44 protein-coding genes and 1 pseudogene (2 of these 45 only partly in view) are annotated in these 57,671 nt (G+C 63.9%); 30 read left to right on the top strand and 15 right to left on the bottom strand.

Translation table 11 applies throughout. The annotated features are described in order from the left end of the window. Positions 1–850, bottom strand: partial view of a PvdJ/PvdD/PvdP-like protein gene (locus CAF92_RS15260; RefSeq protein ID WP_085601268.1) — the 5' portion only. 770 nt of this gene lie to the left of the window's left edge; the window shows 850 of its 1,620 coding nt (coding positions 1–850); its start codon is at positions 848–850; its stop codon lies beyond the left edge, outside the window. A 208-nt stretch (positions 851–1,058) separates the two neighbouring features. Between CAF92_RS15260 and pvdM the strand changes: the two genes are divergently transcribed. Beyond that, the gene (pvdM, locus tag CAF92_RS15255; protein WP_046615081.1) at positions 1,059–2,405 is read left to right on the top strand and encodes a pyoverdine-tailoring dipeptidase-like protein PvdM; all 1,347 of its coding nucleotides are present in this window, start codon (positions 1,059–1,061) and stop codon (positions 2,403–2,405) included. 17 nt (positions 2,406–2,422) lie between these two features. Then, entirely contained in the window at positions 2,423–3,709 is a 1,287-nt protein-coding gene (locus CAF92_RS15250; RefSeq protein ID WP_085601267.1) for an aminotransferase class V-fold PLP-dependent enzyme, read from the top strand. A 125-nt stretch (positions 3,710–3,834) separates the two neighbouring features. On the opposite strand, the gene CAF92_RS15245 is transcribed toward CAF92_RS15250, so the two are convergent. Then, the gene (locus CAF92_RS15245; RefSeq protein ID WP_085601266.1) at positions 3,835–4,803 is read right to left on the bottom strand and encodes an alpha/beta hydrolase; all 969 of its coding nucleotides are present in this window, start codon (positions 4,801–4,803) and stop codon (positions 3,835–3,837) included. 142 nt (positions 4,804–4,945) lie between these two features. On the opposite strand from CAF92_RS15245, the gene CAF92_RS15240 reads away from it, so the two are divergent. Next, entirely contained in the window at positions 4,946–6,067 is a 1,122-nt protein-coding gene (locus tag CAF92_RS15240) for a cupin-like domain-containing protein (RefSeq protein ID WP_085601265.1), read from the top strand. A gap of 141 nt (positions 6,068–6,208) precedes the next feature. Here CAF92_RS15240 and CAF92_RS15235 read toward each other — a convergent pair whose 3' ends face one another. The 8 genes from CAF92_RS15235 to CAF92_RS15200 all read right to left on the bottom strand — a co-directional run bounded on the left by CAF92_RS15235 (position 6,209) and on the right by CAF92_RS15200 (position 16,050). Beyond that, on the bottom strand, positions 6,209–7,600 hold the full coding sequence (locus CAF92_RS15235; RefSeq protein WP_085601264.1) for an aspartate aminotransferase family protein: 1,392 nt from the start codon (positions 7,598–7,600) through the stop codon (positions 6,209–6,211). Between the two features lie 156 nt (positions 7,601–7,756). Then, complete coding sequence (locus CAF92_RS15230; RefSeq protein ID WP_085601263.1) at positions 7,757–9,079, bottom strand: ATP-binding protein; 1,323 nt, start codon at positions 9,077–9,079, stop codon at positions 7,757–7,759. Beyond that, entirely contained in the window at positions 9,076–9,759 is a 684-nt protein-coding gene (locus CAF92_RS15225; protein ID WP_046615075.1) for a response regulator transcription factor, read from the bottom strand. Before CAF92_RS15225 ends, CAF92_RS15230 begins: the two co-directional genes overlap by 4 nt. 181 nt (positions 9,760–9,940) lie before the next feature. After that, positions 9,941–10,504 carry an NTP transferase domain-containing protein gene (locus tag CAF92_RS15220; RefSeq protein WP_046615074.1) on the bottom strand — a complete coding sequence of 188 codons (564 nt, stop codon included), beginning with the start codon at positions 10,502–10,504 and terminating at the stop codon, positions 9,941–9,943. Continuing rightward, the gene (locus CAF92_RS15215) at positions 10,501–11,472 is read right to left on the bottom strand and encodes an XdhC family protein (RefSeq protein WP_046615073.1); all 972 of its coding nucleotides are present in this window, start codon (positions 11,470–11,472) and stop codon (positions 10,501–10,503) included. Before CAF92_RS15215 ends, CAF92_RS15220 begins: the two co-directional genes overlap by 4 nt. 3 nt (positions 11,473–11,475) lie before the next feature. Then, the gene (locus tag CAF92_RS15210; protein ID WP_085601262.1) at positions 11,476–12,687 is read right to left on the bottom strand and encodes a cytochrome c; all 1,212 of its coding nucleotides are present in this window, start codon (positions 12,685–12,687) and stop codon (positions 11,476–11,478) included. A 2-nt stretch (positions 12,688–12,689) separates the two neighbouring features. Continuing rightward, a complete protein-coding gene (locus tag CAF92_RS15205; protein WP_046615071.1) occupies positions 12,690–13,226 on the bottom strand; it encodes a (2Fe-2S)-binding protein in 537 nt (178 codons plus the stop codon). Further along, positions 13,219–16,050 carry a xanthine dehydrogenase family protein molybdopterin-binding subunit gene (locus CAF92_RS15200; protein ID WP_085601261.1) on the bottom strand — a complete coding sequence of 944 codons (2,832 nt, stop codon included), beginning with the start codon at positions 16,048–16,050 and terminating at the stop codon, positions 13,219–13,221. The genes CAF92_RS15205 and CAF92_RS15200 overlap by 8 nt, the downstream gene beginning before the upstream one ends. Positions 16,051–16,372: 322 nt before the next feature. Between CAF92_RS15200 and dsbD the strand changes: the two genes are divergently transcribed. From dsbD to dsbG, 3 genes are read left to right on the top strand one after another with little or no spacing between them, the layout of a single operon-like run. Next, entirely contained in the window at positions 16,373–18,088 is a 1,716-nt protein-coding gene (gene dsbD / locus CAF92_RS15195; RefSeq protein WP_085601260.1) for a protein-disulfide reductase DsbD, read from the top strand. After that, positions 18,088–18,945 carry a TlpA disulfide reductase family protein gene (locus tag CAF92_RS15190; RefSeq protein ID WP_085601259.1) on the top strand — a complete coding sequence of 286 codons (858 nt, stop codon included), beginning with the start codon at positions 18,088–18,090 and terminating at the stop codon, positions 18,943–18,945. Before dsbD ends, CAF92_RS15190 begins: the two co-directional genes overlap by 1 nt. 1 nt (position 18,946) lies before the next feature. Beyond that, on the top strand, positions 18,947–19,705 hold the full coding sequence (gene dsbG, locus CAF92_RS15185; RefSeq protein WP_046615068.1) for a thiol:disulfide interchange protein DsbG: 759 nt from the start codon (positions 18,947–18,949) through the stop codon (positions 19,703–19,705). A gap of 278 nt (positions 19,706–19,983) precedes the next feature. Here the strand turns inward: dsbG and CAF92_RS15175 are convergent. Then, positions 19,984–20,280, bottom strand: a pseudogene (locus CAF92_RS15175) (phosphopantetheine-binding protein); the annotation flags it as partial. A gap of 373 nt (positions 20,281–20,653) precedes the next feature. Here CAF92_RS15175 and CAF92_RS26845 point away from each other — a divergent pair. The 6 genes from CAF92_RS26845 (at position 20,654) to CAF92_RS15150 (ending at position 25,259) form a co-directional block, all read left to right on the top strand. Next, positions 20,654–20,854, top strand: coding sequence for a hypothetical protein (locus CAF92_RS26845; protein WP_143516140.1), 201 nt, complete (start codon positions 20,654–20,656; stop codon positions 20,852–20,854). A 62-nt stretch (positions 20,855–20,916) separates the two neighbouring features. After that, on the top strand, positions 20,917–21,777 hold the full coding sequence (locus tag CAF92_RS15170; protein ID WP_158090603.1) for an McbB family protein: 861 nt from the start codon (positions 20,917–20,919) through the stop codon (positions 21,775–21,777). Between the two features lie 2 nt (positions 21,778–21,779). Next, entirely contained in the window at positions 21,780–22,571 is a 792-nt protein-coding gene (locus tag CAF92_RS15165; protein ID WP_085601256.1) for a SagB/ThcOx family dehydrogenase, read from the top strand. Between the two features lie 4 nt (positions 22,572–22,575). After that, positions 22,576–23,802: a YcaO-like family protein gene (locus tag CAF92_RS15160; RefSeq protein WP_085601255.1), complete on the top strand. Its 1,227-nt coding sequence runs from the start codon at positions 22,576–22,578 to the stop codon at positions 23,800–23,802. Continuing rightward, a complete protein-coding gene (locus CAF92_RS15155) occupies positions 23,775–24,530 on the top strand; it encodes an ABC transporter permease (protein ID WP_085601254.1) in 756 nt (251 codons plus the stop codon). The genes CAF92_RS15160 and CAF92_RS15155 overlap by 28 nt, the downstream gene beginning before the upstream one ends. Further along, a complete protein-coding gene (locus CAF92_RS15150; protein ID WP_085601253.1) occupies positions 24,531–25,259 on the top strand; it encodes an ATP-binding cassette domain-containing protein in 729 nt (242 codons plus the stop codon). Between the two features lie 209 nt (positions 25,260–25,468). On the opposite strand, the gene CAF92_RS15145 is transcribed toward CAF92_RS15150, so the two are convergent. Then, complete coding sequence (locus CAF92_RS15145) at positions 25,469–38,422, bottom strand: non-ribosomal peptide synthetase (RefSeq protein ID WP_085601252.1); 12,954 nt, start codon at positions 38,420–38,422, stop codon at positions 25,469–25,471. Between the two features lie 398 nt (positions 38,423–38,820). Here CAF92_RS15145 and CAF92_RS15140 point away from each other — a divergent pair, with 398 nt between their 5' ends. Continuing rightward, positions 38,821–39,351: an RNA polymerase factor sigma-70 gene (locus CAF92_RS15140; RefSeq protein WP_046615064.1), complete on the top strand. Its 531-nt coding sequence runs from the start codon at positions 38,821–38,823 to the stop codon at positions 39,349–39,351. A gap of 53 nt (positions 39,352–39,404) precedes the next feature. Here CAF92_RS15140 and CAF92_RS15135 read toward each other — a convergent pair whose 3' ends face one another. Together CAF92_RS15135 and CAF92_RS15130 are read right to left on the bottom strand one after the other, a co-directional pair. Next, positions 39,405–40,418, bottom strand: a complete 1,014-nt coding sequence (locus CAF92_RS15135; RefSeq protein ID WP_085601251.1) for a GNAT family N-acetyltransferase — start codon at positions 40,416–40,418, stop codon at positions 39,405–39,407. Positions 40,419–40,481: 63 nt separating this feature from the next. Further along, on the bottom strand, positions 40,482–41,282 hold the full coding sequence (locus CAF92_RS15130; RefSeq protein ID WP_046615062.1) for an ABC transporter substrate-binding protein: 801 nt from the start codon (positions 41,280–41,282) through the stop codon (positions 40,482–40,484). Positions 41,283–41,454: 172 nt separating this feature from the next. On the opposite strand from CAF92_RS15130, the gene CAF92_RS15125 reads away from it, so the two are divergent. Together CAF92_RS15125 and CAF92_RS15120 are read left to right on the top strand one after the other, a co-directional pair. Then, entirely contained in the window at positions 41,455–42,006 is a 552-nt protein-coding gene (locus CAF92_RS15125; RefSeq protein ID WP_046615061.1) for an exonuclease domain-containing protein, read from the top strand. Between the two features lie 75 nt (positions 42,007–42,081). After that, positions 42,082–42,366 carry a pyrimidine/purine nucleoside phosphorylase gene (locus CAF92_RS15120; protein WP_043203870.1) on the top strand — a complete coding sequence of 95 codons (285 nt, stop codon included), beginning with the start codon at positions 42,082–42,084 and terminating at the stop codon, positions 42,364–42,366. A 111-nt stretch (positions 42,367–42,477) separates the two neighbouring features. Here CAF92_RS15120 and CAF92_RS15115 read toward each other — a convergent pair whose 3' ends face one another. After that, positions 42,478–43,170, bottom strand: a complete 693-nt coding sequence (locus CAF92_RS15115; protein ID WP_085601250.1) for an alpha/beta family hydrolase — start codon at positions 43,168–43,170, stop codon at positions 42,478–42,480. A gap of 50 nt (positions 43,171–43,220) precedes the next feature. Between CAF92_RS15115 and ccoN (CAF92_RS15110) the strand changes: the two genes are divergently transcribed. The 15 genes from ccoN (CAF92_RS15110) to fnrA form a co-directional block, all read left to right on the top strand. Then, positions 43,221–44,645, top strand: coding sequence for a cytochrome-c oxidase, cbb3-type subunit I (gene ccoN, locus CAF92_RS15110; protein ID WP_013973491.1), 1,425 nt, complete (start codon positions 43,221–43,223; stop codon positions 44,643–44,645). 13 nt (positions 44,646–44,658) lie between these two features. Next, positions 44,659–45,267, top strand: a complete 609-nt coding sequence (gene ccoO, locus CAF92_RS15105; protein WP_013973492.1) for a cytochrome-c oxidase, cbb3-type subunit II — start codon at positions 44,659–44,661, stop codon at positions 45,265–45,267. Between the two features lie 5 nt (positions 45,268–45,272). After that, complete coding sequence (locus CAF92_RS15100) at positions 45,273–45,467, top strand: cbb3-type cytochrome c oxidase subunit 3 (protein ID WP_023661030.1); 195 nt, start codon at positions 45,273–45,275, stop codon at positions 45,465–45,467. Then, positions 45,464–46,405, top strand: coding sequence for a cytochrome-c oxidase, cbb3-type subunit III (ccoP, locus tag CAF92_RS15095; protein ID WP_085601249.1), 942 nt, complete (start codon positions 45,464–45,466; stop codon positions 46,403–46,405). Before CAF92_RS15100 ends, ccoP (CAF92_RS15095) begins: the two co-directional genes overlap by 4 nt. Before the next feature lie 443 nt (positions 46,406–46,848). Continuing rightward, entirely contained in the window at positions 46,849–48,291 is a 1,443-nt protein-coding gene (gene ccoN / locus CAF92_RS15085) for a cytochrome-c oxidase, cbb3-type subunit I (protein ID WP_015271137.1), read from the top strand. Continuing rightward, positions 48,291–48,899 carry a cytochrome-c oxidase, cbb3-type subunit II gene (ccoO, locus tag CAF92_RS15080; RefSeq protein ID WP_023381407.1) on the top strand — a complete coding sequence of 203 codons (609 nt, stop codon included), beginning with the start codon at positions 48,291–48,293 and terminating at the stop codon, positions 48,897–48,899. The genes ccoN (CAF92_RS15085) and ccoO (CAF92_RS15080) overlap by 1 nt, the downstream gene beginning before the upstream one ends. 5 nt (positions 48,900–48,904) lie before the next feature. After that, the gene (locus CAF92_RS15075) at positions 48,905–49,096 is read left to right on the top strand and encodes a CcoQ/FixQ family Cbb3-type cytochrome c oxidase assembly chaperone (protein WP_003259925.1); all 192 of its coding nucleotides are present in this window, start codon (positions 48,905–48,907) and stop codon (positions 49,094–49,096) included. Beyond that, positions 49,093–50,070 carry a cytochrome-c oxidase, cbb3-type subunit III gene (gene ccoP / locus CAF92_RS15070; protein ID WP_046615057.1) on the top strand — a complete coding sequence of 326 codons (978 nt, stop codon included), beginning with the start codon at positions 49,093–49,095 and terminating at the stop codon, positions 50,068–50,070. Before CAF92_RS15075 ends, ccoP (CAF92_RS15070) begins: the two co-directional genes overlap by 4 nt. Before the next feature lie 260 nt (positions 50,071–50,330). Next, positions 50,331–51,746 (top strand): cytochrome c oxidase accessory protein CcoG, encoded by a 1,416-nt coding sequence (gene ccoG / locus CAF92_RS15065; protein ID WP_046615056.1) that lies wholly within the window; start codon positions 50,331–50,333, stop codon positions 51,744–51,746. Between the two features lie 15 nt (positions 51,747–51,761). Beyond that, the gene (locus CAF92_RS15060; RefSeq protein WP_046615055.1) at positions 51,762–52,286 is read left to right on the top strand and encodes a FixH family protein; all 525 of its coding nucleotides are present in this window, start codon (positions 51,762–51,764) and stop codon (positions 52,284–52,286) included. A gap of 149 nt (positions 52,287–52,435) precedes the next feature. Next, positions 52,436–54,910, top strand: a complete 2,475-nt coding sequence (locus tag CAF92_RS15055; RefSeq protein WP_085601248.1) for a heavy metal translocating P-type ATPase — start codon at positions 52,436–52,438, stop codon at positions 54,908–54,910. Continuing rightward, positions 54,889–55,098 carry a cbb3-type cytochrome oxidase assembly protein CcoS gene (gene ccoS / locus CAF92_RS15050; RefSeq protein ID WP_046615053.1) on the top strand — a complete coding sequence of 70 codons (210 nt, stop codon included), beginning with the start codon at positions 54,889–54,891 and terminating at the stop codon, positions 55,096–55,098. Before CAF92_RS15055 ends, ccoS begins: the two co-directional genes overlap by 22 nt. Beyond that, positions 55,091–55,774 carry a sulfite exporter TauE/SafE family protein gene (locus tag CAF92_RS15045; protein WP_046615052.1) on the top strand — a complete coding sequence of 228 codons (684 nt, stop codon included), beginning with the start codon at positions 55,091–55,093 and terminating at the stop codon, positions 55,772–55,774. Before ccoS ends, CAF92_RS15045 begins: the two co-directional genes overlap by 8 nt. Positions 55,775–55,960: 186 nt before the next feature. Then, complete coding sequence (hemN, locus tag CAF92_RS15040; RefSeq protein WP_025340016.1) at positions 55,961–57,343, top strand: oxygen-independent coproporphyrinogen III oxidase; 1,383 nt, start codon at positions 55,961–55,963, stop codon at positions 57,341–57,343. 185 nt (positions 57,344–57,528) lie between these two features. After that, positions 57,529–57,671, top strand: the beginning of a protein-coding gene (gene fnrA, locus CAF92_RS15035; RefSeq protein ID WP_015271145.1) for a Crp/Fnr family transcriptional regulator FnrA. 592 nt of this gene lie beyond the right edge of the window; 143 of the gene's 735 nt are visible here — the first part of the coding sequence; its start codon is at positions 57,529–57,531; its stop codon lies off the right edge, out of view.

Genomic DNA, 57,671 nt, shown 5'->3' with positions numbered 1-57,671 from the left:
ATGACGGCAGGTCCTGCAAGGCACGGGCGGTACCAAGCATGTGCCGGTGCATGAAGAAAAAGTCCTCGCCCGAGCCGTTGCGGTCCTTGTGCCGGCCCCGCGCATCACGCTCGCGATCACGCGGCCCGGGCTGCCAGCCCAGACCACGCAGGGCGTCCTGCTTGTCCTTGCCCAGCTTGTGCCATTTGTCCCGCGACGAGTGCCACAGCTGGTGGAACAGACGATGCTCCGGGGCGGTCAGCCAGGCCAGCAGTTGCGGTTTCAGCGGGGTACGCTCGCGCGCCTCGGGGAAGGTACGCTTCAGGGCCAGGAACTGGTTGTCCTCCACGGGCAATGTCAGCGCGCGGTCCAGGCGTGCAATGCGCCCGTTGAGAGTCGCCGGCCCGGCGTTGCCGAACCGGCCCCAGACCTCGTCGAGCACGATATGGCATTCATAGCGGGCCTGGGCTGAAAACAGGCGCCAGCGCAGGGTACCCGGCTTGTCCGCCAACAGGTCGCCTATCACGCGGTAGCGTGGCTCCTCCTGCCCACGCAGGCGCTCGGGGGTATCCAGATAGCCGCGCAGGGCGCGCCCGTTGGTTGCCACATCCAGGAACAGCTCCAGTTCACCTGTGGGCAGGCCATCCAGCCCCGCATCCTTGCCCTGCAGGGTCCAGCGCCAGATGCCGCGCAGGGTATCGCCCAACTGCTGCAGGCGAGTATCGGCCAACTCGACGACGGCCTCGCCAGGGGTTTCCGGGAATTCCTCGGCGGCACGCTGGCGCTGCACATACAGCGCCCCCAGCGCACCGGGCACCACCACACCCGTCAATGCCACACTGGCGATGAAACCGCGTCGGGAAATCGTCATTGCATACCTGTGCATTCATTGCGGCCATGGAGCACGGCCCGTCCAAGGCTAGAACGTTGCACGGCAGGCGAAATTTAGCGGCGCTCCGGCTGCATCCGGGGCCGCCATGCGGCCCCGGCAGGCGCTAAATTTCCCGGGCGCGAGCTCGTTCACTGCAAGTAGCGGCGGCCTCTGTGCCCATCCCTCGACGGAACCTACTGAGACAAAGATGACGACTCCACGCTGGAAGAAAGCCCTGTTTATCAGCCTGGCCGCGGCGGTTGCCGCTGGCGCCGGGTTTGCCGCCTGGCACTACTTCGCCACACCCGCCGGCTATTCCAGGGAGGTGACCCGCCAGGCCAACGACCTGCAGGAACGCATTCTCTCGTTCGACAGCCATGTCACCCTGCCGCTGACCTTCGGCACCGAAGGCAGCGAGGCCGACAAGGATGGCGGTGGCCGCTTCGACCTGGCCAAGGCCGCACGCGGGCGGTTATCTGGCGCGGCCCTGACCATCTTCGCCTGGCCAGAGTCCTGGACCGGTGACGGTGGGCCGCACCGCCCTACCCCAGGCTTCGTCGAAGCGGCCCGCCACACCCAGGAGGTACGCTACAACGCCATCACCGCCATGGTCCGCGACTTCCCGCAGCAGGTGGGCATTGCCTATACCCCGCAAGACATGCGGCGCCTGCACGGCGAAGGCAAGTTCGCGGTGTTCCTCAGCATGCTCAACGCCTATGCGCTGGGCGATGACATCGACCAGCTCGACCGCTGGGCCGCGCGCGGGGTACGCATGTTCGGCTTCAGCTACGTGGGCAACAACAGCTGGGCCGACTCTTCGCGCCCGCTGCCGTTCTTCAATGACACCGCCGATGCCCTGGACGGCCTGTCGCCGCTCGGCAAGCGCGCCGTGCAGCGGCTGAACGACCTGGGCGTGATCATCGATGTGTCGCAAATGTCCAGCAAGGCGCTGGCCCAGGCCGTTGCCCTCAGCCGCGCGCCGGTGGTGGCCTCGCACTCGGCGCCGCGGGCGATGGTCGACATCAGGCGCAACCTCTCCGACAAGGAGCTGCAGCTGATCAAGGACAGCGGCGGCGTGGTCCAGCTGGTGGCCTTCTCCACCTACCTCAAGCCCTTGAGCAGCAAGACCCAGGACAAACTCAACGCCCTGCGCGCCCGCTACGACCTGCCGCCACTGGCAAACCTCGACTACGCACTGATGCCAGGTGACCCGGTGATCGCCGGCTGGCCCGAGCAGAAGGTCGGCCAGTACGCCAACGCGCTGTACGGCATTCTCGAGGAAGAGCCGCCAGCCACGCTCAAGGACTATGGCGACGCCATCGACTACACCGTGCGCAAGGTCGGCATCGACCATGTCGGCCTGAGCTCGGACTTCAACGAAGGCGGCGGCATCGACGGTTGGCAGAACGCCAGTGAAGCACGCAACGTCACCGCCGAACTGATCAGCCGCGGCTACTCCGAAGCGGATATCGCCAAGCTCTGGGGCGGCAACTTCCTGCGGGTGTGGGAGCAGGTGCAGCGCGCCGCGCAACCTGTCGCCACCTCATCCCCCTGACCGTTGCGAGCCATTTGATGAACGATCGTCGCACCTTTCTCAAGCAGGTCGGCCTGCTTGCGGCCGCCCTGCCCCTCACCGGCCCACTGCCGCCTGCCGCCCAAGCGGCGGCTGCGCAGCCAGCCACCGCCAGCGACTGGGCCGCGTTTCGCAACCTGTTCGAGCTGGACCCGGCGTACGCGCACTTTGCCAACTTCCTGATCACCTCGCACGCACGGCCCGTGCGCGAAGCCATCGAGGCGTTGCGCGCCCGCTTCGACCGCCACCCGGCCCGCATGGTCGACTGGGACAGCCAGTCGGAGTGGAAGCACGAAGCCGCCGTGCGTGAATGGGCGGCCCGCTACCTCGAAGTGACGCCCCGGCAAATCGCCCTGACCGGCAGCACCACCGAAGGCCTGGGGCTGATCTATGGCGGGCTGAAGATTGCCCCGGGGCAGGAAATTCTCACCACCGTGCACGAGCATTCGGCCGCCCGCCATACCATGGGCTTTCGCACCACGCGCGATGGCACACCGGTGCACCGGTTGCGCCTGTTCGAAGACCCCTCCAAGGTCAACAGCGACCAGGTACTGGCCACCATCGCGGCGGCCATCGGGCCGAAAACCCGGGTGCTGGGCATGACCTGGGTGCACTCGGGCAGTGGCGTGAAACTGCCCGTGGGCGAGATCGGCGCGCTGGTGCGCGAGGTCAATCGCCAGCGTGACGAGCAGGACCAGATCATCTATGTGATCGACGGTGTGCATGGCTTCGGCGTCGAAGACATGCGCTTTGCCGATCTCAACTGTGATTACTTCATCGCCGGCACGCACAAGTGGATGTTCGGGCCGCGGGGTACCGGGATCATCTGTGCGGCGTCCCCCGAGCTGAAGCAGCTGAACCCGACCATTGCCACGTTTTCCGAGAACGAGGACTTCGCCACGGTGATGACGCCCGGGGGCTACCACGCGTTCGAGCATCGCTGGGCATTGGGCAAGGCGTTCGAGCTGCACCTGCAGCTGGGCAAGGCGGCAGTGCAGGCGCGGATTCATGGGCTCAATGGCTATCTCAGGCAGCGGCTCGAGGCATTGCCAGGGATAGAGTTGGTGACACCGCGCAGTGCGCAATATTCGGCGGGGTTCACCTTCTTCCGGGTCACGGGGCAGGATGCTGACGAGGTGGCCCGATATCTCAACAGCCAGCGCATCGTGGTCGATGCGGTATCGCGGGATGTCGGGCCGGTGGTGCGGACGGCGCCTGGGCTGTTGAATACCGAGGCGGAGATCGAGCGATTGGTCGATGTGTTGAAGAAGCACCTTCGCGGGTGAGGCCCTGGGGCCGCTGTGCGGCCCATCGCGACACAAGGCCGCTCCATGGTTCGGTGGGCGCAGTGCTTTTGTGGGAGCGGCCTTGTGTCGCGAAAGGGGCGCAACGCGCCCCCGGCGAGCTCAAGTCAGGACTGGCCGCCGACCCGCTTCAACCACTCCCCGACATCCCGGTAAATCCCCTCCACCTGCCCCACGATCCCCGACATGCGCAAGAAGTCATGGGCCAACCCCTCCACCCGGACGAAGGTCACCGCCGTCCCGCCCGCCACCAGCCAGTCACGATAGGCCATGCCCTCATCATGCAACGGGTCATACTCGGCCACGGACAGGTAAGCCGGTGGCAAAGGCTGGCGCAGCGTCGACAGCAACGGCGACACCCGCCAGTCCAGGCGCTGCTCGCGCTGCGGTGCATAGTGCTGGTAGAACCACTCCAGCGTGGGCGTCTCCAGCAGGTAACCCTCGGCATGCTCGCGATGGGACTCACGCTGGCAGGAGATGTCGGTCACCGGGTAGAACAGCAACTGTGCCAGCGGCTTGAACGCCAGCGCCTCGGGCTGCTGCACCGACGTAATGGCCAGCACCGCCGCCAGGCTGGCGCCCACACTGTCCCCTGCCAGCACCACCCGGCGGTTGTCCAGGCCCAGCGACGCCGCCTGCTCAGCCAGCCAGTTGGCGGCGTCCAGCACATCGTGCAGGGCCTTCGGGAACTGCTGCTCCGGTGCCAGCCGGTAGTCCGCCGCCAGCACCGCAAACTCACCCAGGGCCGCCAGGCGACGGCACACCGAGTCATGCGAATCGAGGCTGCCGACCACATAGCCGCCACCATGCAGGTACAGGATCACCGGCTGCAAGGCAGCACCAGCATTGCCCTGACGGTACAGGCGAGCAGCCAGGCGAGCACCATCGCGCGCGGTTATCTGCAGCTCGCTGGCCGTGACGTTGCCGGGCGGGCTCGGGTCGAGTACCTGCGAGCTGCCTTCGAACTCGGCACGGGCCTGGGCCACGTCCATTGCGTGCATGGGCAGGCTCCTGCCCGTCAGTCGGCCAAATTCGACCAGTTCCAGAAATGCCGCCAGATCAGGATGCAGTGCCATGTGGGTTCCTTGGGTGAACAATGTGACTCGAGCCTCCCTACGGGACGTAGCAGCACGCCGAAAAATTAGCCGCCCACACGGCTAAATCGTTGGTGCAGGCACTCGTTATCCCTGCACAACGAAAGACCGCCAGAGGCATACCGTGGACCTTCAGAGCATCCTCAGCAAACTGTTCGCCAACGCCCATGCCGTCGGCATCGAAGGCGTTTTCCAGTTCGTTTTCAGCCAGGACCGGGCCTTCTGGTCGGAGGTGCGCGACAGCAGCCGCACCGGTGCCGGCCGGCACAGCGCTCCGGACGTCACCATCGAGGTGGCCGAGCGTGACTTCATGGGTATCATGGGCGGCACTGCCAACGTCGAAGAGCTGTTCGCCAGCGCCCGCCTGAAGATCAGTGGCAACATGGGCCTGGCCACCCTGCTACCACAGATCATCAGCAACGCCCGGCGCGGCGCACCGGCGACCAAGGTATCGATGAACCAACGTTACCCGACACCGGCACGCCTCAGCGAACGGGTATCGGCCGCACAACCGGTACAGCGCGAGGTAACACGCATTGCCCGCGCCGACATGCCGCTGGCACGCTTCCAGGGCGGATACCTGGAGCACGGGACACCGGTGGTCATCAGCGATGCCCTGCAGGACTGGCCGCTGTTCAGCATGGGCCGCGAAGCTTCGCTGGAGCATTTTGCCGAACTGCAGGGCATCACCCGGCACGGCGACTACGTGAAGAAGACCTTTTCCACCGACCGCGACTTCCGTTCCACCTCCATGGCAGACTTCATCGCCTCGCTCGATGCCCCTGCCAAACCCGGCGAAACCCCGGCCTACATGGGCAACAACATCGTGCCGGAAAAGCTGCTGAAGCTGATTCGCTACCCGCAGTACTTCGCTCGCGAGAAGTTCATTGCGCCGCGTATCTGGATCGGCCCCAAGGGCACACTGACGCCGCTGCACCGCGACGACACCGATAACCTGTTCGCACAGGTATGGGGGCAGAAGTCGTTCATCCTTGCCGCACCGCACCATCGCCCGGCTCTGGGCACCTGGTCGACCAGCCCCAAGGGCGGCCTGGACGGCTGCGACTTCAACCCTGACGCCCCGGACTACCAGCGTTTCCCGATGGCGCGCGAAGTGCCTTTCCTGCGCGTGTTGCTGCAGGCAGGTGACCTGCTATTCCTGCCCGAAGGGTGGTTCCACCAGGTGGAGTCTGTGACCACCTCGCTGTCGGTGAACTTCTGGGTGAATTCCGGGCGCGGCTGGTAGCCGGGATTATCACGGGGCGCTTTGCGCCCCAATCGCCGGCAAGCCGGCTCCCACAGGGACTGCGCCAACCGGAAGGCTTGCGCTGTACCTGTGGGAGCCGGCTTGTCGACGATTGAGCCGCGCAGCGGCCTCGGCAATCGATCAGACCGCCGCGATCAACGCCTCGGCAAAGCGCTGCGCGACCTCATCGATCTGCTCGCCACTGATGATCAACGGCGGCAGGAAGCGCACCACCGCCCCATGCCGCCCACCAAGTTCCAGAATCAGCCCGCGCTTGAGGCACTCGCGCTGCACCTTCGCCGCCAACTCTCGGTTGGCCGCCGGATGACCGAGCGCATCCCGCTGGCCTTGCGGGTCCACCAGCTCCACCCCGAGCATCAGCCCACGCCCGCGAACATCACCCAACTGCGGGTAATCCCGCTGCAACTGCTGCAGATGTTGGCGCAGGCGCTGCCCCATGGCCTCGGCATGCTCGGCCAGGCGATGCTCGACCAGGTAATCGATCACCGCCGAACCCGCTGCCATGGCCATCTGGTTTCCACGGAAAGTGCCGGCGTGGGCGCCCGGTTTCCAGGTGTCCAGCCAGTCGCGGTACACCACCACTGCCAGCGGCAGGCTGCCGCCAATGGCCTTGGACAGGGTGACCACGTCCGGGACGATGCCGGCATGTTCGAAGGCGAACATTCGCCCGGTGCGGGCGAACCCGCTCTGGATCTCATCGACGATCAACGCCACGCCGGCCTGCTCGGTGATACGGCGTACTCCCTTGAGCCACTCGATATCGGCCGGGATCACGCCGCCCTCGCCCTGCACCACCTCGAGGATCACCGCCGCCGGCAGCGGCACGCCGCTTTCCGGGTCGAGCAGCAGGGCTTCCAGGTAATGCAGGTTGGCCCTGACCCCGGCTTCACCGCCCAAGCCGAACGGGCAACGGTAGTCGTAGGGGTACGGCATGAACTGCACACCGTTGCCGAGCAAGGCCCCCAGCGGCTGCTTCGGCCCATGGCTGCCCATCAGGCTCAGCGCACCCTGGCTCATGCCATGGTAGGCGCCATGGAAGGCCAGCACGGTGCTGCGGCCGGTGGCGGTGCGTACAAGTTTCAGCGCTGCTTCCACCGCATCGGTGCCTGTCGGGCCGCAGAACTGGACCTTGGCTTCACGGCGCAACGCCTCGGGCAGCACGCCGAACAGGTCCTGGACGAAGCGGTCCTTGACTGGCGTGGTCAGGTCCAGGGTGTGCAACGGCAGCTCATCGGCCAGTACCCGCTGGATCGCCTCGATCACCACCGGGTGGTTGTGGCCCAGCGCCAGGGTGCCGGCGCCGGCCAGGCAGTCGATGAACTGGCGCCCTTCGACATCCTCCACATGGATGCCACGGGCGCGCTTGAGTGCCAGCGGGATGCGCCGCGGGTAGCTGCGGGCGTTGGACTCCTGTTGTTGCTGGCGTTGCAGCAAGGGTGAATCGGTGAACTCGTACAAGGCACGCGGCGCGCTGGCCGGCGGGACCTGGGCAAGGCAGGAAGCGGTGGACATGGGTGAATCCTCGCAAGCAAGCGAAAGTGCGGGTGTTCGTCGCTTGGAAAACGCTTGAGTGCGGGGAGGATTTAGCGGTTGTTACTCTATTTTACTCTGCCTGTGCCGGCACTTTCGCGGGCTTGCCCGCGAAAGGGCCGGCACAGACAGTGAAGATCAGCTGGCCGAGCGCGCCGGCACTTGCAACAACACCCGCAACCCATCACTGCGGCTGTCGAACTTCAGGCTACCGGCACAACGCTGCACGATCGCCTGCACGATCGCCAGCCCCAACCCGCATCCACCACTCTGCCCGTTACGCCAGAAGCGCTCGGTCAGGTGCTCCAGGTCCGCCTCGGCAATCCCCGGCCCATGGTCCCGCACCATGAAGCCCACCTGGCCGTCAGCCATCTGCACCTCAAGCTCCACCGCCTCGTCGCCGCCATGGCGCAAGGCGTTGTCCAGCAGGTTGCGCAGCGCCGCAACCGCCAAGGGGGCCGGCATGCCCAGGTAGACCTGCGTAGCTGCTTCAGGCAAGCGCAGCACGATGCGCCGGTTGTCACCGCCGCCGGCATCCTGCACTGCCTGCCGGGCCACCTGCTCGGCGCTGCACTGCACGCCATCCTCGAACGACAGGCTGCCTTCCACCCGCGCCAGCATCAACAACTGCTCCAGTGTGCGGTGCATGCGGTCGGCCCCCTGCTCTGCATGTTCCAGCGCCTGCTCGCGCACGGTGCCATCGGTCATCCGCGCTACCTGCAAGTGGGTCTTGATCGCCGTCAGCGGACTGCGCAGTTCATGCGCGGCATCGTCAGTCAGGCGCCGCTCACGCTCGATGGTCTGGGCAATACGCAGGAACAGCTGGTTCTGGGTTTCCAGCAACGGTTGCAGTTCGCTGGGCATGCCCGCCACCTGCAGCGGCTCGACGCTGTCCGCGCGCCGGCGGCGCAGGGCATCGCGCATGCGGTTGAGAGGCTCCAGCCCCTTGCCCAGGCCGATCCACAACAACCCCAGGCTGCCAAGCAGGGCCATCAGCACCGGCGCCGAGGCCGCCAGCAGGATCGACTGGTTCAGCGCCTCGCGCTCCATGTGCCGGTCAGCGGTGGTGATACGCACATCGCCATGGTTGTAGGTGAAGGTGCGCCACAGTGCGTCGTCGATGGTCTGGTCACGGAAACCGCTGCGTTCATCGTCCATGACGCCATCGTGCTTGTGGTTGCTGGCGAGAATCTCGCCACGCAGCGAGCTGACCTGGCAGGCCATGCCGTCCGGCACGCTGAACTGGTCGGCGGAAAAGTGCGCTTCCCCGCCCTTGGCGGTCAGCGGCTGCGGCAACTGGTCGATCAGCCCGGCGACCATGCGTGCCGAAGCCACCAGCCGCTGGTCGAGGGAAAACATCATCTGCTGGCGCAGGTCGCGCAGCATCCATGCGGCGGCCAGCGCCCAGATGATCACGAAGGCGCTGCCCAGGATCAGGCTCAGGTGTACCCGCAGGCTCATGACGCCGCCTCCTCCGGCGCTTGCGCCGGGCCCAGCCGGTAGCCCAGGCCGCGCACGGTCTCGACGATGCCGTTGCCCAGCTTGCGCCGCAGGTGGTGAATATGCACGTTCAGGGCATTGCTTTCGACTTCGTCGCTGAAGCCGTACACGCAATCTTTGAGCTGCTCGCTGGACAGCACCCGCCCGGGGTTCTGCAGCAACGCCTGGAGCAACGCCTGTTCACGCCGGGACAGGTCGACCGGCTGGCCGGCCAGGGTTGCCTCGCAGCTGCTCGGGTCATAGCGCAGCGGGCCATGTTCGATCACATTCACCGCCCGCCCGGCCACCCGCCGCAGCAGGGTGTGCAGGCGAGCAGCCAGCTCGCGCAGGTCGAACGGCTTGAGCAGGTAATCGTCGGCACCGGCCTGCAGGCCATCGACCCGGTCGGTGACCGCATCACGGGCGGTGAGCACCAGCACTGGTAGCGTCTCGCCTTTCTCGCGCAGGCGACGCAACAGCTTCAGTCCGTCTTCGTCTGGCAGGCCAAGGTCGAGGATCATCACGTCGAACTGCGCGGCCTGCAGCATCGCCCGTGCATCGGCGGCGTTGCTTACACGGTCCACGGTCAGGCCCTGGGCGGTAAGGCCGGCGCAAATGCCGGCGGCGATCAGGTCGTCGTCCTCGCAGAGCAGAACGTGCATGGTGGGGCTCCCGGAATGGTGTGGCTGGCATTGCACCTTGGGCAGATTAAGTGGGGATTATGGACCTTTTGTGGGGTGGAGGGTTGTTCACCTTGCACCTTGCAGCGCCTGCGAAATCGAGCGCCGCCCGCGCGGCGCTCGATCTGACAGGCGCTGAAGATGTTGTGGCGAACACCAGTGCCTAAATCAATCCCTGCGGCGTATCTACATCCAGCAACACCCCAGCATCCTCCACTTCAACCACCACGCAACGATCCCGATGCGCTTGCACCACCGACCGAGCTCCTTCATCCCCGGCAAGCTGCCCCAGCGCCGGCCAGAAGTCGCGCCCGAAAATCACCGGGTGCCCCTGCTGCCCCGCATGGTGCGGCAACACGATGGTCGAGGCACTGGCCGCCTCGGCCAACCGACGCAAGGTTGCCGATTCGATCCAAGGCATATCACCCAGCAAGATCGCCACCGCCTGCGCCTGGCTGTTACCCAACGACCTGGCCCCGGCAGCCAGGCTATGCCCCATCCCCGACGCCGCATCCGGGCTGGCGACAATCGGGCAATCGGCAGGCAAGGCAAAATCCTCGCTCCATTCGCCCGCGCGCAACACCACCCGCACATCATCGAACACCGCTTGGGCCCGTTCCACGCTATGTACCAGCAGGCTGCGACCATCAGCCAAGGTCGCCCGGCGCTTGTCTGAACCAAAACGCATGCCGCGGCCTGCCGCCAATACCAGCGCAACCACGCTCACAGCGCCCCCCGCTCGATGCCGTTGCGCACCCGCAGGATGTCGGCCAGCACCGCCAAAGCGATCTCGGCCGGGGTCTTGCTGCCCAGGTTGAGGCCGATCGGGGCGTGGATGCGACTCAGTTCGACCTCGCCCAGGCCACCGATCCGCCGCAGGCGTTCACGGCGCTTGTCGGAGGTCGCCCGGGAGCCCATCACACCGATATAGAACGCCTCGGTGCGCACCGCTTCGAGCATCGCCAGGTCATCGATCTTCGGGTCGTGGGTCAGCGCCACCACCGCAGTGTCGGCATGGCAACCACCATGGGCGATGAACTCCGATGGCAGCTCGCGGCGCACCTCGATGCCATCCAGCCGCACGCCGTCGAGCACTTCGTCACGCGGCTCGCAGAGGATGACTTCGAAGCCCATGCCCTTGCCGAACTCGGCACAGAAATGCGCGACGCTGGAGTACCCGGCCAGCAGCAGACGCTGGGCGGCCCCCACTCGCAAGCGTACACGGGCACTTTCACGCTCCACACGCGGCCCCTGGCTGTGGTCATCGGCAAGCAGGCGCCTGCCCTCGGGCAGGCTCACTTCACGCAGCACGCGGCGCTGGCCCTGCAATGCGCTTTCCAGCTCACGCAGGTGCGCCTGCACCTCGCATTCGGCCGGCAGGTTCTCCACCAGCACCTCCAGCACGCCGCCACAGGGCAGGCGGATGCTCGAACGTGAGTCGCTGCCATCGCCATAACGCACGATGGCCACTGGCTCGGGAAACTCCCCCCGGCCCACGCGCTCGAGAAAGTCGTCTTCGACGCAGCCACCGGACAGTGAACCCAGCCACTGCCCGCTGGCGTTCACCGCCAGCAGCGAGCCCGGCGCACGGGGCGCCGAGCCATAGGTGGCAAGCACCGTGCACAACCACACCCGCTGGCCACCGCACGACCACTGCAACGCCTGGCGGACCACCTGTAGATCGAGATGCTGCACCCTTTACTCCGCCTTCAGCTCTGCGAGCTGCTGTACGCTCAGGTCACCGGGCAATCCACCCCAGGCCTGGCGCAGGTAGTTGACCATATCCGTCACCTGCTGGTCATCGAGCTTGTCTGCAAAGCCCGGCATCGGCTGCATGCGCTCGAAGCCGGTGAACTGCTGTTCACGGATGCCTGCGAGGATCACCTTGACCAGGTTGCGCGAGTCGGCCTGGCGCAGCACCGTGTTGCCGCGCATGGCCACGGCGATGTGCGGCTTGCCCTCGCCGTCCACTCCATGGCAGCCGGCGCAGACATTCAGGTACTGCTGGCGGCCACGCCTGGCGCTGTCGCTCATCTGCTCCAGCGCCACCGCCTGGATGGCCTTGGCCGGCGGTGGCTGGTCGCCCAGCAGGTAGGTGGCCATGGCCGCCAGATCGGCATCTTCCAGATGTTGGGTGCTGTGGTGCACCACCGGGAACATTTCGTTGAACATGCTGCCCTGGGCGCTGATGCCGTGCTTGAGGAAGGTGGTCAGGTCCGGCTGAGTCCAGCCGCGATCGGCCAGGTCCTGGGCCAGCAGGCTCGGGGCCAGGTAGCCACCCAGCAGGCCACCGCTCAGACGCTGGTCCTGCTGCAACGCACCGATCGGGTTGCGCGGGGTATGGCACTCGCCGCAATGGCCCATGACTTCGACCATGTACTGCCCACGCTGCCAGGCCGTGCTTTTGCCTTCGGTCGGTTGCAACTGCACGCTCTTGCCGTAGAGCATGTTCCAGCCGCCAAGTCCCTGGCGCACGTTGAAAGGAAAGCGCAACGCAGTCTGCGGTGCCGGGCGGTTGATTGGCGGCACGGTCATCAGGTAAGCGAGGATCGCGTCCGAATCTTCACGCTTGATCAGGTGGTACGAGGTGTACGGCATCGCCGGGTAGAGGTTGGCACCGTCCTTGCGCTTGCCCTCGGTTACCGCGGCGAAGAATTCGTCGGCGCTGTAGTTGCCGATGCCGTACTGCTTGTCCGGGGTGATGTTGCTGCCGTAAATGGTGCCGAACGGCGAATGGATCGGCAGGCCGCCGGCGTACGGCGCGCCGCCTTCGGCGGTGTGGCAGGCCATGCAGTCGGCCGCACGGGCCAGGTATTCACCGCGCTTGACCTGCGCCTGGTCGGCCGCCTGGGCAAACGAGGTAAAGGCAAGGCCGAGAGCCAGCGCCAGTGCGCTACGAACAAGCCCCATGCTCAACCCTCCTTGACCAGGCCGAGGTCGTTGAGCACCGTGCGGGTGGCGTCGTAGTAACGCACGTAGCCGGTGCAACGGCAGATATGGTGGCCCAGGCTCGCCTCGATGCGGTCTTCCACCTCGCTCTTCTTCAGCGGCTGGCGCTGGGCGGTTTCCACCAGCACCGTGGCGGCATTGACGAAGCCCGGCGCGCAGTAGCTGCACTGGAAGGCGAACAGGTCGACGAACTTCTGCTGGATCGGGTTCAGCGTGAGGTTGCCGGCCTCGTCCTGTTTGGCATGGCCCTCGATGGTGCGGACCTTCTTGCCCTCGAAGTAATGCGCGCCGGTAATGCAGGTACGCACCTCCTCGCAGGTGCCGTCGGGGTTGTCGACGATCACCACGCAGGCGTGGCAGATGCCCTGGCCGCAGCCCAGGCGCGAGCCGGTGAGGTTCTGGTGTTCGTGCAGGTAGTCGATCATCGCCAGGTCGTCAGGGACCTCGACCGGGCCGACCGGTTGACCGTTGAGGGTCAGTTGCAGTGGACGGTTAGCCATTGAGGGCCTCCTTGATACGGGCTGGGGTGATGGGGAGATCGCGAACGCGCTTGCCGATGGCATGCGCGACGGCATTGCCGATGGCACCGACGACCGGGATCATCACCACCTCGGCAATACCCTTGGACGGGTCGGTCGGTGACAGCGGCGGGAGGATTTCGCTGGTCTGCTGCCACACCGCCACGTCGCGTGCATGCGGCAGGCGGTAGCGGTTGAAGTTCCAGTCGCCCTCCCCTGGCCCGCCCTCGTACAACGGCATTTCTTCGGTCAAGGCATGGCCGATGCCCATGGCGATACCGCCCTCGAGCTGGCCCTTGACCAGTTCCGGCACCAGCACCCGGCCGCACTCGACCCAGCTGTGGTGGTTGAGTACCTGCACTTCGTGAGTGCCCTTGTTCACCTTGACTTCGACAATGGTCGCCACCGGGCTGTAGTAGGTGACCATGGCGTTGTTCAGCTGGGTGTCGGGGTAGGCGGCGTTCTGCCGGTCGAGCAGGTGGTAGCCGTGGCTGCTCATCTGCGCCTTCTTGGCATTCACCGCGCCATCGCCGTACTTCACTGCCACCGCGTCGAGCGGGAAGCGTTCGCGCACGCCGTCGATGACAAAGTCGGCTTCGGCCCAGCTCCAGCGGTTGAAACCGTGCACGCTGACGCCGGTTACCAGCCCCATGTCGTGGGCCTTCTGGGCCAGCTGGGCGAACGGGATCGGTGACAGGCCGTTGCCGGTCAGCTCGCCGTTGACCCATACCGCATTCTCGCGGCGCACCACCAGCGGGTTGGCCTGGCCGCCGTACGGGCCCTGGCTCCAGATGGCCATGGCCGCCGGCCACAGACCGTGGTTGAACAGCACGCGCGCCGCTTCGCGGGTGGCATGGCTGAAGTAGAAGGCGGAGTTGGTCGCCGACGACGGCGAAGCGAGCTTGCCGACCCAACGCGGGTTGCGCAGCGCGGCGTCCTGCTCGGGCTGGCTGATCAAGTACGGGTTGCCGCTGGTGGTCAGCTGCAGCTCCGGCCATTCGGTGACCGCGGTCTTGACCTCGTCGGCCGAGCGGCCGAGGAAATCGCTGACCACCAGGGCTTGGGAGGTGGACATGCCAGTCCCCAGTTCGGTGCCGATGTGGCGCAGGCTGATTCGCCCGTCGCGGCTGAACTCGATGCTGGCCATGGGTGCTTCGGAGCCGGTGCCGAAGTCTTTCTGGCAGATGGCAAAGCCCACGCCATACCAGTGGTCCGGGTCCTTGGCATCCATCTGCTGCTTGCGCGCGTCGCGGTTGCGCCACCAGTCGTGCACGGCGGCCTTGTCGAGAATCTCGTAAAGGCGCAGGGCGCCGGCCGGGACCGCGCCCTGGGTGTTCTTCATGCCCGACTTCAGCGCGTTGGCGCGGCGCAGGTCGATGGCATCGACGCCCAGGCGCCCGGCGATCTCATCCACCATCATTTCGGTGGCGGCCATGGTCTGCAGGGTGCCGTAGCCGCGCATGGAGCCGGCCTCGACGCCACGGGAGTGATAGGCAGTGACCGACAGGTCGTTCTGCGGCATGTAGTAGATCGACTGCGCCGCCGTGGCGCCGACCGCCGCCACCGAGGGGCTGTAGTTGATACGCCCGCCGCCGTCGCAAGTCATGTCGGCGCGGAAGATCTTGAAGCTGTTGTCCTTCTTGTCCACCGCCAACTGGTAGCGGATATCGAATGCGTGGCGCTTGATGCCACTCTGGAACTGCTCGTAGCGGTCGTTGGCCAGGCGGATCGGCACACCAGCGCCATACAGCGCGGCCACGGCGGCGTAGAAGACGAAGATGTTGTTGTCTTTCGAGCCGTAGCCCACGGTATAGCCCGGGTGCATGTTCAGGGTGTTCAGGGCGAAGCGCGACGGCTTGATCATGTGCACGCATTCCTGCGCCACTTCGAACGGACACTGGGTCGCGACCACGAAGTGCAGCGTGCCGCTGGCCGGGTCGTACCAGCCGTTGCCGTTGTCCGGCTCCAGTGCGGCCGGCTCGATGGACGGCGTCTTGTAGCGCTCGTCGAACACCAGCCAGTCCTCGGGCGGATTGTCCAGCTGCTCGGCCATGCGCCTGGCATGGAAAAGGCCCTGCTCGGTCAGGTCGCCATGCTGGTTGGGCTGCTTCGACCACACCGGCTTGCGGTTGAGGATGGTGGGGAACAGCATGGAGTTCTTCAGGCTGGAGAATTCATCGTCGTCGAACGGCGTGGCACCGCCCACACGCACGAAGCGGAAGCTCCCGTAAGGGTCACGCTGGTACAGCGGCGCCTGGGCGCCATAGCGGATCGCCTGGTCGTTGAACTGCAGCTTGCGCTTGGCCTGGCGGAAACGCTCGAAGTCGTGCCAGATCAGGATCGCCACCGGGTGGCCGATGAACATCGGCACCTTGCCGGGCGGCAGCAGCGGGTCGGGCGAGTGGGCCTCGGGCCAGGCGATGCCGTCCTTTTCCAGGTCGGCAGCGGTGACGATGCGGTCCGGCTGCAGGTCGGCGCCAAGCAGGCTTAGGTCATGACCGGCATAGATGCGGTCGGCCTTGGTCGCCTTGAGCAGCAGCGCATGGCCCTGCTGCGCGGGCCAGCCAGGCATGTCCTTGGCACGGATGTCGCGGGCGAACACCTTGTCGCCACAGACCTTGGACAGGGCGTCGTTACGGAAACGCGCCTTGCCATCATGGTTCATCCACTTCTGCGGCGAGGTGGTGACGCGTTCTTCCATCAGCGCGGCGAACGCCTGGCTGCCGAGCGGCGCCATGGTCACGCCGACACCAGCGATCAGGCCGCCTTGCAAGAAGGCGCGCCGGGAAATATCACGGTTGGACATGCTTGATCCTCTGGGCAGCTGGGGGTCTGCCCTTTTTTTGATTCTGGTACCAGCCTGAAAAGCTGACCCGTACGTCAACTTTACAGCAATTGTGTTGGCGCAGGCAAAGTCAAGTCGACAATATGTCGCGACATGTCTGGGATCTGGGGGGAATTTGCTCTGGGGCTGGTAGGTGGTTGTCTTGGGATCTCCAAGGCGCAAACAATCCCACGGCATGCACCTCCAAGCCCTGATGCGCCCCCTGACCAAAAACCAGAGTTAACCTTGGGTTAATCGACCCAAGCCAGCATGACCCCTTTCAACGTACTGCCAAGGCGAAGACATGCGCGTCCTCCTGCTCTTAATGACTCTGCTGCTTGCCGGCCCGTTGCAGGCCAACCCGTTCGATGTCAAACCGGACTTCCTGCCGGTCAACCAGGCCTTCGTGCTTACCCACGACCGCCAGGCCGACGGCCAAATGCGCCTGTTCTTCCAGATCCAGCCTGGCTACTACCTGTATCAGAAGCGCCTGAAGTTCGACGGCCTGCCTGCCGAGCAGCACCCGCAACTGCCGGCCGCCCTCAACCATCACGACGAGTTCTTCGGCGACAGCGCGGTGTACCGCGACCAGCTCGAACTGCTGCTCCCGGCCGGTGCCCAGGGTCAGTTGCGCCTGGGCTGGCAGGGCTGTGCCGATGCGGGCCTGTGCTACCCGCCGCAAACCACGCTGATCGACCTGGGCGGCAGTGTGGCCCCGGCGGCCGAACAAGCCAGTGACCAGGCCCTGGCCAGCGACCTGCAACAAGGCCACCTGGCCTGGAGCCTGCTGGCGTTCTTCGGCCTGGGCCTGTTGCTGGCCTTTACCCCCTGCTCCCTGCCGATGCTGCCGATCCTCGCCGGGCTGGTACTGGGCAATGGCGCCAGCGCCAGGCGCGGCTGGATCCTGGCCGGGGTCTATGTACTGAGCATGGCCCTGGTGTATGCCGCCCTGGGGGTGGTCGCCGCGCTGCTGGGTGCCAGCCTGCAGGCCTGGCTGCAACAACCCTGGCTGCTGGGCAGCCTGGCGGGGCTGTTCGTGCTGCTGGCCCTGCCGATGTTCGGCGCCTTCGAACTACAACTGCCCGCAGCCGTGCGTGACCGCCTCGACCGCGCCGGGCAAGGTACCCGTGGCGGCAACCTGTATGGCGCGGCGCTACTTGGCGCGTTGTCCGGCCTGCTGATGGGCCCGTGCATGACCGCACCGTTGGCCGGCGCGCTGCTGTACATCGCCCAGAGCGGCGATGTGCTGCAAGGGGCGCTGGTGCTGTTCAGCCTCGGCCTGGGCATGGGCGTGCCGCTGCTGTTGCTGGTTACCCTCGGCAACCGCTACCTGCCCCGCCCGGGCGCCTGGATGAACCGGGTCAAGGGCGTGTTCGGTTTCGTGTTCCTGGGCATGGCGCTATACACCTTGCGCAGCCTGCTGCCCGCAGCATTGCTGCTGGCCCTGAGCGGCGCCTTGCTGATCGCCCTGGCCTGGGCTGCCTGGCCGGCCCTGCAGCGATTGCCGGCACTGCGAGCCTTGCCGCTGCTGGGTGCCCTGTGGGGCGGCCTGCTGCTGGTGGGGGCGGCGGCCGGTGGCGACGACCTCTGGCAGCCACTGCGCCCGTTCGCCGGTGGCGGCGCCACGCAGGCCAGCGGCCAGCACACCGAAGACGCCTTCGTCACCGTCAGCCGCCCCGAAGACCTGCAACGCGAACTGGATGCGGCCAAGGCCCGTGGCCAGTGGGTGATGCTCGACTACTATGCCGACTGGTGCGTGTCGTGCAAGGTCATGGAAAAACAGGTGTTCGCCCGCAGCGACGTGCAGGCCGGCCTGGCCGGTGTGCACCTGCTGCGCCTGGACGTGACCGCCGACACCCCGGCCAGCCAGGCCCTGCTCCAGCGCTACCAGGTACCCGGCCCGCCCAGCATCATCTGGGTCGGCCCGGAAGGCGACGAACGCCGCGCGCGGCGCATCACCGGTGAGGTAGATGCAGCCGCCTTCCTGCAACACTGGACCCAGACCAGGAGCCAAGGCTGATGCTGACCGTAACCCTCGGGCCACTGACCGTAACCCTCGGGCCACTGACCATGGCCCTCAACCACCTGCTGATGCTCACTGCCCTGGTGATCGCCAGCATGGTCGGCTGGTGGGTCGCCCGGCGTGGCGGCGAGAGCCCGGAATCGGCACTGTTCAACCTGTTCCTGATCGGCTTGCTGTGCGCACGCGCCGGCTTCGTGCTGGCCTACTGGCCGATGTACCAGGACGACCCGCTGCAGATCATCGATATCCGGGATGGCGGCTTCCTGTTCTGGTCGGGCCTCGCCGGCATCGTGCTCGGCGCCCTGTGGCAGGGCTGGCGCCATCCGGGCCTGCGCCGCCCGCTGGGCTGGGCGCTGTTCAGCGGCGCGCTGTTCTGGGGCCTGGCCAGCCTCGGTGGCCACCTGTACAGCAAGGGCACCGAACTGCCCGAGCTGAGCCTGCGCAAGGCCAACGGCCAATCCGTAGCGTTGCACAGCTACCGCGGCAAACCGCTGGTCATCAACATCTGGGCCACCTGGTGCCCACCCTGCCGACGCGAAATGCCGGTGCTGCAACAGGCGCAAAGCGCTTACCCGCACGTGACCTTCCTGTTCGTCAACCAGGGCGAGACCCCGGAAAACGTCAGCACCTTTCTCGCCACTACCGGCTTGAGCCTGACCCACGTGCTGTTCGATGGCACCGGTCTGCTGGCCCAGCGCGTCGGCTCCATGGCCCTGCCCACCACTTTGTTCTACGACGCCGACGGGCGCCTGGTCGGCAGCCATCTGGGCGAGCTTTCCCGGGCCAGCCTGCGCCACGCCCTGGAGCCTTTCGACCGGGCCACCGCGCCCGCCCCTGCCGCACAAGGAAACTGACATGCGACTGACTGCACTGCTGCCCCTGTCCCTGGCCCTGCTGGCTGCCCCCACCCTGCAGGCCGAAGAGCTGCCCAAGGCGATTGCGCAACTGCAAGCCAAGGGCGCCGTGATCAAAGGCAGCTTCGACGCCCCCAACGGCCTGCGCGGGTATGCCGCCGAGTACCAGAATAACGGCCTGGCCCTGTACCTCACCCCTGACGGCAAGCATGTACTGGTAGGCAGCCTGTTCGACGAACAGGGCAACGACCTCAGTGCCGAGCCGCTGAAAAAGCTGGTGTATGCGCCGATGAGCAAGGAAATATGGGCGAAGATGGAAAAAACCTCCTGGATCGCCGACGGCAAGGACGATGCGCCGCGCAAGGTGTACCTGTTCAGCGACCCCAACTGCCCGTACTGCAACATGTTCTGGGAGCAGGCGCGGCCGTGGGTCGAGTCGGGCAAGGTGCAGTTGCGCCATATCATGGTCGGCATCATCCGCGAGGACAGCCCGGGCAAGTCGGCGGCGCTGCTGGCGGCGAAAGACCCGGCCAAGGCACTGCACGAGCATGAAAAAGCGGGCAAGGCCAGCAAGTTGAAAGCACTGGAGCAGGTACCGGAGGCGGTGCAGCAAAAGCTGGCGGCGAACATGGCGCTGATGGAAGAAATGGGCTTGCAGGCGACCCCGGCGATCTTCTATCAGGATGACCAGGGCAACCTGCAGAGCCAGCAAGGCGCGCCGCGGCCGGAGTTGCTTGGGAAGATTCTCGGCAAGCGCTGATGTGAAATCGCCGGGGCTGCCTTGCAGCCCATTCGCAGCACAAGGCTGTGGCGGCCCTGTGGGAGCGGGCAAGCCCGCGAAGAACTCAATGCGGTTTATGGCACCGGCTGCGCCGGTGTTCGCGGGCATGCCCGCTCCCACAGGTACTGCGCCAAACCTCGAGAACAACGCCGTAGCTGTAGGAGCGGCCTTGTGTCGCGAAAGGGCCGCATAGCGGCCCCAGCAATTTCAACTTTTGTGCACCAATCCAGGGGCGGTGCTGGCCTCACCTGCTCAGGTCACAAGCCCTCCAGCTCAGCCATCAGGTCGCTGAGCCGGTCGACCTTGTCGTCATCCAGCACACTGCCCTTCAGCCCCTGCACATACACCGCCAGTTCCTCCACCGTGCTGCAATCGAACATCGCCCGCAGCGGCACGTTCAACTGCAACTGCTTCTGCACCCGCGAGGCGATTTGCGTGGCCAGCAGCGAATGCCCGCCCAGCTCGAAGAAGTTGTCGTGCACCCCGACCCGCTCGGCCTTGAGCACATCGGCCCAGATACCGGCCAGTACCTCTTCCAGCTCATTGCTCGGAGCTCATCAAGTAGCGCATTTCTCTGAATCACGAGCAGGTTTTACATATTGAAACACTAACTTCCACATCCAAAACAATAAACACACTTCCACTCCACCAATCACAAAAAGAACACTCACCACCGAATCACATATCAATCTCACGAGACATACAGACCAGCCCTACACCAAAGTAGGAAGCTTCTCACTTTCGCACTAATCATTGGACTTTCATCAGAGACACCCCTCAGCCAATTCCCACAACACCAACTAAAACTTAAACAACCAGATAGCGGCGTTAGCAGCGAATCAACCCGCGACAAACTTGACGGACATCAAGTTCAACTCTAAACCTGCAGTCACCCCGGCGTTCGGGGACACACTGAAGGAGAGTTAAATGAGCAATCAATTTGGCATCACCCTAATGACATTGGAGTTCGATAAAGACTGCAACATGGAGTCGGAATTCTTCGGAGGATCTGGTAGCAAAGGCGGCTGCGGCGGAAGTGGTGGATGCGGTGGCGGTGGTGGCTGTAACGGCGGCAGTGGTGGACATAACAATATTGATCTCGACACCCTCAAACAGGAAGAACGCTAAGTAAACAGCGGGCGCCCAGTGGCCGTACAACTGGCGCCCGCCTCACTTACCAGGAAATGACGATGAAGATGCTAAGAATCCACAACTATGAAATCCTCAACTTTGATTCCGAGCCAATGATCTTCTCCTCCACAGGCTTCACCAAAATCACAGATCCCAAATTAGCAAAAGCATTACGACACATTGCTGACACACAGTCCTCCCTCCTCCACCGCGACGAACTTGAGCAAATATTAACAAAAGAAGGCCTACACCTTCAGAGCTCTATTGAGTTCCTCAAATCCATACTAATCGTCGGCGACCAAACAAACGCCCCCTATTTCGAAAACGCCATACTTTATAGCGACATGGAAATCCCCAATACACTCAAGAACCACATTGAAAGCAAATCGCACGGGGTAATTAAAACGCAAAGCCTCCCAGCAACCCATATACCTGAAATAACATCACCCACCCTATTTGTATTCGCGTGTCTCAAGCTTCGCCCCGAATCACTCAGATTCAACTACACAAAATTACTGAAACAAAATAACCACTGCGGAGCAAGCATTGGATACATTAGCGGTAATCAGTTCCACTTAACTGAACCTTACATACCATCAATAGGTAATCCCTGTGCTTTTTGCACGCTTGATCGAATCACACATTATGAAACATTGAGAAGCAGCCAACATCACTGGAGCAAGATCTTGACCTTTTGCCGAGCACAAAAGATTGACTTACCGAAAACCCCTATAGACGACCTCCAGACTGCATTGATCATCGGCACCATCACTTCATTCATAAGCAAATTCACGCAACCTCAAAAGTCAAAGATTACCCAAGACCGAGTCTTGCTTTCCAGAACACTAAATCTTGACGACGGCACACTTATTGAGGACAGCAGTTTTCACTGGCCACTCTGCCAATGCTTGGAATCTTAACCATGACTATTGCTCACGATCAGTATCTCAAATACATCACTCCTGAAGTCATGGATGACACCTTAGCCTTTCACGCCAAAGGGAACTATACGATCCATCGATCAACACAACATATAAGTACCCTTCACAACATCCCATCAAAGCCACTAGAGGAACTAACAGGAAACGAACTCCCACTTAACGTCCTCACAAATTCAAGCAACCACACAGCGCTCAGCCTCAGCACCTTACCTGCAAATCACTGCCTACGAAGAAATGATTCTTGCCCTCATTTCCAAGGGCACACCATAGCTTTCGATACCGTCCGCTCGCTACTCGCACCGCTATTAAAAAAGAATGAACTTAGTTATAAAAGAGGTTACCCCAGCGGTGGAGCACTTTACCCAGTAGAAGTATTTTGCATCAACCTGCACAACAAGATCGACCACTGGCCAACTCAAAGCAACGCTTTGCACCTGCTTCCATCATCAAAAACACTTGAGGCACACACCCCAACAATTGATATCGACAAACTCTCTCGAGCAATCGTGCCAGACTGCAGCAACATAGGCTCCCCAGCACTCGCTATCGCCTACTTCATTTACTTACCCAAGGCGCTATTCAAGTATCGGTATCGAGGTTATCGTCTCGCACTGATGGAAACGGGCTCGATGTATATGCTCACAGACCTACGCTGCAAAGAACTTGGTTTAGAAGGAAGGCCGTGGTCGGGCTTTACCGACCACGAAGTAACAAATGGGCTTAATTTGAACCCAGCGTTATTTCTGCCTACATGCATTCAGCTAGTTGGGTGAGTCAATGAATTTCTATAACGAGATCCATACCCCTTCGCGGGTAGATTTTGAACTCTTGCGACCGAGTGCAGTGACCCACATCCCACACACTGTAGAATGTGGCAGCCGATGGCGGACATACGGTTCAAGCAGCGACTGGTCATCTGACGTAATCAAAACAGCAATCGGTGAACACTTCGAACGTAAGCACTTCTACCTGGATGTCCCTGTCCACGACACAAACACGCTAGATGCAGGCCTTACGGCCGAGGAGCATAAAGCATTTATCGAAGCGCTCTCGCAAACGGCTATGAATGGTGGAGGCAACCTACTGAAGCACCACCGTTTTGACCGCACGAATGTTTATAGGATCTCTGACTTTTCGCGCTGCCTCATACCCACCGTCTGCATTTCCATTTCACCATGCAGAAATCCCATTGACAACCAAATCTACCCGATGGGTGATACTTGTGGCTGCAGCGCGCATGTAGACATTGAAGCCGCTGTCACAGGCGCGCTTAAAGAAGCCTTAGAGCGACAATTTCTTCTACGATTTTGGCTGACTAAAACCTGTAAGGCGGTGATCAAACAAGATAAGGCCTGTGCCATGCTTACGGATTGCCCCAGCCTTGAACTCTTCAGAGAATTTGCCAAATCAGGCGAGACAATTATCCTAGACCTCACGGACGAACGCTTCCCTGGCAGCTGCATATTATTCTGCTACGGCAACAAGCACAAAAAAGACGCAAAAGTTGGATTTTGCGCAGGCATGGCGTATGCCGACACACCTGGCAATGCACTAAAAAAGGCTACAGTCGAGTTATGGCAAACATTTCGATACATGTTATCTATCGATAGCAGCAACTCGCAAGAAAACGACATCGAAGACCCTTACCTAAAACACTTCATGAGTTGCAACAAATACGAGACCTTCGTTCAAATTTCAACTCAAATCACATCCAACCCTTCTATCATCAACCGCTCACCAATCCCCTTCAACTGCCGAAACCTGATCAACACTATCAGACGCCTCAACCTTGATGGCTACCTCTATTTATCACACATGCCCGCAGCCCGATCAAACCTGTATTTTTGCAAATACATATCGCCAAACCTATTCCTTCACATGAACAACTCCTTTTCCTTCAACACACTAAACAACTATTCTCGAACCTTTTATAAATCCATCATTCCAGAACAACTAACCCAAATGGTACCTTTCCCATGCCCCCCCAAGGACCACATACCGTAACGCGAACAAAACAGATCGTCTCTGTCGCCAAGATATTGCTCCTTGAGCATCTGCGAGAACCCACAGCATTGCTATGGACTGCTGCAGCACCCTGTTTGATGTTTGTATTGCTCAGGCAAAGCTCCTCACTCACAGCCCCATCAGACTCAACATATATATCCTCTGCTGCCTGGTTTTACGCCTACATCGCTGCAAACGTCGCCTTCTTTGGCCTCAGTTTTTACCTGATCGGCAGACGAGAAAGCGGTTTCGTACGTTCATTCATCTACCAACGAGAGGCGATCACGCTTTTCCTTACATCACATGCCATCAGCTATACGCTGGTCAGCGTCATATACGCTAGTTTCTTCTACTTCATTTCCAAACCACTTTACGGTCTCTATTCGCTGCCGGAATTCCTGCATCTCACAGCCGCGTTCTATACAAGCTATATGATATTTTCCTGCATCGGCCTGGCGATCGCCGCAATGCCGATCAAATTCAGTACTGCCGGCACATTATTCTCGCTTCTTTCATTCCTTATGCTCCTTTCTGGTTACTTAGGTGCCACACAAGCAAATGACACTCATTGGCCAGCTTTGATCAACCCCTTGCACTTAAGCACAAAAATAATAAACGGAGAGCTACCACTCGCCACCAGCTTTTTCGCAGCCTTTGTCAGCTCAACAGCCGGACTCTATTTGACAGGGCGACTGTTCAGAATCCAACCCATCTGGAGTCGATATTAAGTGAACCTACTAAACACCAACAATCTCGGCTTCTCGCACAACAAAAAACCATTATTACAGAACATCACACTAAACCTAAAAAAAGGAGAAGCAGTCGGCATACTGGGTAGTAACGGAGCAGGAAAAACCACACTTTTCGACCTGATCTGCAACATCAGAAAACCAAGCAACGGCACAATCACAAATTCATCCAGACAACAGGCTTACCTGACTCAAGTACTGACACCACCGCCCTTGCTCAGGATGAGCGAAGTCTATCAACTGATAACACATTTAAACTCCAGATCTGCACCGGATCACTGCGAGGTGCTTTCTCGCCTCACTGAATGGTCACCGTCCCTGTCGAAACGGTATGCTGAAATCTACAAGAAAAAGGCATCTACTTGCAGCTATGGCGAAGTCCGGAGCTTTGTCACACTGACGCTACTGCTCATGGGCAGCGACCTGATCATCCTCGACGAGCCTACTGCGGGGGTAGACCCAGAATTCAGGCACCACATTTGGCTAGGTATAAAAAACGCGTGCAAAAACGGGGCTAGTGTTTTGATTTCATCTCACTATACCGAGGAAATTGCCACAAACTGCCATCGTTTCTACATGCTCGCTCATCAACACCTCGAGCCATTTGAAAATGCTCATGAGTTTCTCGCTCGCTACCATGCAAACTCTTATGATGAAGCATTCATCAATGCGTCGATGTCGCAGGAAAAAATCGGGGCCGCATCATGATGACGAAGAACCATGGGAAAGGTGCGGTATGGCACCGGATGTGCCGCTGTTCGCGGGCATGCCCGCACCCACAGGTACTGCGCCAAACCTCGAGAACAACGCCGTAGCTGTAGGAGCGGCCTTGTGTCGCGAAAGGGCCGCATAGCGGCCCCAGCAATTTCAACTTTTGTGCACCAATCCAGGGGCGGTGCTGGCCTCACCTGCTCAGGTCACAAGCCCTCCAGCTCAGCCATCAGGTCGCTGAGCCGGTCGACCTTGTCGTCATCCAGCACACTGCCCTGCAGCCCCTGCACATACACCGCCAGTTCCTCCACCGTGCTGCACTCGAACATCGCCCGCAGCGGCACGTTCAACTGCAACTGCTTCTGCACCCGCGAGGCGATTTGCGTGGCCAGCAGCGAATGCCCGCCCAGCTCGAAGAAGTTGTCGTGCACCCCGACCCGCTCGGCCTTGAGCACATCGGCCCAGATACCGGCCAGTACCTCTTCCAGTTCATTGCGCGGCGCCTGGTAAGCCTGGCTGTGCTGGCCACCGATGTCGATGGCCGGCAGGGCCTTGCGGTCGAGCTTGCCGTTGGCGTTGTGCGGCAGGCTGTCGAACCAGCCCCAGTGCAGTGGGACCATATACTCCGGCAACTCGGCACGCAGGCGCTGCTTTAGCTGTTCCAGCAACGCAGCGTCGGCAGCAACGCCCTGATGCGCCACCAGGTAACCCACCAGGTGCTTGCCATTGGTGCCCTCCTGCACGCCAACGGCAGCGTCGCGGATCTCCGGCTGTTCGTGCAGGCGGGCTTCGATTTCGCCCAGTTCGATGCGGTAACCGCGAATCTTCACCTGATGGTCGATGCGACCGACATACTCAAGCACCCCGTCCTGGCGCTGCCGCGCCAGGTCGCCCGTGCGATACAGGCGTTCGCCCGGTGCACCATGAGGATGGGGAATGAACGCCAGCGCCGTGCGCACCGGGTCGCCGACATAGCCACGGCCCACCCCGGTGCCAGCCACGCACAACTCACCCGTCGCCCCCAGCGGTACCAGCGTCTGGTCCTCGCCGTACAGATACAGGCGGTTGTTGTCGGTTGGCGTGCCGATCGGCAGGTAGCTGCCACGGGTCGAGGCGGCATCGACGCGGAAGAACGCCACGTCATCGGAGCACTCCGCCGGGCCGTAGGCGTTGACCAGGCCGATCTGCGGGTAGCGCTGCAACCACTGCGCCGCCAGCTCCGGAGGCATGGCCTCGCCGGTCGGCAGCATCCAGCGCAGGCCATCGAGGGCCTGGTGATCGTTGGCCAGCATGCCCTGGATCAGCGACGGCACGCTCTCCAGCACGCTGATGCCGGTGGCCTGCACATGCGCCAGCAGGCCGTGCGGGTCATGGGCGATGGCGTTCGGCACGATCTCCACCCTGGCGCCGAACAGCGGCGCGGCAAGGAACTGCCAAACCGAAATGTCGAAGCTCTGCGAAGCCGTCTGGGCAATCACGTCGTGCTCGCCAAGCGCCAGGTACGGCACCTTGCTCAGCTGGTTGTTGAGCATGCCGCGCTGCTCGACCATTACACCCTTCGGCAGGCCAGTGGAGCCTGAGGTGTAGATCACATAGGCGAGGTTATCCGGCCCGCTGTGAATGCCGGGGTTGTGGCTGGCCACCGGGCTGGCCTGGATGTCTTCCCAGATCAGCAGCTGCGGCCGCACCGCTGCCTCCAGCTCGCCCAGCAACTGCCGCCCTTGCCCGGCACAGGCCGCGCTGCACACCAGCACGGGTGTACGGCTTAGCTGGATGATGCTTTGCAGGCGCGCCGCCGGCAGGCCCGGGTCCAGTGGCAGGTAGCCGGCGCCGGCCTTGAAGCTGCCGACGATCATGCCCAGCAGCGGTAGCCCACGCTCGGCCAGCAGTGCCACCGGCTGGTCCACATTCACACCCGCAGCGATCAAGGCATGGCCCAGGCGGTTGGCCGCCAGGTTCAAGCCGGCGTAGTCGTAGGACGCGTCCAGGCACCGGGCCACGGTACGCTGCGGATGTGCGGCCACCTGCGCCTCGAACTGCGCGATGTAGCTCTGTTCCAACGGGTAGGCGCGCGCAGTGTGGTTGCAGTCCTCCAGCAAGAAACGCTGCTCCTCGGCGCCCAGCAACGGCAGCGCGCTCATCTCCCCTTCAAAGCCTTGCACCAGCGCCAGCAGCAGGCGCTTGAACTCGGCCAGCAGGCGCTCGACGGTCGGGTAGTCGAAGTACCTCTGGTCGAACGACAGATGCAGGCCAAGGTCATCGCCCGGGTAGCACACCGCTGTCAGCGGGAAGTTGGTGTGGGTACGGCCCGAGTCGGAGCTGGCATTCAGGTGCTGGGCGTGGTCGAGCACGGCAGTTTCCACCGGCGCGTTCTCGAACACGAACAGGCTGTCGAACAGCGGCTGGCCCTTGGGCAGCTCGCTGCATTCCTGGATCGCCACCAGCGGCAGGTATTCGTACTCACGCAGCTCCATGTTGCGCTCCAGCAGGCCTTGCAACCACTGGCGCACACTGCAGCGCTCACCCGCCACCGGCAATTGCACGCGCAGGGCGACGCTGTTGATGAACAGGCCGACGGTACGCTGCATCTGCGGCATGCTCACCGGGCGCCCGGCCACGGTCACGCCAAAGATCACGTCGCGGTCGCCGCTGTAGCGCGCCAGCACCAGGGCCCAGGCCGCCTGGGCGAAGGTGTTGACGGTGAGCTGGTGGGCCTGGGCCAGTTCACGCAGGCGCACGCCGTCGCTCACCGCCAGGCGGGTGTAACAGTCGCCAACGATCATGCCGCTACCGGCATGGTCGTGGCGCAGCGGGCGGTCGCTGGGGATGGTGGTGGCGCGTTCGAAGCCGGCCAGGTTCGCCTGCCACCAGGCTCGCGCGTCGTCCAGGCCCTGGCGTTGCAGCCAACCAATGTAGTCGCGGTAACGCGGTGGCACCGGCAAGCGGGCCTGGCGCCCCTCGCCGAGGGCCTGGTAGATCTCGAAGAAATCGTTCATCAACAGCGAACGGCACCAGGCATCGATGAGGATGTGGTGGTTGCTCATCATGAACCAGTAGCGCTCGTCGGCCACACGCACCAGGCGCAGGTGGAACGGCGCCTCGCTGAGCAGGGCGAAACCTGCCTCGCGCTCCTGCTTGTGCAGGCCCTGCAGGCGCTGCTCCTGGGCGTCGTCGTCGAGGCCACGCCAGTCCTGGTAGTCCACCGGCGTGTTGCCCGGCTTGTGGATGATCTGCAGCATCGCCTCGCCGGTGTTCCAGCTGAACGATGCGCGTAGCGCTTCGTGGCGCGCCACCACCGCCTGCCACGCCTGGGCGAAGCGTTCGGGGTCGAGCGCGCTGTTGATGCGGTAGCGGTCCTGCATGTAGTAGAGGCCAGTGCCCGGCTCCAGCAGGGTGTGCAGCAGCATGCCCTCCTGCATAGGCGTCAGCGGGTAGACGTCCTCGATCTGTGCTGCCGGTACCGGCAGCGCGTCGATCTGCGCCTGGGTCAGGTGCGCCAGCGGGAAGTCCGAGGGGGTGAAACTGCCGTTGCCATCAGCCAGGCAATGCTCGACCAGCGCCAGCAGCTCCTGGCGGTAGGCTTCGGCCAGGCCGGCGATGGTCCGCTCGTCATAGCGCTCGGTGCTGAAGGTCCAGCGCAGCTGCAGGGCGCCGCCATACACCTGGCCATCGACACTCAACCAGTTGGGCAGCGGCGCATCCAGGTCATGGGCCAGGCCGGCTGGGGCGTCCAGCGGCTGGAGCAGGGCTGTGCTGTCGAACTGCTGGTCGAACTGGCCCAGGTAGTTGAAGGTGATGCGTGCCTGCGGCAGGGCCGCCATCTGCTCGCGCCCTGCCGTATCGGCCAGGTAGCGCAGCACGCCGTAACCCAGGCCTTTGTGCGGTACCTGGCGCAGCTGCTCCTTGATGCGCTTGATCGAACCGGCCCGCGCCGCGTCGTCCTCGCCAGGCAGCGGGCGCAGGCTCAGCGGGTAGGCGTTGGTGAACCAGCCGACGCTGCGGGTCAGGTCCATGTCTTCGAACAGCCCGTCACGGCCATGGCCTTCAAGCTGTACCAGCACTTCTTCATCGCCGCTCCAGCGGCACAAGGCACGCGCCAGCGCGGTCAGCAGCAGATCGTTGACCTGGGTGTGGTAGGCCGCCGGGGCCTGTTGCAGCAACTGCCGGGTCTGCGCCACATCCAGGCCGATGGCCAGGGTACGGGCGTGGCGGTGCAGGTTGCCGCCCTGCGGGTGATCGCATGGCAGTTCGCGGCGCACGCCACCCAACTGGCCCTGCCACCAGCCCAGCTCGTCGCGCAGCGAATCGCTGCCGGCATAGCTGGCCAGGCGTGAGGCCCAGTCGCCCATGGCGTGGGTCTTGGCCGGCAGCGGCTGGCCGCGGTACAGCGCCTGCAGGTCTTCCAGCAGCACGCGCCACGACACGCCATCGACCACCAGGTGATGGATCGCCAGCAACAGGCGCTGGCCGCCCTGCCCGTCATTTACCAGCAAGGCACGCAACAGTGGGCCCTGCTCCAGGTCGAGGCTGCGTTGCAGGTCGGTGTACAGCGGCTGGCAATCGGCGAAATCGGCGACGGTGGCTGTCCACAGCAACTGCCCGGAGGCAGGCGAAGCATATTCGGCCTGCCAGCGGCCCTGGGCCCGGCTGAAGCGCAGGCGCAGGCTGTCGTGGTGCTGCACCAGGGCGGCCAAGGCGCGCTCCAGTACCCCCTCATCCAGCGGCTTGCGCGCCTCCAGCAGAACAGCCTGGTTCCAGTGTTGCGGCTGTGGCACTTCACTGTCGAAGAACCAGTGCTGGATCGGCGTGAGGCCGGCCTGCCCCTGGCGCGGGCCCTGTTCGATGCTGCTGGCGGCTTCGCTGCGCTGAACGATGGCAGCCAGGGTCTGGATGGTCTGATGCTGGAACAGGTCGCGCGGGGTGAACTGCAAGCCGGCCTGACGAGCCCGGCTGACCACCTGGATCGACAGGATCGAGTCGCCGCCCAGTTCGAAGAAGTTGTCCTGCACGCCGACCTGGGCAACGTTGAGCACGTCGCGCCAGATCTGCGCCAGTTGCGCTTGCACCTCGTTGCCAGGCGCCTGGTACTGCTGGCGTGCCTGTTCCAGGTCCGGCAGCGGCAGCGCACGGCGGTCGAGCTTGCCGTTGCCCATCAGTGGCAGGCTGTCGAGCAGCACCAGGTGCGCCGGCACCATGTAGTCCGGCAGGTGCTGGCGGGCTTCGGCTTTTACCGCGTCGCGCAGCAGGCCCTGGGCCTCGCTGTCGGCAGCGGCCTGCCTGCACACCAGATAACCCACCAGTTGCTTGCCGCCCGGCAGGTCGAGGGCCAGTACCACAGCCTCGTCGACATCGGCATGCGCCTGCAGGCGGCTTTCGATTTCGCCCAGCTCGATCCGGAAACCGCGGATTTTCACCTGCTGATCGGCGCGGCCGACGTACTCGACCAGGCCATCGCTGCCCAGGCGCACCAGGTCACCGGTGCGATACAGGCGTCCGCCTTCGCTGCCGAACGGGTCGGCGACGAAGCGCTCGGCGCTGAGGCCCGCGCGGTCGTGGTAGCCCTGGGCCAGGCCGGCACCGCCGACATACAGCTCGCCAATACCGCCTTGCGGCAACAGGGCAAGGTCTTCGTCGAGAATGTAGGCCGTGCGGTTACCGATGACGCGGCCGATCGGCACGCTGCCCAACTCCGCCGGCAGTGTCTGTGGTGCCAGGCAGGCCAGCGGCATGACCACGGTTTCGGTCGGCCCGTAGGCGTTGAAGAACTGCTGCGGCGCGAAAGCCTGGCGGATGCGCTGCAGGTGTTCACCGGTCAGCGCTTCACCACCGGTAATGACCAGGCGCACTGGCAACTGCTCGCCCTGCCCGGCCAGGTACTGCGCCAACTGGCTGCCGTAGCTGGGCGTGAAGCCGAGGATGCTCACCTGCTGCTCGCGCACCAGCTGGCAGATGTCTTCGGCGCCCCACTGCCCCTGGGCGCGCAGCACCACGCGGGCGCCGCACAGCAGCGGCACCCACAGGCGTTCGCTGGCAGCGTCGAAATTGATCGAATAGAAGTGCAGCTCGCAGTCCTCGCTGTGCATGCCGAACGCGTCGATCACCGCCTGGCAATGCATGGCGAACTCGCCGTGGCTGACTACCACGCCCTTGGGCTTGCCGGTGGAGCCAGAGGTGTAGATCAGGTAAGCCTGGTGCTGCGGCAGGTTGAGGTTGTCCAGCGGCGCATCGCTGTAGGCCGACAGGCTGGCGCTGTCGTCCTCCAGGCTCCAACGCGCCACGCCTTCAGGCAACTGCCCCAAGGTTTGCAGTAGCGCGCGCTGGCTGAGCAGCAGGCCGATGCAGCTGTCTTCGATCATGTAGCGCAGGCGGTCGAGTGGGTACTCGGGGTCGAGCGGCACGTAGGCGCCACCGGCCTTGAGGATGGCCAGCAGGCCGACGACCATTTCCAGCGAACGCTCCAGCGCCAGGCCCACGCGCACCTGCGGGCCGACGCCACGCTCGCGCAGGGCGCGGGCCAGGCGGTTGGCCTGCTGGTCGAGTTCGGCATAGGTCATGTGCCGGCCGGCAAAGGTCAACGCGCCAGCGTGTGGCGTGCGCGCAGCCTGCGCGGCGAACAGGCCATGCACGGTCTGGTCGAGAGCGAAATCCAGCTCGCCCTGCAACTGGCCCGCCAGCACCTGCTGCTCGGCGCCGCTCAGCATCGGCAGCTCGCACAGGCGCTGGTGCGGGTTGTCGAGCATGCCGGCCAGCAGTTGCTGCCAGTGCTCGGCCATGCGTGCGATACGTGGTTCGTCGAACAGGTCGCGGCTGTAGGTCAGGCAGCAACCCAGGCGGCCGTCGAGGTCGGTCACCTCCAGGTACAGGTCGAACTTGGTGGCGCTGGCGTCGTTGACCAGGTAATCCACCTGCATGCCGGCAAGTTGACGGCTTTGCTGGAAGGCCCAGCGCTGCACGTTGCACATCACCTGGAACAGCGGGTTATAGGTGCTGCTGCGCGGTGGCTGCAGGGCTTCCACCAACTGGTCGAACGGCAGGTCCTGGTGGGACTGGCCTTCGATGGCAGCCTGCCGTACCTGCTCCAGCAACAGTGCGGCGGTCATCTGGCCGTCCAGCTCGCAACGCAGCACCTGGGTGTTGAGGAACGCGCCAATCAGCCCTTCGCTTTCCGGGCGGATGCGGTTGGCCACCGGCGCGCCAATGCGCAAGTCACGCTGGCCGCTGTAGCGGTGCAGCATGGCGGCCAGGGTGGCAGTCATGGTCATGAACAACGTCAGGCCGCGCTGGCTGTTGAAGGCATGTACGCGGGCAACCAGCGCCGGGTCGAGCTCGAAGCGGTACAGCCCGCCACGGTAGCTCTGCACTGCCGGGCGCGGGCGGTCGGCAGGCAGCGCCAGTACCGGATGCTCATCGCCCAGGCGGGCCTGCCAGTAGGCCAGCTGTCGTGCACCCTCGCCGCTTTCCAGCCATTGCCGTTGCCACACGCTGTATTCCAGGTACTGCACCGGCAGCGGCGCCAGCGGCGATTCGCGGTCATCGACGAAGGCCTCGTACAGCTCGCCCAGTTCGCGGGCGAAGATGTCCATGGCCCAGCCTTCGGTGACGATATGGTGCAGGGTCAGCACGAAGAAATGCTCGCGCTCTTGGGCTTTGACCAGACAGGCACGCAGCAACGGACCGCGCTCCAGGTCGAACGGCTGGTGCGCCTGGTCGTCGGCCAGTTGTTGCAGGCGTTGCTGGCGGGCATCGGTGGGCAAGGCGCTGAAGTCCTGCCAATCGAGGTGCAGGCTGCTGTCTTCGGCTACGCACTGATACGGCACACCATCGATGCTTGGGAAGGTGGTGCGCAGGGTTTCATGCCGTACCACCAGCGCCTGCAGCGCACGCTCGAAGGCATCCACATGCAGGGTGCCGCGCAGGCGCGCCATGCCGCCGACGTTGTACGCCGGGCTACCTGGCTCCATTTGCCAGAGGAACCACATGCGCTGCTGCGAGTACGACAGCGGCACCGCCTGGCGGCGGTCGACGCGGGCGATTGCACCTTGCAGGTTGCGCTCACCGGCAGCGCGGATACGCGCGATCTCGGCACAGAAGGCGCCCAGCTCGCTGGCTTCGAACAAGGCCTTGAGCGGCAGCTCGACATCGCAGGCCTGGCGTGTGCGCGAAACAATTTGAGTGGCCAGCAGCGAATGGCCACCGAGGGCGAAGAAGTCGTCCTGCAGGCCAACGCGCGGCAGGTTCAGCACCTCACGCCAGATGGCAGCGACCTGCTGCTGCAACCCGGTTTGCGGCTCGACGTGCTCCCGCTGCTGCCACACCGGGGCCGGCAACGCCTTGCGATCGACCTTGCCGCTGGGGCCCAGTGGCATCTGCGTCAACGGGATAAGTTGTGCCGGCACCATGTAGGTCGGTAGTTGTTCAGCCAGCACCGTCAGCAATGCATCAGGCTGGGCGCTGCCACTGTAGTAGCCGACCAGTTGCGCGCCGATGGCATCCCTGTGAATCAGCACCAGTGCCTGTTCGACCCCAGCTTGCGCCAGCAGGCAGGCCTGGACTTCCTCGGGTTCGACACGGAAGCCACGCACCTTGACCTGCTGGTCGAGGCGGCCAAGGTACTCCAGCGCCTCGGTCTGTACCTGCCAGCGGGCGCGGTCGCCACTGCGGTAAAGGCGCTCGCCATTGCCGTCGGCGCGGGGCACGAAACGTTCGGCGGTGAGCCCCGGACGCCCCAGATAGCCACGGGCCAGGCCGGCACCGCCGAGGTACAACTCGCCCGGTACACCGGGGGCGGTCAGCTCCAGTTCGTCGTCCAGCACTCGGCACAGCACATTGCCCAGCGGGCGGCCGATCGGCGAGCGTTCGCCATCGGTGGCCTGGCAGTGCCAGTGGGTGACGTTGATGGCGGTTTCGGTCGGGCCATAGCGGTTGTGCAGTTGCACCTGTGGCAGCACCTGCAGCACGCGGTCACGCAGCGCAGCGGACAGCGCTTCGCCACCGGAGAACAGCCGGCGCAGGCTGCTGCAGGCACCCGCCTGCGGCTCCTGGACGAACACCTGCAACAGCGGCGGCACGAAGTGCAGCGTGGTCACGCCATGGGCCTGCACCAACGCGGCGATGCGCTGCGGGTCGCGGTGCTCGCCAGGGCCGGCGAGCACCAGCTTGCAACCAGTCACCAGTGGCCAGAAGCATTCCCACACCGAAACGTCGAAGCTGATCGGCGCCTTCTGCATCAGCACGTCGCTGTCGTCCAGCGCATAGCTGGCCTGCATCCATTGCAGGCGCTCGGCCAGTGCCGCATGAGTATTGCCCACGCCCTTGGGCTGGCCGGTGGAACCGGAGGTGTAGATCACATAGGCCAGGTTGTCGCCATGCAGGTGCAGGCCAGGGGCATGGCTTGGCCAGCTGTCCAGGTGCAGCTGGTCGAGGGCGATGGCGCTGACGCCGTCAACCTGTGGCAGCTTGCCCAGCAGGGTGCTGTGGCTCAGCAGCAGGCCTGCGTTGCAGTCGGCGAGCATGTAGGCCAGGCGCTCGGCCGGGTAATCGACGTCCAGCGGCACATAGGCACCACCGGCCTTGAGAATGGCCAGCAGGCCAACCAGCAGCTGCGGCGAACGCTCGACGGCGATGGCCACGCAAGTGTCGGGGCCCACGCCTTTGTCACGCAGGTAGTGGGCCAGACGGTTGGCTTGCTGGTGCAACTCGGCGTAATCCAGGCTGCCACCGTCCCACACCAGGGCGGTACGCTGCGGGGTCAGGCATGCCTGGTCATTGAGCTGCTCGACCAGCAGGCGCTGGGGCGCCGCAGCGGGTGCCTCGCCCCAGCTCAGTAATTGCGCGCGGCCAGGCTCGTCGAGCAATTGCACCTCGCCCAACGCCCGCTGCGGCCTGGCGCACACCTGCTCGAGCAGGGCCAGCAGGTGTTGGGCCAGGCGCTTGATGGTGCTGGTATCGAACAGTTCGGCGGCATAGTCGAAGGCCAGGCTCAGGCGGCCCTGGTGGTCTTCTTCACTGTGCAACTGCAAGTCGAACTTGGCTTCACGGCTGTGCCAAGGCAGCTCTTCGGCGAGCAGGCCCGGCAAGCGGCGCAGGGCGGACAGGTCACGTTGCTGGTGGTTGAACATGACCTGGAACAGACCTTGCTCGCGAGCCTCGGGCAAGGCTTCGAGCAGTTGCTCGAACGGCAGATCCTGGTTGGCCTGGGCATCCAGGGTGGCCTGGCGCACCTGGGCCAGCAACTGGTCGAACGGCAGGCGGCCATCGAGTTGCGCACGCAGCACCTGGGTGTTGATGAAGAAGCCAACCATGCCTTGGGTTTCAAGGCGCGGGCGGTTGGCGTTGGGCACGCCGACACGGATATCTGCCTGCCCACTGTAGCGATGCAGCAGCGCCTGCCAGCCGGCCAGCAGCACCATGAACAGGCTGGCCTGCTGTTCGCGGGCCAGGCCCTTGAGTGCTTCGGTTAGCCTGGCCGGTACCTTGAGATTGAAGCGGACGGCGCGGTGGTCGCGCTGGCTGGTGCGCGGGTGGTCGGTGCACAGGTCGAGCACCGGCAGTTCATCCCCCAGACACTCCTTCCAGTGCTGCAGTTGGCGCTCGGCTTCGCCTGCGGCCAGCCACTGTCGCTGCCAGGTACCGTAGTCGGCATAACCCAGGGTCAGCGGTGCCAGGTTGGCCTCGATGCCCTGGCAATGGGCGGCGTACAGTTTGGCGAATTCGTCGAGCAGGATGTTCAGCGACCAGCCGTCGGCGACGATATGGTGCAGGGTCACCCACAGTTGATGGTGTTCATCGTCCAGACGCGCCAGCGTCACGCGCAGCAACGGCCCCCGGGTCAGGTCGAACGGCTGGCGAGCTTCGGTTTCACGTTGGGCGGCGACCTGTTCGGCGGCCTGGCCTTCGAGGTCCAGGCGGCGAAGCTCGAACGGCTGCTGCGCCTGGATGCGCTGCAGGGCTTGGCCGTTCTCTTCGGCAAACAGGGTACGCAGCGATTCATGGCGCGCCACCAGCGCCTGGAAGGCCGCTTCCAGTGCGTTTTCGTCCAGCTCGCCGCGCAACTGCAGGCCAGCCGGAATGTTGTAGGCCGCCGACTGCGGGTCCAATTGCCATAGCAGCCACAGGCGGTTTTGCGCCAGCGACTGGGGCAGCGCCTGGGTGCGCTCCAGAGTAGCGATGGCGCCGACCCGGCCACCGCCTTCGGCGATGATCGCGGCCACGGCCTTGGCGTAGTCAGCCAGTATCGGCGCCTCGAATAGGGTGCGCAGGCCCAGCTCGATGCCCAGTTCCTCGGCCAGGCGTGCAGTGGCGTGGGTGGCGGCGATGGAGTTGCCGCCCAGCAGCAGGAAGTGGTCGTCTGCCGCCACCGCCTCGACCTTGAGGATGTCGCGCCACACCCCGGCGATGCGCACCTGCAGCTCACCGCCGGCGGCATCCGCGGCAACGGGCTCGCCCACCTCAGGGAAGCGGGCGTAGCAGTCCAGGCTGCCATCGTCCATGCGCAGGCGGCAGGCCGAACGCTGCAGCTTGCCGCTGGAGGTCTTGGGCAGCGCCCCCGGGTTCAGCAGCAGGACAACGGCCGGGGCCTGGCGGCAGGCGTCGGCGATCACCTGGCGCAGGGTCCTGATCAGTTCCCGGGGCTTGATCGCCTTCTGCACGTTGCGGCTGACTTCCACCGCCACGCCAATGCCCTCCTCGCCTTGCTGCTCGACGGCGAACACTGCCACGCGGCCTTTGCGCAGCACATCCACTTCGCGCTCGAGGGTCTTTTCCAGGTCCTGCGGGTACAGGTTCTGCCCACGCACGATCAGCATGTCCTTCAGGCGCCCGGTGACGAACACTTCGCCTTGGCGCATGAAGCCCAGGTCGCCGGTACGCAGCCAGGTCTGGCCGTCCATCTCGACGAAGGTGCGAGCGCTGGCCTCGGGGTTGCGCCAGTAGCCCTGCGCGATGCTCGGGCCACCGGCCCAGATCTCGCCCACCTGGTTGTCGCCCAGCACCTGCAGGCTTTTTGGTTCGACAATGCGCACGGCATGCCCGGGCTGCGGGTAGCCACAGCTCATCAGCACACTGCCCTTGCCAGGTTCGGCACGGTTGGCGGCGAAGGCTTCGGCGTCCAGCTCCAGCGCGGCGATACCCTGGCCACGGCGGCTGCCGCTGACGAACAGGGTCGCCTCGGCCAGGCCGTAACTGGCGAAGAAGCTCTGCGGGTCGAAGCCGCAGGCCTGAAACTTGTGGGCAAAGGCCGCCAGGCTGTCCTGGCGGATCGGCTCGGAGCCCGAATAGGCCACCCGCCAGCGGCTTAGGTCGAGCCCGGCCAGGGAGGCCTCGCTGACCCGCTCGCTGCACAGCCGGTAGGCGAAGTCGGGGCCGCCGCTGATGGTGCCGCCGTATTCGCTGATGGCCTGCAACCAGCGCAGCGGCCGGGCCAGGAAGTAGCCCGGCGACATCAGTACGCAGGGCACACCGCTGAAGATCGGCTGCAACAGGCCGCCGATCAGGCCCATGTCGTGGTACAGCGGTAGCCAGCTGACGATCACGTCGTCGGGGTTGAGGTCGATGCCAAAGCCTTGGCGGATCAGTTGTTCGTTGGCCACCAGGTTGCCATGGCTGACCTGCACGCCCTTGGGCAGCGCGGTGGAGCCAGAGGTGTACTGCAGGAAGGCGATATCATCACCCTTGAGCGCGGGCTCGCGCCAGTTTGCAGCCAGTGCCAGGTCCAGACCATCCACCGCCAGCAATTCAGGGGCGTTGGCTGCCGTCAGGGCCTCCAGGCCCTGCAGGCTGTCGTGCAGGGCCGCGACGGTCAGCAGCAGGCGCGGCTCGGCGTCGTCGATGATCGACAGCAAGCGCTGCTGGTGGTGCGGGCGCGCGGACTCCGGTGGGTAGGCCGGCACCGCAATCACGCCGGCGTACAGGCAGCCGAAGAATGCCGCCACATAGTCAGGCCCGCTGGGGAACAACAGCACCGCGCGGTCGCCGAAGCCAGCACGGGTTTGCAAGGCAGCAGCGATGGTGCGCGCACGCTGATCGAGGTCCCGGTAGCTGAGCACGGCCTGCTCGCCGGGAGCGTCGGCCAGAAAGCGCAAGGCGACTTTGTCCGGGGTCTGCACGGCGCGTTGCGCCAGGGCCTGGACCAGCGAGAGCGGGAGTTCGAAGGCGTCCGTCATGGGGTGTTCCTGCCAGTGTCTGGTTGGGTCGGGCCGGCTGCTGCACGAACGTGGGCGCAGCGGCATGTGGCGGCCTGAGGTGTACACAGGGGAACGGATGGGCGGGGGGAGAAATTAGCGGCGGTGAGGCTTTGGGGCGCGTGAGGGTTGCCAGGTGTTTGCCATGAGAGATGTTGCGCCTGTGAGACCGAGCGCTGCCCGGGCAGCGCTCGATCTCCCAGGCGATGAAAACGCCCTGACATGCACCCAGCCACCCTCACGCCTTAGAACTGAAATCACATGAAACCAATTACATTTCGCATTTGACAATCATTATCATTCTGAATAGCTTGTCGCCCGTCGTAGGAAGCTTCCCAAATTTGGGTGCGTCCTTTCCCCTCTGTGACAAGGTGATTTCCATGGCGGAACAACTATCCACAAGTAAGTGCGATTCACCATTACTGCAGGCCTTCGTCGACAACCGCAGCATCCTGGTCAAGATCGCTGCCCGCATCACCGGCTGCCGGTCGCGCGCCGAAGATGTGGTGCAGGACGCCTTTTTCCGGCTCAGCGCCGCCCCGCAGATCACCTCGTCGTTCAAGGCGCAGCTGAGCTATCTGTTCCAGATCGTGCGCAACCTGGCCATCGACCACTATCGCAAGCAGGCGATGGAGTTGAAGTACTCCGGCAGCGAGGAGGAAGGCCTGAACGTGGTTGTGCAAAACGCCTCCCCCGAAGCCACCCACATCAACCTTGCCGCGCTGGATGACATTGCCAAGGCGCTGAACGAACTGCCCCAGCGCACCCGCTATGCCTTCGAGATGTACCGCCTGCATGGCGTGCCGCAGAAGGACATTGCCAAGGAGCTGGGAGTGTCGCCGACACTGGTCAACTTCATGATCCGCGATGCGCTGGTGCATTGCCGCAAGACGGCCAGTCGGCAGGCCTGATCAGGCCGAGTCTGCTTCTTCGCGGGCGCGCCCGCGAAGAAGCCACCTCGATATCAAGCCAGTTTGCAGCGATCGAAAAACCGCTCCCGCCCCAGAATCATCAACGCCGCGCGCTTGTGCGGGAAGTCGAATTCCTTGTCGCAATGGAAGCACTGGTCGTGCATGTAGCCGATCATCTTGCCGTTGTCGGCACGCGGTTCGGCCACCACCCGCTGGGTGCGCGGGTCATCCAGGAACAGGTAGTGCACCAGCGCCGATAACCAGCTGGCCACCTTGTGCGGCCCGCGGTGGCTCTCTTCCCCTACCAGCATGTGGATGCCACGGTCGTAGTCATCGGCCGGGTAGAACGGCGCAATGCGGTCTTCCTTGGCCCAATACGCTTCAAAGTAGGCAAACGGCTGGTCATCGAAGCAGCCGATCAGCGTCAGGGCATGCGGGTCGGCCTCGAGCTTGCCCAGGTATTCGCGGTGCTGCGCCAGGGTGCCAGCCTCCTGCCAGAACGCCTCCACCCGTGGGTTGTTCTGCCAGCGGTTGAAGCGCTCCAGGTCATGCTCGATTTCCAAGGTACGCAGCGATACCCAGCTGCCCAGGCGCGTATCGAAGCGCCGGTACACCTCGCCACGAGGCTTGGGCGCGCGGCGTGGGTGGCGCTTGCCGTTGCTGATCTGCATCTGCTGCGGGTAAGCCAAGCTGGCTGATTCACCCAGCCATGGCTGCGGCAACTGCCAGAACAGCGCCCGCTCGCACAGGTATTGGCCAGGCTGCTCGCCGGCCAGCAGCAAGCCACTGGTCAATGCCTGGGGCAACGCCTCGGGCAGGTACCAGGCCAGGCGCTGGCAGGCGGCGTCGCGGGCCAGCAGCCAATAACAGGCGGCCCACAAGGCCTGATAGGGGCGCTCGGGGCACAGCCGCTCCAGGTGAACATGCAGGGAAGCGCCCACCTCCAGGCGCAACTGGATCAGCGGGCGGCCTTCGAGGGAAAGGCTCAGCCAGCTGTCGCCCTCCTCGGCACTGAGGCTGCGCCAGCGTGGCGCTGACCGGGGCTGCAAAGCGTTATCGAACGGCATGGGCTTTACTCACGGCAATGAAGAAAAGGCTCACTGCTGTGAACGTTGCCGCACCACGGGAATTTACTCGCGTGGGGCCGCCACCGTGATGCGGTAGGGCTCGAAGATGCGCGCCAGCTCGCCACTGTCGCGCAGGGCCCGCAGCAGCGCCGCGAACGACTGCTCGCCGATGGGCGCCCCCGGGCGCAACAAGGCGTAGTGATGGTAGACCTGGTCAATGCGTTGCGAGGGCACCAACCGCTCCCGGCTGGCCGGGTTGCGTGCCAGGAAATCGCTGAGGTAGGAACGCGTGACCAGGGCGATGTCGGCGCGCCCTGCCTGTACCATCAGCAGGTTGCTGTCGTGGGAGTAGGTCAGGGTCGCGTTGTAGGCGGTGCGCAGGTATTCAGGGTCGGAGTTGAAGCCGGCGAACGCATAGTGATAACCATTGAACAACGCCAGGCGCTTGCCGTTCAGGTCGTCGAAGTAATGCGGGTCACCGCCATTGGCTTGGCGAGCGACGAACACCTCGGCATCTTCCAGGCCCATGTCCACGGTCTTGTGGGGAATCTGCTGCCAGCCCCATTGCGGGTTCTCGAAAATGGCCATGTCGGTACGGCCTTGCTGGAAGTCGCCGAAACGCCGCTGAATGGACGTGGGTACCAGAACGAAACGGTAGTGCTGCTGCGCGCGGTTGAGCGCGTCGACCAACTGCGGCAGAAGACCGGTGTCGGCACCCTGCTCCGGGCGCACGGTGTAGGGCGGAAAATGCGCCGCGCCAATCTTCACTTCAACAGTACTTGCCGCCCATGCCGGCACCGCCAGCCAGAACACGGCCAGCAGCATCAGGGAAGACAAGGCCTTGAGGCCGGGCGCTGGAGTCAAGACGGACACTCATCACGGTTCATGCCTGGGTTCGCCTAAGCTAGGCGTTTTCGGGGCCGGGCACAACTGCCGGTTAATGGCCCTTTGCGCCAAAGCTGCGGGCAAATTGCCAGGGGGTGCCGGATGCCCTGAGTTTGGCTACGCTCTAGCAGGATCTGCAAGGGAGCCTGATATGGGCCACTGGTTGGTGATCGACCTGGAAGCCACCACCGACGATGGTGGGTGGCCGGTCACAGAGATGGAAGTCATTGAAATCGGCGCAAGCCTGGTTACCCGCGACGGCCGCGAGGTCGACCACTTCCAGCGCTTCGTGAAGCCCCGGCGGCGGCCGCAGCTGACCCCATTCTGCCGTGAACTGACCCACATCAGCCAGGCCAGCGTGGACAGTGCCGCGCCGTTCCGCGAGGTGTGGGCAAGCTTCGAGCACTGGCTCGGGCACCACCGCGGGCAGCTTCAGGCCTGGGTCAGCTGGGGCGACTACGACCGCCAGCAGTTGCACCAGGAGTGGCAGCAGCATGGGCTGGACAGCATGCTGCGGACCCTGCCGCACATCAACCTCAAGCAACGCTTCGCCAAGGCCCGCCACCTGCAGCGCCCTGCCGGGCTCAATGGTGCACTGCAGCTGGCCGGCATGCACTTTTGCGGGCAGCAGCACCGGGCCCTGGAAGATGCGCGCAATACTGCGCGGCTGCTGCCGTTGAGCCTGCCGGTGGACGCTACCTGAAAGCAGATGACGGGGCCCGTGGCCTTGGGCATACTGGCCAGCCCTTTTTTCCTCCCCCCTTTTCAGGAGTCGCCCATGTTCCAGGTCAACGAGTACTTCAACGGCACCGTCAAGTCGATCGCATTCGCGGGCGAAGAAGGCCCGGCCACTGTCGGCGTGATGGCCCCGGGCGAATACGAGTTCGGCACTGCCAAGCGCGAGATCATGCACGTGGTTTCGGGTGCGCTGACCGTGAAGCTGCCAGGTAGCGACAACTGGGAAACCTTCAAGGCCGGTGACAAGTTCAATGTGGCCGCCGACAGCAAGTTCCAGCTGAAGGTGGCGGTGGATACTGCCTACCTGTGCGAGTACCGTGACTAAGCGGTAGCCTGTACCGGCCTCTTCGCGGGCATGCCCGCTCCTACAGGTTCACTACAAGCTGCGGGCCTGGCAGTACCTGTGGGAGCGGGCAAGCCCGCGAAGAATCCAGCACTAGTCTTTTAGGAAAGCTGCAACCTTCTCAGCCGCCGCCTGCAAATGCTGCTCATGGCTGAACCCCGAGGCCTTCAGCGGCTTCAGGTCATGGTCCCCTGCCAACAGCCAGCTCACTTCGATCGCCGGCGATAACGCATACCCTGCCACCGCCTCGCGGTTACCCAGCGCATCTCGCTCACCCTGCACGATCAACGTCGGCGTCTTCAATTCGGCCAGGTGCTCGATCCGTGGCTTCTCCGGCTTGCCCACCGCATAGAACGGATAGCCCAGGCACACCAATCCATCCGCCCCCAGCTCATCGGCCAGCAGGCTGGCCATGCGCCCGCCCATGGACTTGCCACCCACCGCCAGCTTGCCCGCGACCAAAGGTCGCACCTGCCGGTACACCTCGCGCCAGCATTCCAGCAATACCTTCTGCGGGTTCGGCGGCCGCTTGCCGCCGGTAACCCTGCGTTCGGCCATGTACGGGAATTCGAAGCGCACTACCGCCACCCCAAGCGCCGCAAGCCTTTGCGCCATTTCGTCCATGAACCCGCTGTCCATCGGCGCACCTGCGCCATGCGCCAGGATCAGGCAGCCCCTGTAGCCGTCCTTGCCCCGAGCGTGCGGGGGATTGCAGCGCAAGCCTGGGACATTTCCGACCTTCGCCCATTGATCCCCGTCAATACCGGCACATTGCCCATTAATCATGCTTGCCTCGCTGTAAAGCCTGCCAAATAACCGTGGATGGGAACCCATACATGAACACAACCAGCAGTACCGCCTATAACTACAAGGTGGTCCGCCAATTCGCCATCATGACGGTGGTGTGGGGAATCGTCGGGATGGGGCTCGGCGTCTTCATCGCCGCCCAGCTCGCCTGGCCTTCCCTCAACTTCGACCTCCCCTGGACCAGCTTCGGCCGCCTGCGCCCCCTGCATACCAATGCGGTGATCTTCGCCTTCGGCGGCTGTGCGCTGTTCGCCACCTCCTATTATTCGGTGCAACGCACCTGCCAGACCACCCTGTTCGCACCGGGCCTGGCCGCGTTCACCTTCTGGGGCTGGCAACTGGTGATCCTGCTGGCGGCCATCAGCCTGCCGCTGGGCTACACCAGCTCCAAGGAATACGCCGAACTGGAATGGCCGATCGACATCCTTATCACCATCGTCTGGGTGAGCTACGCCATCGTGTTCTTCGGCACGCTGATGAAGCGCAACACCAAGCACATCTACGTCGGTAACTGGTTCTTCGGCGGCTTCATCCTCACCGTGGCGATGCTGCACGTCGTCAACAACCTGGAACTGCCGGTCAGCCTGACCAAGTCCTACTCGGTCTATGCCGGCGCCACCGATGCCATGGTGCAGTGGTGGTACGGCCACAACGCCGTGGGCTTCTTCCTGACCGCGGGCTTCCTGGGGATGATGTACTACTACGTGCCCAAGCAGGCCGAACGCCCGGTGTATTCCTATCGCCTGTCGATCGTGCACTTCTGGGCGCTGATCACCCTGTACATCTGGGCCGGCCCGCACCACCTGCACTACACCGCGCTGCCCGACTGGGCGCAGTCGCTGGGCATGGTGATGTCGCTGATCCTGCTGGCACCAAGCTGGGGCGGCATGATCAACGGCATGATGACCCTGTCCGGCGCCTGGCACAAACTGCGCAGCGACCCGATCCTGCGCTTCCTGGTGGTGTCACTGGCGTTCTACGGAATGTCCACCTTCGAAGGCCCGATGATGGCCATCAAGACGGTCAACGCCCTGTCCCACTACACCGACTGGACCATCGGCCACGTGCACGCCGGCGCCCTCGGCTGGGTGGCGATGATTTCGATTGGTGCGTTGTACCACACCATCCCGAAAGTGTTCGGCAAGGAGCGCATGTACAGCATCGGCCTGATCAACGCCCACTTCTGGCTGGCCACCATCGGCACCGTGCTTTACATCGCCTCGATGTGGGTCAATGGCATCGCCCAGGGCCTGATGTGGCGCGCGGTCAACAGCGACGGCACGCTCACTTACTCATTCGTGGAAACCCTGGTGGCCAGCCACCCAGGCTTCATCGTGCGCTTCGTCGGCGGTGCGATCTTCCTCAGCGGCATGTTCCTGATGGCCTGGAACACCTGGCGCACCGTGCGTTCGCCGGCGCTCGATGTCGCCCCTGCGAACGCCCAGCTGGCTTGAGGAGACCTGCCTGATGAAACATGAAGTCATCGAGAAAAACGTCGGCCTGCTGGCCCTGCTGATGGTATTTGCCGTCAGTATCGGCGGCCTGACCCAGATCGTCCCGCTGTTCTTCCAGGACGTCACCAACAAGCCGGTGGAGGGCATGAAGCCCTACACCGCGCTGCAACTGGAAGGCCGCGATATCTACATCCGCGAAGGCTGCGTGGGCTGCCATTCGCAGATGATCCGCCCGTTCCGTGCCGAAACCGAGCGCTATGGCCACTACTCGGTGGCAGGTGAAAGCGTATGGGACCACCCGTTCCTGTGGGGCTCCAAGCGCACCGGGCCGGACCTGGCCCGGGTCGGTGGCCGCTACTCGGACGACTGGCACCGTGCGCACCTGTACAACCCGCGCAACGTGGTACCGGAGTCGAAGATGCCGTCGTACCCATGGCTGGTCGCCCAGCAGGTCGACAACAGCCATACCGACACCAAGATGCGCACCCTGCGCACCTTGGGCGTGCCGTACACCGACGATGACATCGCCGGCGCCCGCGACGCGGTCAAGGGCAAGACCGAAATGGACGCCTTGGTCGCCTACCTGCAGGTGCTCGGCACCGCGATCAAGAACAAGAGGTGAATGCGATGGGAATGGACATCGGCATGATTCGCGGCCTGGGCACCCTTGTGGTGATGATCGCCTTCATCGGCCTCACCCTGTGGGTATTCAATCGCCGCCGCGACCGTGATTTCGCCGAAGCGCGCCTGCTGCCCTTCGTCGACGACCGCCTGCCCTCTGCCGGACAGGAACCTGCTGCAAAAAGGAGTAACGGGCAATGACCACCTTCTGGAGTACGTACATCTGCGTACTGACCATCGGTAGCCTGATTGGCCTGACCTGGCTGCTGCTCGCCACCCGCAAGGGCCAGAGCAGCAACACCACCGACCAGACCATGGGCCACAGCTTCGACGGCATCGAGGAATACGACAACCCGCTGCCCAAGTGGTGGTTCTGGCTGTTCGTCGGCACCCTGGTGTTCTCGGTCGGCTACCTTATCCTCTACCCGGGCCTGGGCAACTGGAAGGGCATCCTGCCGGGCTATGAAAATGGCTGGACCGGCGCCAACGAATGGCAGAAGGAGATGGAGAAGGCTGACGCAAGATTCGGCCCGATCTTTGCCAAGTACGCCGCCATGCCCGTGGAAGAAGTGGCCAAAGATCCGCAGGCGCTGAAAATGGGCAGCCGCCTGTTCGCCTCCAACTGCTCGGTGTGCCATGGCTCGGATGCCAAGGGTGCCTATGGCTTCCCCAACCTCACCGACAAGGACTGGCGCTGGGGCGGCGAGGCGGAAACCATCAAGGCGTCGATCATGAACGGTCGTCACGGCGTGATGCCAGCCTGGGCCGAAGTGATCGGCGAGCAGGGTGTAGCGGATGTGGCCGCGTTCGTGCTCACCAACCTCGATGGCCGCCCGCTGCCGGAAGGGGTCAAGGCCGACGCCGCCAAGGGCAAGGAAATCTTCGCCGGCAATTGCGTGGCCTGCCACGGGCCTGAAGGCAAGGGCACCCCGGCCATGGGCGCGCCAGACCTGACCCACCCGCAGGCGTTCATCTACGGTTCGAGCTTTGCCCAGCTGCAGCAGACCATTCGCTATGGTCGCCAGGGTCAGATGCCGGCGCAGGCGGAGATCCAGGGCAACGACAAGGTGCACCTGCTGGCGGCGTACGTGTATAGCCTGTCGCAGGATCAAGCTTCGCCAGACCTGACTGCCAAGTAACACCCATTCGCGGGCTCGCCCGCTCCCACAGGTTAACCACAGATTTCAAGTATTGTGGTGAACCTGTGGGAGCGGGCAAGCCCGCGAAGGGCTGCAAAGCAGCCCCTCTCCCCGCTCTACCCCTCCTTGCACCCCCTCCGAACAGAACTAAGCTTGTTGCCTCAGTGGGCTTCGCTCCGAAAGGACCGAAGCAGACGCGGCGCGCAGCCTGTCGCCGTCCCGATAAAAAGCTTGACCGATCGATCAGAAAAAGGCGAAAAACGGTACACATAACAAATATTTATTTGTGTACAATCGCCAAGACCCGATTACTGCGGGACATCAGTGAACGGGCTCGGGCACGGGTCGGCGTACCAAAGTTGCGTTGCGGTAACCTCGGTGGTTATCAATACTGGCGCCGATTTTTCGACCAACAAGAACATCAAAACCGTGGAACCTTAGCAATGAGCACAGCAATCAGTCCGACTGCTTATAACTATAAGGTCGTCCGCCAGTTCGCCATCATGACGGTGGTCTGGGGGATCCTTGGCATGGGCCTCGGCGTCTTCATCGCCTCGCAGCTGGTATGGCCGCAACTGAACCTGGACCTGCCCTGGACCAGCTTCGGCCGCCTGCGCCCGCTGCACACCAACCTGGTGATCTTCGCCTTCGGGGGCTGTGCGCTGTTCGGCACCAGCTACTACGTGGTGCAACGCACCTGCCAGACCCGGCTGATTTCCGACAGCATGGCCGCCTTCACCTTCTGGGGTTGGCAGGCGGTGATCGTCGGGGCGCTGATCACCCTGCCGATGGGCTATACCACCACCAAGGAATACGCCGAGCTCGAGTGGCCGCTGGCGATCCTGCTGGCCATCGTCTGGGTCACCTACGGGCTGGTGTTCTTCGGCACCATCGTCAAGCGCAAGACCAAGCACATCTATGTCGGCAACTGGTTCTACGGCGCCTTCATCGTGGTTACGGCGATGCTGCACATCGTCAACCACATATCGCTGCCGGTAAGCCTGTTCAAGTCGTACTCGGCCTACTCCGGCGCCACCGACGCTATGATTCAGTGGTGGTACGGCCACAACGCCGTGGGCTTCTTCCTCACCACCGGTTTTCTGGGGATGATGTACTACTTCGTACCCAAGCAGGCCGAACGCCCGATCTACTCGTATCGCCTGTCGATCGTGCACTTCTGGGCGCTGATCACCCTGTACATCTGGGCCGGCCCGCACCACCTGCACTACACTGCCCTGCCTGACTGGGCACAGTCGCTGGGCATGGTGATGTCGATCATCCTGCTGGCGCCAAGCTGGGGCGGCATGATCAACGGCATGATGACCCTGTCCGGTGCCTGGCACAAACTGCGCACCGACCCGATCCTGCGCTTCCTGGTGGTATCGCTGGCGTTCTACGGCATGTCCACCTTCGAAGGCCCGATGATGGCCATCAAGACCGTGAACTCGCTGTCTCACTACACCGACTGGACCATCGGCCACGTCCACGCCGGCGCCCTCGGCTGGGTGGCGATGATCTCGATCGGCGCCGTGTACCACATGATCCCGCGCCTGTATGGCCGCGAGCAGATGCACAGCGTAGGCCTGATCAACGCGCACTTCTGGCTGGCTACCATCGGTACCGTGCTGTACATCGCCTCGATGTGGGTAAACGGCATCACCCAGGGCCTGATGTGGCGCGCCATCAACGATGACGGCACCCTCACCTACTCCTTCGTCGAAGCCCTGCAGGCCAGCCATCCTGGCTATATCGTCCGCGCCCTGGGCGGTGCGTTCTTCGCCACCGGCATGCTGCTGATGGCCTACAACGTGTTCCGTACCGTACGTGCCGCCAACCCGGCACAGGCCGAGGAAGCCGCCAAGATCGTCGTAGTGGGAGCGCACTGATGAAGCATGAAGCCGTCGAGAAGAACATAGGCCTGCTGGCCTTCTTCATGGTCATCGCCGTGAGCGTCGGTGGCCTGACCCAGATCGTCCCGCTGTTTTTCCAGGACGTCACCAACAAACCCGTGGAAGGCATGAAGCCGCGCACCGCGCTGGAACTTGAAGGCCGCGATATCTACATCCGCGAAGGCTGCGTGGGCTGCCACTCGCAGATGATCCGCCCGTTCCGTGCCGAAACCGAACGCTACGGCCATTACTCGGTGGCCGGCGAGAGCGTGTGGGACCACCCGTTCCTGTGGGGTTCCAAGCGCACCGGGCCGGACCTGGCGCGGGTCGGTGGCCGCTACTCCGATGACTGGCACCGTGCGCACCTGTACAACCCGCGCAACGTCGTACCGGAATCGAAGATGCCGTCGTACCCGTGGCTGGTCGAGAACAAGCTCGACGGCAAAGACACCGCGAAGAAGATGGAAGTGCTGCGCACCCTCGGCGTGCCGTACACCGACGCCGACATCGCCGGGGCCCGCGACGCGGTCAAGGGCAAGACCGAAATGGACGCCATCGTCGCGTACCTGCAGGGTCTTGGCACCATCATCAAGAGCAAACGGTGACGCTGATGGATATCGGGATGATTCGCGGCCTGGGCACCGTCGTGGTGATGGTGGCCTTCGTGGGCCTGGCGCTGTGGGTATTCAACCCCCGGCGCAAGAAGGACTTCGACGAAGCGACCCAACTGCCCTTCGCGGATGACCCCGAAGCCAGCCGGCACGTCGAGCAAGCAAAAGCTTCTGGGAGCAAAAAACAATGACAACCTTCTGGAGTCTGTACGTTACCGTCCTGACCCTGGGCACCATCTTCTCGTTGACCTGGCTGCTGCTGTCGACCCGCAAGGGCCAGCGCGAAGAGGTCACCGACGAAACCGTCGGGCATGCCTTCGATGGCATCGAGGAGTACGACAACCCGCTGCCGAAATGGTGGTTCTGGCTGTTCGTCGGCACCATCGTCTTCGCCCTCGGCTACCTGGTGCTGTACCCAGGCCTGGGCAACTGGAAAGGCGTCCTGCCGGGCTACTCGTACCTGGATAACGACAAGCAGACCGAGTTTTCCAACGGCCAGCCGGGCTGGACCGGCGTGCACGAATGGGAAAAGGAAATGGCCAAGGCCGACGCCCGCTTCGGGCCGATCTTCGCCAAGTTCGCCGCCATGCCCATCACCGAGGTGGCCAAGGACCCACAGGCACTGAAGATGGGCGCGCGGCTGTTCGCTTCCAACTGCTCGGTGTGCCACGGCTCCGACGCCAAGGGTGCCTTCGGCTTCCCCAACCTCACCGACAACGACTGGCGCTGGGGCGGCGAGCCAGACACCATCAAGACCACCATCATGGGCGGTCGCCACGGCGTGATGCCGGCCTGGGCCGAAGTGATCGGTGACCAGGGCGTGGCCGATGTGGCCGCATTCGTGGTCAGCAAGCTCGATGGCCGCACCCTGCCAGAGGGCGTGAAGGCCGATGCCGAGAACGGGCAAAAGATCTTCGCCGCCAACTGCGTGGCCTGCCACGGGCCAGAGGGCAAGGGTACGCCAGCCATGGGCGCGCCGAACCTGACCCATCCGCAGGCGTTCATCTACGGTTCGAGCTTTGCCCAGTTGCAGCAGACCATCCGCTACGGTCGCCAGGGGCAGATGCCGGCCCAGGAGCAGTTGCAGGGGAATGACAAGGTGCACTTGCTGGCGGCGTATGTTTACAGCCTGTCGCAGCAGGCCGAACCGGCCAAGGCCGAGTAAGGCAGGCCCGGCCTCTTCGCGGGTGAACCCGCGAAGAGGCCGGTACTGAAAACACATTTGTTGCAGGCTCCATGACCTGGATCAATTGACACCCGCCATAACACGATTCGTGCCACGAACCCAACGCGACTAAAGGTCGCAGTGCAGCCCCATACTGCCATCAGCGGCGTATCATGGGCCGCAGAGCGCTAGCAGATTGCGCGAGACTGCGGCCGGCACGCACTGGCTGCGGCGTTTCTCCACTGCCGTGGGACTTGATGATGAGCAAGCAAATTCCGGTACATGATGTGACCCCGCCTGCCAACAAAGGGAAGGATTCCGTCGACCTCTACGCCTCCCGGGAAAAGATCTACACCCGTGCCTTCACCGGCCTGTTCCGACGCCTGCGCATGGTCGGTGGGGCTGTGTTGTTTTTGTTGTACTTCGGCACCGTGTGGTTGAACTGGGGCGGCCACCAGGCCGTGTGGTGGAACCTGCCCGAGCGCAAGTTCTACATCTTCGGCGCTACCATCTGGCCGCAAGACTTCATCCTGCTTTCGGGCATTCTCATCGTGGCCGCATTCGGCCTGTTCTTCATCACCGTGTTCGCCGGCCGGGTGTGGTGCGGCTACACCTGCCCGCAAAGCGTGTGGACCTGGATTTTCATGTGGTGCGAAAAGGTCACCGAAGGCGACCGCAACCAGCGCATGAAGCTCGACAAGGCCCCCATGAGCGGCAACAAGTTCCTGCGCAAGTTCGCCAAGCACAGCCTGTGGCTGCTGATCGGTTTCGTCACCGGCATGACCTTCGTCGGCTACTTCTCGCCGATCCGTGAACTGGCCACCGAATTCTTTACCGGCCAGGCCGACGGCTGGGCCTACTTCTGGGTCGGCTTCTTCACGCTCGCCACCTACGGCAACGCCGGCTGGCTGCGCGAGCAGGTGTGCGTGTACATGTGCCCCTACGCGCGCTTCCAGAGCGTGATGTTCGACAAGGACACGCTGATCGTTTCCTACGACCCGCGCCGTGGCGAAACCCGCGGCCCGCGCAAAAAGGACCTGGACTACAAGGCCGCGGGCCTGGGCGACTGCATCGACTGCACCATGTGCGTGCAGGTCTGCCCCACCGGCATCGACATCCGTGACGGCCTCCAGATCGAGTGCATCGGCTGCGCTGCGTGCATCGACGCCTGCGACAACATCATGGACAAGATGAACTACCCCAGGGGGCTGATCAGCTACACCACCGAACACAACCTTTCCGGGCAGAAGACCCACCTGCTGCGCCCGCGCCTGATCGGCTATGCCGTGGTACTGCTGGTGATGATGGTCGGCTTGGCCACCGCTTTTGCCACCCGCTCGCTGGTCGGTTTCGATGTGAGCAAGGACCGCGTGCTGTACCGCGAGAACGCCCAGGGCCGAATCGAGAACGTGTACAGCCTGAAGGTGATGAACAAGGACCAGCGTGACCACGTCTACGTGCTGGACGCCACCGGCCTGCCGGACCTGAAGCTTGAAGGCCAGCGCGAAATCCGCGTGGACGCTGGTGACATCGTCAGCCTGCCGGTGCAACTGTCGATCGCGCCCGAGAAACTGCCGTCGACCACCAACGAAATCACCTTCATCCTCAAGAGCGCCGATGACAGCGACGCCCAGGTTGAAGCCAAGAGCCGCTTCATCGGCCCACAGATCCGCTGAGAGAGATAACCCACAATGCCTGCCACCGCCGCCAGCCCCTGGTACAAGCACCTCTGGCCCTGGATCATCATCGGCATCCTCGCCACCTCGGTGTGCCTGAGCCTGACCATGGTCAGCATCGCCGTGCACAACCCGGACAACCTGGTGAACGACAACTACTACGAGGCTGGCAAGGGCATCAACCGCTCGCTGGACCGGGAACTGCTGGCGCAGACGCTGGGCCTGAAGGCCGGCGTGCACCTGGACGAACTGACCGGCGAAGTGGATGTGCGCCTGGCCGGCGACAGCGACCCGCAGAGCCTGGAGCTGAACCTGATCTCGCCAACCCAGCCGGAGAAAGACCGCAAGGTGCTGCTGAGCCGGGTCGAGGCTGGGCGCTATGTGGGGCAGCTGGAGGACAAGGTTGACGGGCGGCGCTTCGTCGAGCTGCTGGGTAGCGAAGGTGGCCAGGTTTGGCGCCTGTTCGAGGAGGAAAAGGTGGAGCATGGTGTGACCTTGCAGCTGGGTGATGAAGCGCTCCAGGGGGCCGAGCACCAATAACGCACCTCCGCCGCTTCTTGTGGGAGCGGGTTTACCCGCGAAGGCGTCAGGCCTGAAAACATCATCGCCGGATCTGACGCGTTCGCGGGTAAACCCGCTCCCACAGGCACCGTGCCCAACCAGCCGATTTGTGTAAGGCAAATGATGTGATGACCCAGCCCACCCCCTGCTATCACTGCGCCCTGCCCGTCCCCGCCGGCAGCCGCTTCACCGCCGTGGTCCTCGGCCAGCCCCGGCAGTTCTGCTGCCCCGGCTGCCAGGCGGTAGCCGAGTCGATCGTCGCCGGGGGCCTGGAGCACTACTACCAGCACCGCAGCGACAAAAGCGCCAACCCCGAGGCCCTGCCCAGGCAGCTACAGGACGAACTGGCCCTCTACGACCGCAGCGACGTACAGCAAACCTTCGTCCGCCATGCTGGCGACCTGGCCGAAACCACCCTGCTGGTCGAAGGCATCAGCTGCGCCGCCTGCGGCTGGCTGATCGAAAAGCACCTGCGCAACCTGCCCGGCGTCGCCGAGGCGCGCCTGAACCTGTCCAACCACCGCCTGCTGCTGAACTGGCACGACAAGCAACTGCCGCTCTCGCGCCTGCTCGCCGAGCTGCGCCAGATCGGCTACGCCGCCCACCCTTATCAGCCCGATCAGGCCGCCGAGCGGCTGGCCAGCGAGAACCGCAGCGCCCTGCGCCGCCTGGGCGTGGCCGGGCTGCTGTGGTTCCAGGCGATGATGGCAACCATGGCCACCTGGCCGGAATTCAATATCGACCTGTCGCCCGAACTGCACACCATCCTGCGCTGGGTGGCGCTGTTCCTCACCATCCCCATCGTGTTCTACAGCTGCGCACCGTTCTTCAAGGGCGCGGCACGCGACCTGCGTACCCGCCACCTGACCATGGACGTTTCGGTGTCGCTGGCCATTGGCCTGGCCTTCGGCGCCGGCATCTGGACCGCCATCACCGGCAGCGGCGAGCTGTATTTCGACACCGTGGGCATGTTCGCGCTGTTCCTGCTCACCGGCCGATACCTGGAGCGCCGCGCCCGCGAACGTACCGCTGCGGCCACTGCGCAACTGGTCAACCTGCTGCCGGCCTCGTGCCTGCGCCTGGACGCCGCCGGCCGCAGCGAGCGTATCCTGCTCAGCGAACTGCAGTGCGGTGACACGGTGCAGGTGCTGCCAGGTGCGGTAATCCCCGCCGACGGGCGCATCGTCGAAGGCCGCTCCAGCGTCGATGAATCGTTGCTGACCGGTGAATACCTGCCGCAACCACGGCGGGTCGGCGAGCGGGTCACCGGCGGTACCCTGAACGTCGAAAGCACCCTGAACGTGGAAGTCGAAGCCCTCGGCCACGACTCGCGGTTGTCAGCCATCGTCCGCCTGCTGGAACGCGCCCAGACCGAAAAACCTCGCCTGGCCGAAATCGCCGACCGGGCCTCGCAGTGGTTCTTGCTGTTCTCGCTGCTGGCCGCCGCGGCCATCGGCCTGTGGTGGTGGCACCTGGACCCGGCGCGGGCGTTCTGGATCGTGCTGGCAATGCTGGTAGCGACCTGCCCCTGCGCACTGTCCCTGGCAACGCCAACCGCGCTTACTGCGGCCACCGGCACCTTGCACAAGCTCGGCCTGCTGGTGACCCGTGGCCATGTGCTGGAAGGCCTGAACCAGATCGACACGGTGATTTTCGACAAGACCGGCACGCTGACCGAGGGCCGCCTGACCTTGCGCAGCATTCGCCCGCTCGGCAGCCTGCCCGCCGACCGCTGTCTGGCCCTGGCCGCGGCGCTGGAGAACCGCTCCGAACACCCCATCGCCCGCGCCTTCGGCCGCACCGCAACGCCTGCTGAAGACGTGCAGAGCGTACCGGGCCTGGGCCTGGAAGGGCTGGTCGAAGGCCAGCGCCTGCGCATTGGCCAGGCCACCTTCGTCTGCGCCCTGAGCGGCGCGGAAATCCCCGCCGTGCCAGAGCCGCGCGGCCAGTGGCTGCTGCTGGGCGACCGCCTGGGCCCACTGGCCTGGTTCGGCCTGGACGACCGCCTGCGCGACGATGCCCCTGCCCTGCTGGCGGCCTGCAAGGCCCGTGGCTGGCGCACGCTACTGCTGTCGGGCGACAACTCGCCGATGGTTGCCGAAGTGGCCGCGCAGCTAGGCATCGACCAGGCCATCGGCGGCCTGCGTCCGGACGACAAACTGGACCGGCTGAAGGCGCTGCAGGCGGCCGGGCGCAAGGTGCTGATGCTGGGTGACGGGGTCAACGACGTGCCGGTACTGGCCGCCGCCGACATCAGCATCGCCATGGGCAGCGCCACCGACCTGGCCAAGACCAGCGCCGACGCCGTGCTGCTGTCCAACCGCCTGCAAGCGCTGGTACAGGCCTTCGAGCTGGCCCGCCGCACCCGCCGCAACATCCTCGAGAACCTGCTGTGGGCGACCTTGTATAATAGCCTGATGTTACCGTTCGCCGCGCTTGGCTGGATCACCCCGGTTTGGGCAGCCATCGGCATGTCGGTCAGTTCACTGATCGTGGTACTCAACGCCCTGCGCCTGACCCGCCTGCCCCTGGCATCGGGCCTGCCAGCGAACGAAGCGCCCTTGCCCGGGAGGAAGTCGTCATGCCCGCACTCTATGTCATGATCCCCGCAGCCCTGCTGCTGGTCGGCGTGGCCGTGTACATCTTCTTCTGGGCGGTGGACAGCGGCCAGTACGACGACCTGGAAAGCCCTGCACACAGCATCCTGTTCGACGACCAGGACCCGCGCCACCAGGCGGCGGTTAAGCCTGACGAGGCCGACACCGACAAGGAACCCCCACCCCGTGCCTGACCTGCTGCCCCTGCTGGGCTCGGCGTTGATTCTCGGTCTGCTCGGTGGCGGCCACTGCCTGGGCATGTGCGGCGGCCTGATGGGTGCGCTGACCCTTGCCATACCGCCCGAACAACGTGGCCGGCGCTTGCGCCTGCTGCTGGCGTACAACCTTGGGCGCATTCTCAGTTATGCCTGTGCCGGCCTGCTGCTGGGCCTGGCCGGCTGGGCCGTGGCCAGCAGCCCGGCGGCGCTGGCATTGCGGGTGGTGGCGGCGCTGCTTTTGATCGCCATGGGGTTGTACCTGGCCGGCTGGTGGAGCGGGCTGACCCGCATCGAGGCGCTGGGCCGGGGGCTGTGGCGGCATATCCAGCCAGTGGCGTCGCGCTTGCTGCCAGTGTCCAGCGTGCCGCGGGCGTTGTTGCTGGGGGCCTTGTGGGGGTGGTTGCCGTGCGGGTTGGTGTACAGCACCTTGCTGTGGGCGGCCAGCCAAGGCAATGCCGGGTACAGCGCGGCGCTGATGCTGGCGTTCGGCGTGGGGACCTGGCCGGTATTGCTGGCTACCGGATTAGCCGCGGAGCGGGTAAACATTTTGTTGAAAAGACGCAGTGTGCGGGTGGCTGGCGGGGTGCTGGTGATGCTGTTTGGTATCTGGACCATGCCGGGGCCGCATCAGCACTGGTTGATGGGGCATTGAGGGGGGCCGCTTTGCGACCCTTCGCGGGCATGCCCGCTCCTACAGGATCATGTGTACCCCTATGGGAGCGGGCAAGCCCGCGAAGGGCTGCAGAGCAGCCCCAATGCCCTTGATACAAATCAACACAGATTCCTACAGACGGCCATAGACTCCGGGGCACTGCTGCTCTTTCCGGGGACCGCCCTCATGCTCGACGACCTTCGTTGGGATACCGACCTGATCCGCCGCTACGACTTGGCCGGACCACGCTACACCTCTTACCCGACCGCCGTGCAACTGCACAGCGAAGTGGGCTCGTTCGACCTGCTCCACGCCCTGCGCGAAAGCCGTCGGGCCGCGCGCCCGCTGTCGCTGTACGTGCATGTGCCGTTCTGCGCCAACATCTGCTACTACTGCGCCTGCAACAAGGTGATCACCAAGGACCGCGGCCGCGCCGCGCCCTACCTGCAGCGCCTGGAGCAGGAAATCCAGCTGATCGCCTGCCACCTTGATCCTAAACAGCGTGTCGAACAGCTGCATTTTGGCGGCGGCACGCCAACCTTCCTCAGCCATGTGGAACTGCGCCAGCTGATGGCCACCCTGCGCCAGCACTTCCACCTGCTGGACGACGACTCCGGCGACTATGGCATCGAGATCGACCCGCGCGAAGCCGACTGGTCGACCATGGGCCTGCTCCGCGAACTGGGCTTCAACCGCGTCAGCCTGGGCGTGCAGGACCTCGACCCGGCCGTGCAGCGCGCAGTCAACCGCCTGCAGAGCCTCGAGCAAACCCGCACCCTGATCGAAGCCGCACGCACCCTGCAGTTCCGCTCGATCAACCTCGACCTGATCTACGGCCTGCCCAAACAAACCCCGGAAGGCTTTGCCCGCACCGTCGAAGAAGTGATCCGCCTGCAACCCGACCGCCTCTCGGTGTTCAATTACGCGCACCTGCCCGAGCGCTTCATGCCGCAACGGCGCATCGACAGCAATGACCTGCCCAGCGCGGCCGCCAAGCTGGAGATGCTGCACGCCACCATCGACCAGCTGACCGCTGCCGGCTACCGTTACATCGGCATGGATCACTTCGCCCTGCCCGACGACGAGCTGGCCATCGCCCAGGAAGAAGGCACCCTGCAGCGCAACTTCCAGGGCTACACCACCCATGGGCACTGCGACCTGATCGGTCTGGGCGTGTCGGCCATCAGCCAGATCGGCGACCTGTACTGCCAGAACAGCAGCGACCTAAACACCTATCAGGACAGCCTGTCGAACGCCCAGCTGGCCACCCAGCGCGGCCTGCTGTGCAACCACGACGACCGCATCCGCCGGGCAGTGATCCAGCAACTGATCTGCCATTTCGAGCTGGATTTCGAGCCGATCGAACAGGCCTTCACCATCGATTTTCGCGGCTACTTCAACGACCTCTGGCCAGAACTGCTGACCTTGCAGCGCGACGGGCTGATCCGCCTGGACGACAAAGGCATCCGCATCCTGCCGGCCGGCCGCCTGCTGGCGCGCTCGGTGTGCATGGTGTTCGACGCCTACCTGGCGATGCACAACCGCCAGCGCTTCTCGCGGGTGATCTGAAACCGAGTCGTTCAACCGCATGGACAAAGTTCCTTGCCAGGCACACCATGGGCACAGCGAAGGCCCCGGCGTACACCCGCCGGGGCCTGGCCAGGTCGCACCACAACAGCGCACGCTGGCCTACAACCTACGCCGTGAGTTACCCTTACGTCTTATGTGTGCTTTCCCACAAGGATCGAATGAAAATGTCCGAGCCAGTCAAACTGCGCCCACACAACCAGGCCCATTGCAAGGACTGCAGCCTGGCCCCCCTGTGCCTGCCTCTGTCGCTCAACCTGGAAGACATGGATGCACTGGATGAAATCGTCAAGCGTGGGCGGCCGTTGAA

Source organism: Pseudomonas sp. B10(2017) (assembly GCF_002113295.1).
Lineage (GTDB): Bacteria > Pseudomonadota > Gammaproteobacteria > Pseudomonadales > Pseudomonadaceae > Aquipseudomonas > Aquipseudomonas pudica.
This window is presented reverse-complemented; position numbering and strand designations above follow the sequence as displayed.

What these genes read in the sequence shown, in the direction of transcription:
- CAF92_RS15055 (WP_085601248.1), top strand. Translation starts at nt 52,436, where the DNA reads ATGACCCAGCCCACCCCCTGCTATCACTGCGCCCTGCCCGTCCCCGCC.
- ccoN (WP_015271137.1), top strand. Translation starts at nt 46,849, where the DNA reads ATGAGCACAGCAATCAGTCCGACTGCTTATAACTATAAGGTCGTCCGC.
- CAF92_RS15135 (WP_085601251.1), bottom strand. Translation starts at nt 40,418, where the DNA reads ATGCCGTTCGATAACGCTTTGCAGCCCCGGTCAGCGCCACGCTGGCGC.
- CAF92_RS15155 (WP_085601254.1), top strand. Translation starts at nt 23,775, where the DNA reads ATGCCCCCCCAAGGACCACATACCGTAACGCGAACAAAACAGATCGTC.
- CAF92_RS15250 (WP_085601267.1), top strand. Translation starts at nt 2,423, where the DNA reads ATGAACGATCGTCGCACCTTTCTCAAGCAGGTCGGCCTGCTTGCGGCC.
- ccoP (WP_046615057.1), top strand. Translation starts at nt 49,093, where the DNA reads ATGACAACCTTCTGGAGTCTGTACGTTACCGTCCTGACCCTGGGCACC.
- CAF92_RS15060 (WP_046615055.1), top strand. Translation starts at nt 51,762, where the DNA reads ATGCCTGCCACCGCCGCCAGCCCCTGGTACAAGCACCTCTGGCCCTGG.
- CAF92_RS15245 (WP_085601266.1), bottom strand. Translation starts at nt 4,803, where the DNA reads ATGGCACTGCATCCTGATCTGGCGGCATTTCTGGAACTGGTCGAATTT.
- CAF92_RS15200 (WP_085601261.1), bottom strand. Translation starts at nt 16,050, where the DNA reads ATGTCCAACCGTGATATTTCCCGGCGCGCCTTCTTGCAAGGCGGCCTG.
- pvdM (WP_046615081.1), top strand. Translation starts at nt 1,059, where the DNA reads ATGACGACTCCACGCTGGAAGAAAGCCCTGTTTATCAGCCTGGCCGCG.
- CAF92_RS15230 (WP_085601263.1), bottom strand. Translation starts at nt 9,079, where the DNA reads ATGAGCCTGCGGGTACACCTGAGCCTGATCCTGGGCAGCGCCTTCGTG.
- ccoS (WP_046615053.1), top strand. Translation starts at nt 54,889, where the DNA reads ATGCCCGCACTCTATGTCATGATCCCCGCAGCCCTGCTGCTGGTCGGC.
- CAF92_RS15160 (WP_085601255.1), top strand. Translation starts at nt 22,576, where the DNA reads ATGAATTTCTATAACGAGATCCATACCCCTTCGCGGGTAGATTTTGAA.
- CAF92_RS15115 (WP_085601250.1), bottom strand. Translation starts at nt 43,170, where the DNA reads ATGATTAATGGGCAATGTGCCGGTATTGACGGGGATCAATGGGCGAAG.
- ccoO (WP_013973492.1), top strand. Translation starts at nt 44,659, where the DNA reads ATGAAACATGAAGTCATCGAGAAAAACGTCGGCCTGCTGGCCCTGCTG.
- CAF92_RS15120 (WP_043203870.1), top strand. Translation starts at nt 42,082, where the DNA reads ATGTTCCAGGTCAACGAGTACTTCAACGGCACCGTCAAGTCGATCGCA.
- CAF92_RS15145 (WP_085601252.1), bottom strand. Translation starts at nt 38,422, where the DNA reads ATGACGGACGCCTTCGAACTCCCGCTCTCGCTGGTCCAGGCCCTGGCG.
- CAF92_RS15190 (WP_085601259.1), top strand. Translation starts at nt 18,088, where the DNA reads ATGCTGACCGTAACCCTCGGGCCACTGACCGTAACCCTCGGGCCACTG.
- CAF92_RS15210 (WP_085601262.1), bottom strand. Translation starts at nt 12,687, where the DNA reads ATGGGGCTTGTTCGTAGCGCACTGGCGCTGGCTCTCGGCCTTGCCTTT.
- CAF92_RS15100 (WP_023661030.1), top strand. Translation starts at nt 45,273, where the DNA reads ATGGGAATGGACATCGGCATGATTCGCGGCCTGGGCACCCTTGTGGTG.
- ccoN (WP_013973491.1), top strand. Translation starts at nt 43,221, where the DNA reads ATGAACACAACCAGCAGTACCGCCTATAACTACAAGGTGGTCCGCCAA.
- CAF92_RS15170 (WP_158090603.1), top strand. Translation starts at nt 20,917, where the DNA reads ATGAAGATGCTAAGAATCCACAACTATGAAATCCTCAACTTTGATTCC.
- CAF92_RS15075 (WP_003259925.1), top strand. Translation starts at nt 48,905, where the DNA reads ATGGATATCGGGATGATTCGCGGCCTGGGCACCGTCGTGGTGATGGTG.
- CAF92_RS15140 (WP_046615064.1), top strand. Translation starts at nt 38,821, where the DNA reads ATGGCGGAACAACTATCCACAAGTAAGTGCGATTCACCATTACTGCAG.
- CAF92_RS15235 (WP_085601264.1), bottom strand. Translation starts at nt 7,600, where the DNA reads ATGTCCACCGCTTCCTGCCTTGCCCAGGTCCCGCCGGCCAGCGCGCCG.
- CAF92_RS15165 (WP_085601256.1), top strand. Translation starts at nt 21,780, where the DNA reads ATGACTATTGCTCACGATCAGTATCTCAAATACATCACTCCTGAAGTC.
- CAF92_RS26845 (WP_143516140.1), top strand. Translation starts at nt 20,654, where the DNA reads ATGAGCAATCAATTTGGCATCACCCTAATGACATTGGAGTTCGATAAA.
- CAF92_RS15225 (WP_046615075.1), bottom strand. Translation starts at nt 9,759, where the DNA reads ATGCACGTTCTGCTCTGCGAGGACGACGACCTGATCGCCGCCGGCATT.
- dsbG (WP_046615068.1), top strand. Translation starts at nt 18,947, where the DNA reads ATGCGACTGACTGCACTGCTGCCCCTGTCCCTGGCCCTGCTGGCTGCC.
- dsbD (WP_085601260.1), top strand. Translation starts at nt 16,373, where the DNA reads ATGCGCGTCCTCCTGCTCTTAATGACTCTGCTGCTTGCCGGCCCGTTG.
- hemN (WP_025340016.1), top strand. Translation starts at nt 55,961, where the DNA reads ATGCTCGACGACCTTCGTTGGGATACCGACCTGATCCGCCGCTACGAC.
- CAF92_RS15125 (WP_046615061.1), top strand. Translation starts at nt 41,455, where the DNA reads ATGGGCCACTGGTTGGTGATCGACCTGGAAGCCACCACCGACGATGGT.
- ccoG (WP_046615056.1), top strand. Translation starts at nt 50,331, where the DNA reads ATGAGCAAGCAAATTCCGGTACATGATGTGACCCCGCCTGCCAACAAA.
- CAF92_RS15205 (WP_046615071.1), bottom strand. Translation starts at nt 13,226, where the DNA reads ATGGCTAACCGTCCACTGCAACTGACCCTCAACGGTCAACCGGTCGGC.
- ccoP (WP_085601249.1), top strand. Translation starts at nt 45,464, where the DNA reads ATGACCACCTTCTGGAGTACGTACATCTGCGTACTGACCATCGGTAGC.
- ccoO (WP_023381407.1), top strand. Translation starts at nt 48,291, where the DNA reads ATGAAGCATGAAGCCGTCGAGAAGAACATAGGCCTGCTGGCCTTCTTC.